This is a genomic window from Microcoleus asticus IPMA8 (assembly GCF_013179805.1).
Lineage (GTDB): Bacteria > Cyanobacteriota > Cyanobacteriia > Cyanobacteriales > Microcoleaceae > Microcoleus > Microcoleus asticus.
This window is the reverse complement of sequence record NZ_SRRZ01000023.1, coordinates 1-57,671: the sequence shown is the minus strand read 5'-3', so window position 1 is coordinate 57,671 and position 57,671 is coordinate 1. Positions and strand designations below refer to the sequence as shown.

Sequence of the window (57,671 nt, the reverse complement as noted above, 5' to 3'; positions counted from 1 at the left end):
GAACTATGCGTACTGCTCACTCCCCATTCCCCACTCCCCTCACTTGTCTCCGCACCGGAAGAACCGAATCAAGCTGTCCAACTCACTTGGGCTCTGCAATGCGACTCTATCAGCGGTTGTGTTACTCCGCTAACCTTGGCAAGTCGGGCTCAAGAACTCTCTGACGCGATCGCTCTGGGTGAGCAAGAACTACAGCGATTTAGAGACACTCTCAAAAAACTCCAACTTGCGCCAGCTATTGCTTGTCTCCAAATTCCTCTTAATTTTTAATGCCTGCAACTATTTTGTCTGTGTCGCAAGCCATTGCCGCTTTGCGACACTCCTACCCAGTAACTAAGCCACTTGAAGCGATTGAATTTCTCAGACAAACGCTCAATAGCGCTCAACTTCTCAATCTTTACCAGCACTTTTTTTCAACTGAATTTGCTACCAGTACCAGTTCTATTTACTCGGCTACTCCTGATAATCATAGCCCCCGCGAATTAGAATTCTTCCGTCTTCTTGACGAAACAGAACTTATCCCGATCAGCCCCTGGCAATTAGAAATAGCACAAGAAGAACGCCTCGACCAACTCCTGATTGAGTCTTGGGGGTTGGATTGGTTGAGCTATGAAGATATTGATTCCTTAGCTCCTGAATGGCAAATCCTGCTGTCTCTAAGTTCTGAAGGACTAAATTGGCTAACTGAAAATGAGATGAAAGATTGGTATGAACAAGAATTTGAAGTTTCATTTTCTCAGATTCTACCACCAGATAGGATCAATCATCAGCAATTCCAACAGTTTTGCTCTCTGGCTGAATTTCCCGTAAAAGGGATGCCAATTGTACTGAGTTTCCTCAATTACTCAACGGGTAATATTTGGCTTGACGGCTGCGCTCAACACGAGTATCAATTTGGAGAATGGACAGTCGAAAACTTGATATTTTTATCAGAACAATGGCAAAGTGCTAAAGAATTAATAACCCAGGCTCAACAGGTCATTGACTGGCTTGCTACTGACCGCCATCGACATTTTCAGCAAATTCTTGAACTCTGGAACAAAAGCACCTTGTCAATTTGAATTACCCCTGAATCCGAATAATTACGAGTGAACCAGCAACCGCTAGTGCGGTTGTAGTTGTTGGAAATTGAGGCCTTAATTATGACTGAAACTCTAACAACAGCCGAAAGAATTGCACGTCTTAATGACCAATTACGTCAAGGAGATACCAAAATTGGTGAAATTCGGATTACTCAAGCTGTAAAAGCTCTTCTTCCCGAACAGCAACAAAAGTTACTGCAATTACTAAGAGATTTTAACACCTTTGAAGCTGGCAACAACCCCTACGGAGAACGAGATTTTATTAGCATTCAACTTGACAGTAAAAGCTATTTTTTCAAAATTGATTATTTTGACAGGAAAGCATGGCTGGAAAATCAGGAAGTTAGTTCACAATGTCCAGAAGACCCCGACAAAACTTGGAGAGTTGCTACCCTAATGCAGTCGAACGAATATTAATTTTCAAGCATGAGCTAACCTTACCTATCGGGTTAGCTCCATAACCTCTATCGATTTCAAGTTATTATGCAACATTTGTCAGGAGAAGTCTTTCGTGAAATTCTGCAAACAGCTCCCCGACAGCTAGCAGAAATTGATGCTGAATTACTGTTCATCAAAGAACAATATCTGTTCCATTATCGAGAAGGAACAAAGGAACACTACAAACTACTCTCCTCTGTCAGTTTGAGAACTGCATTTTCTCACGAGCCGATTGATACGGATTGGATGCCCCCAGGAGTCATAAGGTGGGGAACTAACTCTCAAGGAAATTGGGTAGTAAAATTCATATCTCCTGCCCAATATAACCTCCAATTTGATGAGAGTAAACCCATTACTATTCCACTAACTGCCTTGGTATTTGTAGGACAAAACACTCAATATTGGGTATTTGCAACTGATTTTGCTACTTTCAACCCAGAGTCGAAAGCTTACCACACTCCTTTACCAAACATCCATCCAAACGGTTTAATTTGCTGGGGAAAAAATACTCCACCTGTTGCTTCAACTCAAACCATTGATATTGCTTGGCAGAGCTTCATAACCACTCCTTTCAATGCTGACTTATCCAGCCAAAAAAGCCGAAAGTTTCCCCAAGATGTCAGAGAACATCTGAAAAGTTTAGCCTTGAGAAAAAGGCGTACCTATCCTGTTAAAGATTTAGTTGAAGTGAGGTACAGTCCTTCAATTGACTCTTTAGTGCAACACCTCCTATTGATTGCTAACCCTACCTAAATCAAAACTTCTATGTAGGGACTGCACTCAATATTTATTGTTCAACACAAAGTTTAAGTTAATGCTAAAACTTTTTAACCACATTCATGCCTCTATTCCCTTGCCTCCCATTGCTACTGGGGTATTCTGCGAATACGTTACAGCCTCTAACGGCGTGTTTGTGCGTTCAGTTCGCCCCGGACTAGAGGCTATGATTCCTGTTGCAAATTCAACGCCCAATACTATCAAAGGGTTGCCACCTATAGAACCATACTTGCACCTTGAGACTCGTTTAGTACCATCAGAACTGCTACTTTCTATATTGACAAAAGCTGTATTCACCAAAGATAGCAGTGGCAATCTCACAGAGATTTTATTTCACCTATCCCTTGACAGTAGTAATCAATGGCAACTGACAATTCCAGTCCAATTGACTACACGAACGAGCTGCCAGCCTTTTGACAATTCATCCTACTCAACTGCTTTAATTGAGTGCCACTCTCACGCAGAATTGCCTGCTTTCTTTAGCAGCACAGATGATGCTGACGAGCGGGGTTTTCGCCTCTATGCAGTCTTGGGTAAAGTTAATACCTTGACTCCTGAGATTTTAGTGAGAATCGGAATTTTCGGACACTATAGCTTAATTAAAGCTAATTCTGTATTTGAAGAGCCACATTTTATCACTGATGCTTACCAAAACTCCCTTAAACCTCGACTTTGAGTACGCAAATTCCACACCTCTCCTTCTCAAAGATTACTCTCACCTTCACTTATGGCTCGTTGGCTGTGGCGGCACTGGCTCTTATGTAGCTGAAAGTTTAGCACGATTAGCTTACGTTTTCAAACAAGTTGGGAAAAATGTCAATATTACCTTTGTAGATCCCGATATTGTGGAAGGGAAAAATTTGGGGAGGCAGAGATTTTGTCAATCTGAACTTGGACTGAATAAAGCCACTACTCTTGCCTTGCGTTACAATCTTACCTGGGGGCTAGAAATTAGTGCAATTCCTGACTATTTTGACCCCAAATTGGTAAAATCATACTGGAATGATTTGGTAATTATCATTGGCTGCGTTGACAATAGTGCTGCTCGCCGTTCCTTGGGCAAAACGCTAGAGAATAACCGCCACGCTGAGATTCCTAGAATCTGGTATCTTGATGCTGGCAATAACTTTGATAGCGGTCAAATTCTACTGGGCAGCCATAATAGCCTTGAAGAGCTAACTCCGCACCTGGATAAGTTCAAGAAAACAGGCATTATGGGAGCGCTTCCCTCTCCTGTTTTACAATGCCCCAATTTGATAGAATTGCGACCTGAAGAATTGGGAAATACCCATTTATCTTGTGCTGAGTTGGCTAATCTTAACGCTCAGAGTCTCACAATTAATCAAACAATTGCCTCAATCGTTACTGACTATCTATTCCGCCTCAGTTTGACAAAGGACTTGCGTAAGTTTGCCACTTTCCTTAACCTTAAATCTGGTTCTATGCGCTCAGAATTTATCAGTTGTTCATCTCTCATAAAGTTTAGTTGTACTTGATACAAATCCTGGTTAGCTACACCTAACGGGATAACAACCCCGTCAAAAGCTTGATAAAATCAAGGACATAGCCCTCATACCCATCTGAAAAATCTGAGAGAGTAGAGGGGAGGGTAAAGGTTGAACAATACACCTTTACCCTCCCCTTCCCCTTCCCTTTATTTTGCTAACTTTATTAAGATTTTTTTTTTGTTTAATACAGTGTTGAGTTGTAGCGTTTCGTGTAGGCATCGTCGGCAAAGGATTGAATCAGCTCAATCTGACTAGGATTGACTGTAATTTCCCAGACCTTGACCTTGACTCGCTCAGGCACTGTCCAAGTTGCTTTCTTTTCATAGAGCCTCACGATACGCGGGAAACTCAGGTGCTTCAGCCCTGAGAGTAGTCAATACTAGGAGAGTTACCATTTTGAGTAATTGATGCAAGGCTTTTTTCGGAAATTTCAGAGTGTTCTGTATCTTGTATTGCAGTGAGATCGCTACTGCTGCCATTCTCTAAAATTCCTGTATTTGTTAAGTATTCTTCTAAGATGGGAATTAGAGAGCGATACCACTTTATTTGAGAACCACTCCATTTGTTTGTTGTTGAAGTAGCCAGCAAGAAAATACCATGAGCTGAGCCGGCTTGTGTCAGTATCCAAATTTGCTTGGCTTCATTACGCTCTTGATACCCCAATGAAACTAGAGCTTTGTTGACTAAATCTGGCTTGATTTTGCACTCTAAGTTATCTGTGAGTATTGCTGCTAGTTCCGTTACTGTCATCCCAACTTCTGTCAAAGGGGAAGCTGCACCAATCAGTTGTTTTGCCGTCTCTGCTACCCCTTTGAGTTCTGGGTACATAGAGGCCAGCGAGTTGAATTTAAACTGGGCGATCGCGGACGCACTCAGTCCGGTATCTTGTAGCCAAGCTACCAAGTGGTCTATCGTCTCTATGGCGGCAGCAATTTTTTCAGAAGTGGGCATCTTTGCTCGCTTAGTTTTCCATATCGTGATCTTGACAGCATGGCGATATATCTAGCGGGACTTAAACAAATTTAAAGCCTAAATAAAGCCTAAATTTGCTTTATATGCACCAAAGATGCTAGCGAAAACTAGAAAGTTTTAGGCTTCTGTTCGAGAAGATACCCCCTAACGGGAGAAGTTGAAAAAAAATTAACTTCTCAAAGGTTATGGACTCTAACACCGCTTTAATCGGTCTCTCAAATATTTGCTCTAAATCTGACAACACTCCCCCCAGTGAAGTTAAAGAAGTGGTAGCGGTAATTTTCCCTTTTCTCACTCCGCATCCTTCCGATCAACTTCCCTTTAAAGTAGGCGATATCATCAAAACTGGTAAGCATTACGGTACTGTCACTTCTCTAAATCAAACCGATCGACCTGTAAGAATTACCTGGGATGCTAGTAACAGCGAAGACAGCTTTTCTTGCAATTATACACTTGATGAAATTCGTGTCCTCAAAATCTCCCTTGTGCCTCAGTTTATTCCTCAAAAAACTACTGGAGAACTTCCAGCTTGCACAACCATCGTACTTGCTAATTCGCAACAGGTACAATTCAGTAACACAACTATTTTCCAAGTAGAATCGCTGACTGAACACCACATTTTCATCTCGACTCTCGACCAATCTTATCTCTTTCCCATTAACTTGTTTCCAGGCTTCCCGACAAGTTGTACCATAGATATTCCTGCACCTCAGCAGTTAAAAGTCGCTCGCAGTTTGTCTGTTGCTGACCTCAAAATCCGAGCTAAGACGTATTTAGCTCTCGAAATACCCGACAACTTCTTAGAATTCGCTATGCCAATTCAAAAACAGCAATTCAAAGAAAAACTGGCTCGACAATTGAGCGAAGAAAATTACGAACTTCTAGAATTTAACATAGCTTGGGAAGAAACCTGGAAGCAGCACCTAGAAAACCTAGCCAAGAAACAAGGATTATACGGATTTAAAGAGGGAGATTACATTTTAAAATGCCGAGAAGGAGTTCAACAAAGGGGGACAGTCCAACGCTTGAACGTTGAAAATCTACGTCCATTCCAAATCGAGTGGAACAGCGGAGAAATCCAAAATTACAGTTTGACCGAACTCAAAGGTTTGGGTATAGCTCGTATCGAATCTATTGTTAAATTATCCCCCAATGTGGCTTATCAGATTAGCGAAGACGGCTCCTACTTTAGAGCTTGGATTGGGTTCCGTACTAAAGCGTTAGCTAAGGCTTGGCTAATACCTGTCAAAAAGCTAGTCGGCTACCTTAGCAACTTAATTGATTGCCAAGTTCCAGATATTCAACATACAGGCTCTAAATACGAATACGCTGTAGAATGTCCCCGGCATAAAACTTTAAGTAAGCGCTTAGAAACTCTCCGAAAAGTTGCTGAATTTGATTTAGAAAAGATGCCAAGATGATGGAATAAATGGGAAATCCAATATAATTGGCTAGTTTATGACAGTGTAAATGCGATAAACAACTCTGTTACTAATCCAAAATATAAATTGCCTAATGGCATAAAATGTTGATTTTTTCTAGTCGTAAATATCAACTCAAGGAACAATCTTTGAGTTTGAGTGCTATTCAATTCACCCTTGACCCTACAATTCCAGGATCGCATGAACAAAACAGTAATGATTTCCGGTAGTCGTTCCATTAATGAATTGCCTTTAGGAGCAATCGCATCTCTCAATCGCATCATTGAACTAGGATTTGAAGTTATAGTCGGTGATGCTTCTGGTATTGATAGCTTAGTTCAGCAGTATTTGCAGTCTAAGAATTACCAGAAAGTCTTGGTTTACTATGCCTTATTTAGCGGCAATGGCAAACCTAGGAATACTTTTGGTTATCCCACCATTGGCATTCCCGGAAACTATAGCGCTCGCGACATCCAAATGTGTTCGCATTGTGATTACGGACTAGCCATCTGGGACGGACAAAGCAAAGGAACAGTAGCTAATATCAAGCGAGTTAAGAAGACCAAAGTTGTTATTGTTTAAAAACCAACAACCACTGTTCATATTATTAATCAACAAATAAATCAGCGATAGCCCTCTAGTGTACCAGAGCGCTATCGCCTTTTTTTTGTTGATTTAACCTGCTTCGTGAAACAGTCTTGCACTCAAGCTAACGCTTATTAGGGAGGCGATAGAGTTATTATCTAGCACTAATAATGATTCAAACCTTACTAGAACGACCGCAGGAATTTAAACAAATTCCCTTCACTCTCAAACCACAACAGCAGCAAACATTCGACAAATTGAGAACATTTGCAAGCAGCACTGAGTCATTCTTTTTGCTCTGCGGTTATGCAGGCACAGGAAAAAGCACACTTATTTTTCTTCTAATCAAAGAACTCTTGGCTCAAAGCAAGCGCATTGTCCTCACTGCACCTACTAACAAAGCCGTCGGTATTCTCAGAAAAATGGCAGCCTCTCAAGGTATTTTCGGAGTAGACTTTCTGACAATACACCAACTTTTAGGCTTAGGCATAGTTCGCAAAGAACAAGAGAAAGTCTTAGAACAGACAAGCTGTTGTTACCTCCACCTCTACGATATCATTTTTCTTGACGAATGTTCGATGGTTGGAACTCAATTATGGTCTTGGATTGAGCGTAGATTTGAACGTACCCTGTTCAACCACCGCAAATTAATTCTCATGGGCGACCCAGCTCAGCTTAACCCCGTCGGAGAAAAACGCTCGCCTGTCTTCAGCATTACCAATAAAACTATGCTAACCGAAGTTGTCAGGCAAGCTGGAGAAAGTCCCGTCCTCGACTTCATCACCGAATGCCGTTCTTGTGTCAAGAATAAAACCGATATGTTCTTGCCACATTCTACCTACACTCAAGGGAACAAATCTAACGGTGCATTCAAAGTTAAGCCAGAAGCACTCCTGCAATACGCCCTCAAAACCATCAAGCGCGAATTCACTTCCAACCCTGACTGCTTTCGGATTCTGTGCTGGACAAACAAGCAAGTCAACTATTACAATCAGGCCCTCCGAGAACAAGTTTACGGTCAAACAGCCCCCAGATTCATACCGGGAGAAAGGCTGATTACTAAGAAACCAATCATGGCCCCTGATGGTAAGACCGTTATTTTGCCCACTTCAACTGAATTTACCATTAAAGAAGTTGAAACGAGCCAACACTACGGCTATCGAGTATGGCTTTTAAAGATTGTGACCGATGACGGTTTATTTCGGCAAATCTTTGTGCTGCATGAATCCGAAAATAAACGCTACCAGGCTGAACTTAAGGAAAAACTCAAGAGTGCCAAGCGCAGCGGATTTTTATGGCGCAAGTATTATTGGTTTAAGGACGACATATTTGCCGAAATTGACAATTGCTTTGCCCTGACTATTCACAATTCTCAAGGCAGCACTTTTGATGAAGTGGGTTTGGACATTAATGACATTTTGACTCGGCTATTGGTGGGAAAAGAAATGAGCAGCAAACAGAAACTTAAAGAATACCACCGCCTCTTGTATGTCGGAACGAGTCGCTGCCGCCAACGGATACTATTTGTTCCTCCAATTTCATCCAGAGTTCAACTTGCATTAGGATACTTAACTAAATCTGGTTCAAGTAACTTTTGATGATAGGCAGTAGAAAGTAGGGAGAAAATAGCAATAAATCGGTTTGTGAAAAAGGCGACATCTCACTTAGAATAATATATCAGTAGGGCGAAGCATGACCTCCGTAAATATAAGACGTTCACCAATAACTTATATGCCGGAATGCTTCGCTCTCTTTTTTTCGACAAGATGCACTCCCAAAAACTGCTACTTAGATTACGATTTTATTAATCAACAAGCTCAAATTTATCATCCTAAAATAAAGGTTGATTATTACCTTTAATTGTTAAAAAATAATTACAATAATCCACCTGCTCTCAACCATATTGGTTCCACTCTTTCCACACTTCGACTCTCTTTTTTCAGCCACCGCTCGCGAGTGCTGCTACCGCAGCGGCAAATCGAACTTCTGACACACAACTAATTATGGCAAAATCTAGACTTACAGAAACACCCCCTCCGCAAAAAGTAGTACAGAGAGCAACCAAGAAAAAACGCTCTCCTGAAACAGCGACTAATTCCGCTAAGGCTGAAAAATCTGTTACAAAAATCACAAAAGGTTCTTCAACTTCTGAACCGGAAACAGCACTTTCAGAACAAGTAGAACCCTCTGAAAAATCCACAGAATATACACCAGTTTCAGCCACAGATGCTTCTGATTTAGGAGCTAAATCAAACGATGAGACATTGCCGGAGCCTTCTCCTTCCCCTTCAATCGTTGAATTTGCCTGTGATGCCAGAGAATTAAATGATTACATCCAAACTCTCAAAAGCAGCATTTATAGCAATAACAACCATGTCATTTTATCCAATATTCTCATAGAAGCAGATGCCGCAACTAGACAATTGCATTTAACTGCTTATAACCTGGAATTTGGGATACAAGCGAGTTTTGAAGCTAATGTCAATCAATCTGGAAAGCTCACTCTCCCTGCAACCATACTCGCAGACATTCTCGGAAAATTTCCGAAAAGTCGCGTTACCTTAAAGAGTTCTTGGGAAATTATCAAAGGAAGTGACGTTCCATCAGTCAGTGCCACTCTGACTGCATCAAGGAGCAAGCACGTCATTCGTGGGCTAACTGCGGACGAATTCCCTGCTATCAAGAGCCTTGAACAAAAACTTGTGACCATTCCTGCTAGCGTGTTAATTGCTGTCCTCAAAGCCAGCTTATTTGCTGTAAGTTCTGAAGAAACCAAACGTATCTTAACTGGAGCTAACTTTCAACTAAGCCACGACGCAGAAAGGGGACTTTCTCAATTGAGAGTTTGGACAACAGACGGACATCGGATAGCAATGGTTGTAGGATTCAGTGAAAGCAGTGATTCCGATATTTTGAACACTCGAAACGTGCAATTTACAGTACCCACTAAGGTACTCCGGGTATTAGAGCGGACTTTGAATCCCACTGACCGAGTAGCTATTTACTATGAGACTGAGCCTGACAATAGCAATAACTTTGTTGCTTTTGAGTGGAACAATTGGCGGCTGACAGCGCAGTTATTAGAAGGAAAATACCCGAATTGCGACCAGATTATTGCTCCTTATCGGCATGAACTTAGCCATCAAATTGTGGTAGAGAAGCTCAGCTTTTTAAAAGCCTTAGAGCGGTTAGCTTCTCACAGCGATAAGTCCCATGTTACAGCAATTTTTGAATTCGATTTAGATAGTCAACAAGTGCGAATTTCACTAAATAATACTCTCAGTTCTGGTACTGAGATAGTTGATGCCAAACTATTCGGTTGTGACTTTCGGATCAAGTGCGACATCCGCTATTTAATTGATACAGTTAAAGCTGTTTCTAGTTCGGATTTGCGGATGTTAATGGCAACTCCTACGGCTCCCATACTGATTGCACCGTTTGGAATACCAGCGTCGGGTACAGAGGCTAAGGAGTGCGAATACATTATCGCTCCGCAAGAATAAAAGGTGGGGAGCGGCATCTAAATTTGATGCCCTCTCCTGCCCCAATTCGGAGCCTATTACTGTATAAATTAGGATAATTTAAATTCCTATTTTAACATAAAAATTATCTACAAGTGTGTTCAATACTCTCGCACCAACAACTTATATTAATACTAATTATCAAGACTCATGCAATAGTAGCCGTAGGGTGTGTCGCCATTAAAAATTCCTAATTTAGACAAACAATCTCACAGATCCGCACCTGACAAACAGAGCCCACAAACAAAGCTAACAATTCTGTAGCAAGATTTTTGAGAAATGGCATAACTTCAGGCACGGCTCCCCTATCGGGGAATAGTTACCAGAAGTATTCTAACGACTCAAAATGTACCAACCACTGCACCTCAAATACCGACCAAAAAACCTGCAAGAATTAGTGGGTCAAGACACCATCAAAACAACCTTGACCAATGCCATCACCTCCGACAAAATTGCTCAAGCTTACCTATTTACTGGCCCCAGAGGAACAGGCAAAACTTCAACCGCTCGCATTCTTGCTAAATCCCTCAATTGTTTGAATAGCAAAAAGTCAACCGCCACTCCTTGCGGGGAATGTTCAAGCTGCAAAACCATTGACTCCTGTTCAAGCTTAGACGTAACTGAAATCGATGCTGCCTCTCACAATGGCGTGGATGATGCCAGAGAATTAATACAACACAGCAACTTTGCCCCAGCGCTGAGCCGCTACCGCATCTGGATTTTAGACGAGTGCCACCAACTCAGTACCAGCGCTCAAAATGCTCTCCTCAAATGCCTTGAAGAACCTCCGGCTCATGTAGTATTTATTCTCTGTACGACTGAAGCACATAAAGTGTTGCCGACAATTATCTCCCGCTGCCAAAATTTTAACTTCCGAGCCTTGTCAGTTGATGCTATTGTCGGCCAATTGCACAAAATTAGCTCCGCTGAATCTATTGAGATCGCAAGTGATGCCATGCGGGATCTCGCTCGCACCTGCGACGGAGGGTTAAGGGATGCCCTGCAATTACTTTCTCAGCTTTCACTGCTAAACTCAGAGATTACCCTAACTCAAGTTGCAGAAGTATCTGGCAGCATCAGCGAGCAAGACTCGATCGCCCTTCTCAAAGCCATTCATTCTGGCGATACCTTAAGCGTACTGCAATCTTCGAGAACGCTCATTGACAGCGGCAAAACCCCCAAACTGATTCTCAGCAGCTTGCTAGCAGCAATGAGAGATTTGCTCATTGTCAAATCAACGCGCCACTGCCAGAATTTAATTGCAGGGCCAGTAGGCTACTCACAACTGCGATCGATCGCTCTTCATCTGGATTTTGAAACAATTGATGCGGCTTGTGCACAACTGCAAAAATCCGAATTTCAATTGAGAACTAGCACCAATGCAGCTACTTGGTTAGAAGTTTGCCTGCTGAACTTGATGCTGTCAAGCAAACCTGTAGCCAAGGAAATGCGATTGCCGGCAACTTTCCCATCTAATCAGCCCGACAAATTTGATAAAACCCCTCAAAAAATAGAGGCATATTCTCCTGACTTTGAGACAACTTGGGCGCAAGTAGTAGCAGCAGCGAAACCAGGCAATCGTAGCCTCTTAAACCGCGCTCAAATTGCCGAACTTTCTGCTGATTCATGTGTGTTAGTAGTAGAAAGAAAATACGCCAACAAGTTTCAGAGTCACCTTGAATCCGTGCAGCGGATTGTTACTAAAGCTTTAGGCCGCTCTGTTACTGTTACTGTCAAACAACAGGAGGAGTTAGCAGCATGATTAGCATCCTAATTGGGAATGACACCTACGCAATTGAACGAGAAGTTGAAAAGTTTAAGACTCAAACTCATCCTCTCTGGCGAGATTTCAACATCCACCGCTTCGATGCTTCTTCCCTGGATGCAGCCCTCTCTGCTGCTGCTTCAGTTCCTTTCGGCGGAGGAAACAAACTTATTGTCGTTGAAAATTGCGATTTCAAGCAATTTGGAGAAATGGGGCTAGAATTGCTGCAAATTTTGCCCCAATTACCTGTTACAACGCACTTAGTCTTCACTGCTGCTGTTATCGACAAACGGCTCAAGGTAGTCAAGCATTTATTGCTGTTTGGTAAACTTAAGGAGTTTACTCTGATTCCCCCTTGGCGTACTGATTTGATTGAAAGTGCGATCGCTGCTACTGCTAAACAAAAGAATCTTTCAATTGCCAGAGATGCTGTCAGTTATCTAGCGGTAGCGATTGGCAACGATTCTGCTAGAAGAGTCAGTGAATTAGAGAAATTAGCCATTTATGCAGCAGGCGCTCGCATTACGAAAGAAGCTGCTAAAATCCTCGTTCCAGCTACCACAGCCAACTGTTTTCAACTTGCCGAAGCTCTTTTAAAAGGTCAAGCAGTGGCGGCAATTAAGGTGCTTGATGAATTGCTATCTCGGGCAGAGTTTCCTTTAGCAATTATTGCCACTCTCCAAACTCAGTTTAAAACTTGGCTGTGGGTAAAAGCTACTATCAATTCCGACCAACAACGTTCTGATAGCGAAATTGCTAGTATGTGCGGAATTAGTAACCCCAAACGGCTGTATTTCCTTAAGCAGGAGGTTAAGGAAGTATCTACGAACTTCTTAAGTCGATCGCTCTCCATTTTGTTTGATTTAGAAATTGCTCTCAAAACAGGAGATAAGCCTGACTCAATGTTGCCTGCTTTGCTCACCATCACTCAACTCACTCACCTTAAATAACAGGAAAGCGCTGCCGAGTTAATTCGGCAGCCTTTCATTAACAGTTCTGAACACAAAAACTGCTTTGCAACACTATTGGTAGCAGTAAGGTGCGCGGCGGCATACCCTACAGATAGAGTTTATGCGTAAGTCTTAATTAACTGTAGTGATAAAGAAGTTGTTTTTATCATTAATTTATCAAAGAAGTTTTGGAGTTTATTTATCGCACTAGGTCGCTATTTCTGTTTAAGAGCAGCTCATCTTTCCTGCATCATCCAAACCAGAAAGCCCAAGATTTGCTCAACCGGAGGTAGTGGATAATCTGTAAGATCAATGGACGCGCATTGCTCTTCTAATTTAAGAAACCGCCAGACAGTACCGCTAGTTACCGTTCCGTAAATCGTCGATATCGGCTGTTGCTTTTGTTGGTTAAAGCGTTGAGCTGCAACCATTTCTGCAAGGCATTGCCCAAGAGCCGGTTTAAGGTCTTCTTTTTTGGCTTCCACCAATATAACCGCAGGGGCTTTGATAAATAGTTGCTCCGGAGAACGACTAAGAAGAAAGTCAACATACCCTGTGAGTTCAGCCTCCGGTTCTACATTAAATTCTTCGCCTGAAAAAACGCTAATCTGTCCTTGAAGTTGGCGTTTTACTTCTAGTAACACAGGATTGATAATCCCCTCCGAACGAGCTTTTTCGCTACTCACCGCGATCGCCCAGGGAATCGTTTCTTTAAGAATATCCTGTAGTAAAGGGCTAGGAGTGACAGGGGAAATTTCTGGTAAGAAACGCGAGCCTTCAATGATTGTGAGATGGAAATCATCGACAGCTTTGCTGAGAGTAAATTTACTGTAAGGCATAGGTTTATTATTCTTAATTGGATACTATAACACTTCTGCGTTAAATGAGGTACATCTGGTAATTGGTAATTGGTAATTGGTAAGCTGTCGCGTCTTTAAATTATATACTTCAATCCTTGTAGAAAAAGCGTAAAAATTTCTCCCTTTCTCCCCTTCTCCCTTTCTCCCCCTCTCCCTCTCTTCTTTGCTACATTCCAACCTTCAACTCCGAACTGCACTCTCTTCCCCTCGGGAGCATCCCGATTTTGCAAGTATACAAAAGTATGATAAAAGGCGCTGCTTTTGGGAAAAGCCAACACTTAGCTTCCTCCAAAAATATGTTTGAGAGTCAATCAGCCAGGGAGCATCTCAGTTATGTAATGAGTAGAAATACTCACAGAGAAAGCATGAGAGAAGAAGACAAAAGATAGAAGGAAAAATTGATGACACCCGAAGAAAGTAAAATCTTACAAGAACATTTGCAAGCTGCTGCCGCAATACTTCTAAAGAATACACCAAAAGAACAACTGAAAGACTTTGCCAGCATTGAACTAGCAGTCAGAGACCATGTACTAAAAGAAGTAGCGCCAGAGATTGGAAATTTTTTTAAGCAGCAACAGCAAAACAAGAGCAGGGAGACAAAGAGGGATTCAAACCTGTCTGGGAGTATGGCAAGTCAGTGAGAAACAAAGCCAGAAACTGGGATTGAAGAAACGAACCCGATTGAGTCCACAACTCGAAGCAAGTTGCTTATTGCTGAGTGCAAATGTTTCATACGCCAATGCAGCAAGAGATTTGAAGCAACTGACGGGAATATATATTGACCACAGCACCCAACAACGTCTAGTCCATCGGCAAGAATTCGTTGAAGTCATCGCAGAGCAAACCGTGACAGATCTAAGTATAGATGGCGGTAAGGCAAGATTGAGGACAGATCAAGGAAAAGCTAGTGAGTGGCGAGACTATAAAGCGGTGACTTTACACAAACAAGCCCATGCTGCATTCTTTCTAGAAAATCAAGCCTTGCTAGATTGGGTCAATCGTCAGCCTTTGTCAGAAACGATTACTTGTTTGGGCGATGGTCATCCAGGGGTGTGGAATTTAATGGCGAACATCTCCACACCTCCGCAAAGGCGCGAAATTCTTGACTGGTATCATCTTAAAGAAAATCTCTACAAGCTCGGTGGTTCTGACAAGCGGTTAAGAAAAGTTGAAACTAGCCTATGGTATGGCAGAATCGAGCAAGCTATCGCTGCTTTTGCAGATGGGGATGCTCCTCAAGTTAAAAACTTTCTGGCTTATCTTGAAAGACATCGACTACGCATACCTGACTACCATTCCTTTCAATCTCAAGGAATTACGATTGGCTCTGGCGCGGTCGAATCGACCATTAAGCAGATTGGGCGTAGAATTAAAATATCGGGCGCTCAATGGAACCGCAACAATATCTCTCAAGTTCTCAAGCATCGCTGCTCTTATCTTAATCTTGCTTTTGCCTGAGTATTTCTACTTATTGCATAACTGAGATGCTCCCATCAGCCATTTTAGAGGAACTGAAGAATAGAGTGTCTCAAGAGTTACAATAGTCAATAAATAATTTTGAGAGACTAAATATGACGCCTGACGAACAAGCACGCTTACAAGCTCATACTGCTGAAATCGCCAAAATTTTATACAGAAACACTCCCCCCGAGGCATTAGATAGCCTGGAAACAATAGAAGGGCACTTGAGAAAACAATGGATAGAGATAGTGGGACCCGAAGTTGCTTTTTTTTTATCAAAGAAACCACGGGAACAGACAAAGGACGCCCCCGAACAGTAAAAAGCTGTGTGGGTGAGTTAAAAATTACCGAAAAACAAGCAGAAAAATTAAATCTCAAAAAATCGACTCGCTTAGCCCCTTTTTTTGAGAAATGCTGTCTGCGACAAGTAGCCCTGTTATCCTATTCCAAGGCATCTCAAGAAATTGAAGTACAGACGGGAGTCAAGATAGGTCATACCAGTTTACATAGATTGGTAGAAAACCAAGAGTGGGTCGAACCAGTAGCATTCACCCCAATTAAAGAAACCAGTGTGGATGGAGGGAAAGTGCGTGTTAGAGGACCAAAAGGGGAGGGTTCTCACTGGCTGGATTACAAAGCAGTTAGTCTTCATGGCAGCTTTTATGCTGCATATTTTCTGAAAAATGAAGTATTGATTGATTATGTCAATCGTCAGCCGTTAAATTCCCTAGTGACTTGTTTGGGTGATGGACATGACGGAATTTGGAATCTGATCGGTAAATTCAATCCGGATGGTAATCGCCGAGAAATCTTAGACTGGTATCATTTAGTAGAAAATCTGTACAAAGTAGCAGGGTCTAGGAAACGGCTGTCTAAAGCCAAAGAATTGTTGTGGCAAGGCCGTATAGATGAAACCATGAAGTTGTTTGAGTTGTGCAGTAGTCGTCAGACTACTAACTTCTGTAAATATCTCACAAAACATCGGAATCGAATTGTCAACTATCAACTCTTATCCCGCCAAAATATTTGTTCTATTGGGTCGGGAGCAGTGGAATCATTAGTCAAACAGATTGATAGAAGATTGAAGATTTCCGGCGCTCAGTGGTGTCGTGAAAATATTAATCAAATGCTCAAACTTAGGTGTGCTTACTTGAATGAATTAATCTAGAATATAGACACCTTTTCTATATTTTTCTTCCCAACTCCCATACTTTAAATACTCGTCTCTCGCCAGTTCGGTTAGCCTGCGGACGACAACTTTTCCGTTCTATCATGTAGCGCCGGGCGAAAAATTTTGGCTCATATCATACTTTTAACCATTTACAAAACCGGGATGCTCCCCTTCCCCTCTCCCTCTCTCCCCCTCATTCCCAATAGACACTTTAAATGCGTAGCAGCTTAATGGGCAGTTGACGCCTCACTTGCTTGAGAACCGCTATATACATAGCAAGTGTACTGTGTTAATGCTAGCGTCTCACGGGGCAGGGTAATCGCGCAGTGAGCCAGAGACCTACCGTTTCCCTAGTTCCTGAACCCAAACCCATAATTGCCACCAAATTCAGTCCGACTCCCAGTTGGTTTTTTTGGAATTTCCTCTCTCCTTCTTTTTCCTACCTATCGGTAGTAAGAGAGAAAAGATTCATTCTTAGAGTGACCAATGCCTCCCAATTATATCAACCTTCTTTCCCAACTAATAGCCAGACATGATTTTCACCCAAATAACTTTCCAGAAGCAAGCCATTTGCAGCCAACTGCAACAGCCGATTTGTGTGAGTTTTTAGGCGAAGAGGTTATTTATCAGACAATCGCGACTGCTACAACTCCTAAGCTCTACAAAATTCCTCAAGACTTGCCGCCTTCAATAATTTCTGCTTTGCACAGCCAAGGCATTCAACAGCTTTATTCGCACCAAATTAAAACACTCAAAGCCGTGCGCCAGGGCAAAGATGTCATCCTCAGCACAGCAACAGCTTCTGGCAAATCTTTAAGTGCGTACTTGCCTATTTTAGAGGGCATTCTCCAACATCAATTTACTGCACTCTCTATTTATGGCTTGAAAGCTTTAACAGCCGACCAAAGTCAAAAACTTGCCGATTTGCTCCAACTGATTCCTGAGCCTGCGCGCCCGCGCCTTGCACTTCTAACTGGGGATACTCCTCCCAAAACCCGAGAACAATTATTAGCTGCAAACCCTAGCATAATCAGCGCAACACCAGAATTAATTCACTATGCGCTGAAAGGCGTTCATTGGAGTCAGCCTTGGCAGCATTTTTTAAGTCGCCTCCGCTATATTGTCCTAGATGAAGCTCACACTTTTAACGGAGTTTACGGAGCTAACATGGCTAGCTTAATTCGCCGATTAAAATTGGCAGTAGACGAGCGCGGAGGTTCTTCTCAAAAACTGCAATTCCTGATATTGAGTGCTACCGTTGGCAATCCCGTTAAATTAGCAAAGTTACTATCTGGTAGAAGTCGAAAGCGAAATATCAATAAACCCGAGCGGTTAGTTTGGATTAACTCTAGCGGAGCTGCTGTCCCAGAACGGCAATTAATTGTTACTAAACCGACTCATGATGCTAATTCCGATGTTGCTCGCATCATTATGTTTTTGTTGCAGCAAGGGCAAAGCGGAATTTGCTTCGGTAACGGCAGACAAGCAATTAAGAACTTGTGGGCAACTTTTAAGCAAGAAGCTGTAACTCAAACTAACTCGGGAATTGAGTCGCAAGTAGCAATTTTCTACGGCAGTTTAACAAGCGAGCGCCGCATGGAAATTATTAACTCTTTGCAGTCAGGAACAGTTAAGTGTATCCTCAGCACTAGCGCTCTCGAGGCGGGAATTGATTTGCCTCAACTTGATTTTGCTATTATTAGGGGATGGCCGGGAAGCTTGCAAGCTTTCAGGCAGAGGGCTGGCCGGGCTGGTCGCGCAAACTCCGGTTTAATTGTCTTCATTCCTATTGCACAATCACCTTTGGATAACTATTTTGCCGAGCGCCCTGAATTGTTGCTGTCCGCCGAATCTGAATTGGTGAGCTTTAATGCCAATTATCCCATAGATATTGCCAAACATTTGATGTGCGCGGCTGTCGAAACAGGCATTCCTGCCAATAAGCTCAAGCACTACTTTGGCAAGAGCGCTCCTCAAATTGCAACGGCTTTAATTGAGCAAGGTGTTCTTCACAGAAGCCGGGATAAATTATGGGCTAAGGGCTTTCCCCATAAAGATGTAAACTTTCGAGGGGGAACGGGTTCTAGCACGATACAACTGGTGGATGCGGAGACTCAAGAAGAGATTGAACTCCTCAGTGCGGAGATTGCTTATCGAGAGGTATTTCCTGGTGCTATTTACCGCACGCAAAACTCAGACGGCTGTTTGGTGACTTATACTTCGCGCTCGCTCTTGAATGGCAAAGCTATTTTGCAAAACACCCCTGAAACTCGACTGTTTACTGTAGCGATTAGCCACACTCATACCAGCCTCAAGCAGAATTTGAGTTTGCCTCAACAAATCCCGTTGGTCATTCCAGAAGTTGAAGGAAATGTTCAAACCAATTCAACGGATAGTAATGCAATTCCAGCTCAAGCTATTCTGGAACTGGTTTGGGGAGAAATTAGCCAACTCGTCACTGGTTATCAATTATTAACTCGCAATTACGAGTTAACTTGTCTAAATAGAAAGTGTGTCAATTACAAAGAGCATTTACCAAAATGTACTGCGTGTCCTGTTTGTGGCAAGAGAACTCGCTCTGCTGAGCTAACATCGGTTCTTAATGAGGTAAACTTTGAGCAACCTTACGAAATAAAATTTGCGACTCCTGTACTGCAAATTAGTTTTAATTCCCCGGTTGAATGTTATCTGCAACAGGTAGTAACAGCTACTCGCCAGGAATTGCTTCAATCTCAACAGCAGATGGAGCCCGGATATCAGCAGTTGTGGGAGTACCCCGCGAATTTGTTGGCTATTCACAGTTTCGGCCATCAAATTTTAGCAGCTTTACCTCTGACTATTTTGGCTTCACCTAATGATGTGAATTTTCTGGTAGAGAAGAGAGGTGCAAATGACTATGCAGGACTCTTTTACGATTTAGCAGAAGGGGGTTCGGGAACCTCGGAAGCTATTTTTCGTTCTCTCCCTCAATTAGCTCATGCGGCTGCTGAGTTAGCCCGCAGTTGTTCTTGCAGTTCTGGCTGTCCTAAATGTTTGATTCAGTCGGGATGCCCTGATGGTAACAAAGCTTTACTCAAGCAGGTGGGGCTGCTGCTGTGCGAAGCATTTTCTACTCCTCAAATATCAAAATAATTGGTGGAATAGACGGCTGAGAAATGGGAATGGGGAGAGAGAAATAGGGAAAATGGGAGTGGGGAATAGAGTGTAGCTTTTTTCAAACAAAAAAGCTACGCTCTATTCCCAATTTGTTTTTACTGTTTTTATTAAACAAGACGCTGCTTGCATCAACATAGAATTGTGCGAACCGCTACTGCGGTTTTTAGGGGTGCATTTTTCAGACTTATACTCATGAAAAACAAGCTTGTCTTGCCAATCATTGACTCCAAAATTAGAGAGTCAACGCTGCTACATTTCAGAAATCAACCCTATAAACAAAAGAAAAAGCAAGCTTTAATCCCCAACCTCAAACGAGATTTAAAGCCGGGCTGGCTTTTAACAATTCTCGCACAAATAGACCGATGTTTATGGGGAAGGTGGGATTATTGGGCTTTGTGTCAAGCTGTCCCCGCTCATGCCTGGATGCGGTGGAAGATGGAGCCAATGCTAGCCATTCTGGAGAACAGAAAACCAGAAATTTTACCCAAATTTGTAATTGAGGAAACTTTGCCAGCAGAACCGATTCCCCAAATCGAATGGCAGCATTCTCCTGCCGCAGAAGCCATGTTAGATAATAGCCTCAATTGCATTCCTCAACATGGAGAATGGAAAACTTGGTCAGCTTGGGATTATTTGGAGTTTTTCTTGGACTGGGTTTTGTTCGCATTCGGACATCCAGCTTACAACATTTTACCCAAAGAACCCGCCGGCTGTGAAGGTGCATCAATACGTCTCTATCAGATGTTTGACCTGTCAATTCTCATGCTATATCCTGAAGATTATATGGGCAGACTGCTACCCCAAATTTGCGGAAAGACTGCTCAAAAAAGTTCAGGGTTTTATCCGACACCCTTAGCTTTGTGTCAGTTGATATCTAAGTTAGTCAGTGGTGATAAGACAGAGCGATTTTCCAGCTTCAATGAACCTGCGTGCGGTACGGGTGCTTTAATGTTAACACAGTCGAATTACTGTCTGAGCGGTATCGGTCAAGATATAGACCCTACTCTGTTAAAATGCGCTTTGTTTCAGTTTTATATGTTTTCACCTTGGCTGGCTGTTCCGATTTGGTGGTTGGGTCAAACTGATTTGCTCCTTGGCAATACTTTAAGTAGCGATCGACCTCAATCAATGAACGCCACTTATTGGTACAATGAGTGGTTTGAGCCAGTCGAGTCCCAGGCTAAAAATGATACTGATTGTCCAGTCGAACATGAAATAAGTTCAGGAGAAAGCTCAGAAGTTATTGACTTGAATGATCAGACATCAATTCACTCAAATCCAGTAATTCAAGAAGTTGTTAAGGGCAAACGCCGATCCAGAAAGACGACAACATCTCCTCACCAATTTACGCTGTTTAATTTGGATGATTTCTAGCCCTATACGTACCTAATTCTCACTTGTGGCGGCGGGCGTAATGTTATGAGTAGGCTGGACTAATGAAGCAAAACTGATTGTAGAAACTGCTGCTTTGAGGACTTGTTCTGCCCAATCTGCTACAGCCAGCCCTTGAGTTTTAGCCGCATCTTGCATCTGGGCTTGCAGGTGCGTCGGGAGCTGTAGAGTTAAGGTAAAAGTATCTCGTTGGGCTCGTCTTGCCTTTTTGACTAACTCTGGCTCGATCCATCGATCGAGCCACAATTTACATTTAGATCCCCGTTCGTTACCATCTTTCTCAATAAAGCTTAGTTTGCCTAGCTTGTGGCAATAAAAACTGTGAGGGTCGTCTTGAACAGGCTCAAAACTGCAATGATAGCAGTTCCAGCAGCTTCGGCATTGAGTTTCTGTCTGACTGGATGTTGCTCCCAATCCCTCAGCATTCTCTTGAGTGGCTGCTGAAATCTCACGGTTTGACGATGGATGATTGGCTGTTTGAGTTCGTTGGTTTTTGGAACTGTTCTCGTTGTTAGACTTATTCCTCGAAATTTTTTTCTGGTGTTCTTCAACAACTCGGGCAACGTGAAAAGCCGTAAGTTTGCCGTTCGGAGCAGTAGAAACCGCTTGAGCCCAAGCCCTAGGCTGCTCTTGGGAGGGTAGTGCTGTTAGAGGGCGAACTTGGCGCTCATTGGCGGGAAGGATTTGTGCGCCATGGCGCACATTTTCATAGACGGTTGCCGCTTCAATCAGTTGGTAGGCCCAGCGACGAGACATTTCCCACCGATTAGTGCAATAGTCTTCAAACGTCGAGAAGTCTTGCCGGTAAAGGCGCCGATCCCGGATCTGGCGCAAAGCTTGCCCTATTTCCCAGAAAGCTTTCAAGCTCCGTTCGACTGTAGACTGTAGCTTCCAAACTGCTTAATTCTAATGCTTCAGCATCAGTGAGCGTACTGCTGTGAGCAGACAAATCTTTAGCGTCGGCTTTGTTTAGCTGGCAGTCCTGTGCAACTCTCGCAGGGAGTTCAGCGCTGGGAACAACAGAGAAGTTATGTGCATCAGAACCGCGAACTGTTTTGGAGGTTGACATTGATGTTCCGTCCGTCTTGCGCGGTGCAAGATTAAGTATTGCATAATGCAAGAGTAGTTGCGTAATCGATTAAGGCTTTGATGGCTCAAATTTTGTAGAAAAGGGGTAAAATACAGCAGGGGCAGTCAAAAATGCGATTGTCAAAAAATTGCTCAAACCTTGCAAATACAAGGACTTTACCGTTAAATAGATGTATAGTGCCAGGTAATTTATCTGATCCGAGGTAATTTATCTGATTCTCGAAAGATCCTGTCTCAATCCCTCCCGTAGCGAAGAGGTTTCTATGTTACAAAAAGTAAAATAGTGTACTGTAATAGCGTCAGGTAAGTACTTGTGACTGTTAGCTCTGTGTCTTCTCTTATACTCGATCGCCAAAAGCGGCTGACTCAGTTGATCGAGCTGCTGCTGAAAGAAGGCTGGACTCAAAGCGCTTTAGCGTCCGCTATCGGAGTAGATTTTTCAACAATATATCGGTGGTTAAAAGGAAAAACGATACCCGAATCCGATTCTAAGAACTTTCGGCAACTGGCAAAGTTAAGCGGTGGCAGTACCAAGACTCTGCAACTTTATTTGGATGGAGAAATATCCCTATCAGTTTATCAACGCGGTTTGGATGAGGTGGCGATCGGTCAGGTGAATGGCAGCAAGAGGATAGGTTCTGAAAAAATTAAAAAAGAAGTTTTAGCAAAGATTTATTCCCTCGATCCAGATGATATTGCCGATATCATTTCTTCATCAGTAGCATTTTTAGCCAAACTTGTATAGTTAAGTAAAAAGCAGCCTGCACCCTTACGGTTTTCAGTTGAGAAACCGGAAAAATCACCGTCTAATTCCCCACTCCCCCTGACCAAGAATTTCTTGATGGTACAAACCCCCGGATTTATCCGTGGAATCAATCCAAAATCCAAAATCCGAAATCCAAAATCCTCAAGAAAGAGAATTTATCCGTAGGGTCAATCCAAAATCTAAAATCTAAAATCTAAAATCGAATGACTTCTGGCGATCGCCGCTATTGCTCAGTCTTTTATGCTCTGAGCAATGTACCTCCTTACTCTATCCGACCTCAATCAAACTATTCATACTAGCCCACTACAAGAGCCACCTCTTGTTCCTTCCTATCTGCAAGAACGCTTGCAACTGCTTGTCAAGCAAATTTTAATGGGATTACCTGTCGAGCCAATTCTCAACAGTCACCCCCAGTTCCAGCAGTGGGTTTTCCAGCTCAAAGAACTATCGCCATCACTGTTTTTACCGCAGCGAAAACTGTTTGTTGACATTCCAATTCAAACAAAACTAGACCGAACAAAAAGGGGAGTGACAAAAGAAAATTCTTCCCCTTCTCCTCCATTAAAAGTGATACAAGTCCGTACAAATGTGGGTTTAGTCAAAGGGACGCCCAAACTATTTGAGTGGGCGATTCGCCATCCTGTACTGACTTGGCAAGACCGAGTTAAGTTATGGGTAGCTGCCGAATTCTTCGAGATCGAGCCTCACAAGCTACAACTGATTATTTTGGCACTGCACCCGACTCAACCAGCAGAAAAAGTTCTGTTTGCCTGGGACAGCAAGCAACACCGACACACTCAAAATTGGCTTTTGACTACCATTGAACGAGAGAGAAAACAAACAGTTATCAAGCTCAATGGTCATCTAACACCTCAACCGAAGGAAGTAGCAACAGCTATCAATTTGGATGAAGTCAATTTGGATGAAGTCAATTTGGATGAAATCAATTTGGATGAAGTCAACGAAGTGTCGATATAATCTGTTCAGACTGTGTATAGCTCTTCTGGATTTGTGGTGGGAACGGTAGTGTGAGCCTCTCGCGCGGGCTTTTCGGGCCGCATCACTAGAATTTTTCTGATCACCTAAAACTCGGGAGAATCGACTTTATTACCATCCTCCTATCGAGAGACATCCACCTTCCGACGAAATTGCCCAAAAATCAATACTTTTCTTCTCTCCATAGGAGGATGACACTCTTTAATATGAGGAAAAACAATAGACTATGGATAAAATGTAGTAGGAATCTTAGCCGTGACTGCAACTACCGCCACCCAACCAAAAACAAGCCAACTAAAAACCATCCTGATAGTTGAAGATGACCCGATGATGCAGCTCGGTCTACAGCATATCCTCAATAACCAACCCCATTTAACAGTTGTCGCACAAGCTGTTAACGGCAACGAAGCCGTCAGTGCTGCACTGCAACACCAACCAGACATCGCCCTGATGGACATTGACTTACCCGGAATCGACGGTATTGCAGCCGCGCAGCAAATCAGAGCCGCACTGCCGCATACTCGCATCCTGATGCTCACCCACCACAGCAATCCAACTCAGGTAATGGCGGCTTTGTCAAGCGGCGCTCACGGCTACTGCGTTAAAGGCACTAACGCAGAACAACTTCTAGCAGCTATTACGACTGTGCAAGAAGGTGGCAGTTACCTAGACCCTAAGATTGCCGACTGCGTGCTACAAAATCTCAAAACGCCACTGCCCGAAAGCTATGCGAATGACGACATCAAGCTGACAGAACGGGAAATGCAGGTTTTGCAGCAGCTAGTTGAGGGTAAAAGCAATAAACAAATCGCTGCTCAACTAGGAATGAGCGTCCACACCGCCAAAGGTCATGTAGAGATGATTATAGCTAAATTTGAAGCGAGCGATCGCACCCAGGCAGCCGTTAAAGCACTGCGTTTGGGGCTGGCTTAACCTTTGGAATGCAACTTCTAATTGTTCTAAAAAAAGTGGTTTTTGAGGCGTAGCTATCGCGTAGCAAATTATAACAGCTTGTCAATCTTCAAACTTTGGCAATGTCAACCAAAACCTCGCTCCTTTTCCCAATTCGCTATCAACGCCAATCTCTCCGCCGTGAGCCTCAACAATTTGCCTGCAAATGTAAAGTCCCAATCCCAACCCTTGCCTTAAACTAACTCCAACTCCCCTCGTATAAGGCTCGAATAATCTTGCACATTGCTGAAGAGAAATTCCTGCCCCATTGTCTGCAACCGTACAGCGAACCATCTCACCTTCCTTTTTAGCTTCTACCGTCAAAATAAACCCAGACTGATTGTATTTAACAGCATTATCGATCAGATTGCCAAACACCCGCCAGAGCTGCTGGGCATCAGCATTGACTAAAGGCAAATCGGCTGCAAAAAGCTGCTTAACCTTGACTCGATGCTGGTTGAGAATTGGTAATCTTTCAATAAGAATATTTTGGACTAAAGTGGGCAGCGACAGCGGCTTCATGGCTAAAGAAGCACTTTTCACATCAAACTGTTGTGTTGCTGTTAGTGACTCAATCAACTGGAGTTGGCGCGAACAACTTTGCACCATAACCTCCATAGTCCGCCTCTCAATAGCAATGTTACTGCCAGCATCATTGAGGCGACTTCGCAGCAGCAGCGACATTCCCGATAGAGGCGATCGCAAATCGTGCGAAACAGCGTGCAACAGCATTCTTAAATTGGCTTCTGCTTGCTGTCTTTCTTGAATTTCCTGGCTTAGCTGAACATTTTGTGTAGCCAATTGCACGTTAACGCAGCGAAGTTGTTGCTGTAAACGCTGCATTTTAAGTTGGGCAGATACCCGCGCTAACACTTCAACAGGCTCAAAAGGTTTTATAATGTAGTCAGCACCGCCCGCCTCAAACCCTTTTACTTTGTCAAATACGTCATCTAAAGCGCTGATGAAAATTATAGGGATATCACAAGTAGCTTCAGATGCTTTAAGTTGACGACAGACTTCATAACCATCCATACCGGGCATTTTTATGTCTAGCAAAATCAAGTCTGGCGCTTGCAACTCTACTGCTTTTAAAGCTCGCTGTCCACTAATCAACTTCCTGACTTTGTAACCGTTTTCAATTAGCAATTGAGAAAGTAGTTGAATGTTAGCGGGAATATCGTCAACAATCAAAATGTCAGCCAAAAATTGTTTAGTTTGCTCCATCATCTATCGCCACCAAAGGACAGAGTTTTGAGTTTTTTCCGAATATTGCCAACCGCTATTTTCCCAGCCGCGCTGTTCGCACCAGCAGCATTAACAGGCGACTTAACATCAGCCACAGTCACGGGTTCTTCTGGATCGTTCGGATGTGGCAGCAATTGGTAAGCGAATCGAATCCGCTGATCCAGCTCTTCATCTATATTGAGCAGTTTACCCGTATGCTGCTCTACTGACAAAGCTTTCGCCCGCCTTTCAAGCTGCGGTCTGATGCTGCTGTCCCACAGTTGTTCAGACTCTTTAGCTCGCTTTATGTCGCCGGGCCGCACCGGAATCTTGAGAGGGTAGGGAAATAAAGCTTCCGTTCCCGTTGCGTAGGCCGGTGAAGTGATGACGCACTTGCCTTGAGGAAACCTCAGAATTTCGTCAGGACTAATCAGCGGTTTCTTTTGCAACTGTTCGCTCCAGTTGACAGAACGGCTCGTTTGCTGCCCCGTCGAGCTGCCGGTCGATCGATTTTTTACCAGCACTTCCACTTCCCCGTACCGCTTAGAATATTTCTCGGCTGTCTCAAAATCGCCGGGGTTGAAGAGGACATGAGTTGACAGAGCACTGGCGATCGCAGCCCCTTTTTTATCCCCATAGAGATTATAGAGTTGATTGAGGGATTGAATGCCAACAATCGGTACGCCGCCAGCAGAACGATATTCGTTAGCCCACTGATCCATTCTGTCGAACTTGAGAGACGGAAACTCGTCTAAGCAGTACAAAAATGGGTCAGAACGTACCCGACTCAAATTAGACACCACACATAAGTGAATAGCAGCAGCTAACAGCGGCCCCACTACAGTGCGCCTTTGGTCATCTAATTTGAAAATAATGCACTTTTTCCCTTCTAAAGCAATCGGAATGGTGCTGCGACCAATAAATGCCCGCAGCAAATCTTTTTGAATGAAACTAGAGTAGGTTGCCTCTGCGGTTGCCTTGATGCCCGCCACAGTTTTTTCAGCATCTTTTGAACTTAATAACTGCGAAAAACTAGAGGCAATCCACCTGTCCATTTTGAGGGGATGACCATCGGGTCGGTGAACGGCGTGGTCGATGCGCTTGACCAAATCTGGCAGTTGAATAATTGCGTACACAAAAGCTAAATCCGGGTAAGGACTGCTTTTTGCCAACTGCACTAAACCCTTCGCCATCAACTCGCCTGCTTTCTCAAAAAACTCATTGCCTTTACTCTCCCCTGGACTAGCATTTCGAGCAATCACTTGTCCAATTTCTGCTGCCATTACTGCATCTTGTGCATCTCTCATAAAATCCAGAGGATTGATAGTGCCGCTGTAAGCTTCCCCCGGTGCAAACACTTGCACATCGTAGCCATAGCGCACTGCAAGGGGTGCAAGCAGTTTCATCTGGTCTCCTTTTTTGTCGTAAATAATGGCAGGAAAACCTTGCTGGAATGCACTTTCAACCATGCGGTCAATGACGCTGAATGTTTTGCCAGAACCCGGAGCACCAATGACTAAAGTTCCGCGTTCTGCGTGGGGAAACCAAACCGTCGGATTTGCACCTAGCAGCGTTTGCAATCGAGCACTCAATCCCTGACAACCTTTAAACCAATAACTCGGCGTACCGCTCCACAAAGTAACGGGCTGCCGTTTTTTTTCTTTCATTTGCTTGAGGGCAGAGCCTGTGGCTGCCAATTTTTCAGCCGTCCCGCAGAGCCGCCCGGAGGTAATTTTACCCTTTCCGTTTCCAACTAATTTGGAAACAATAAGTAAGCCTGCCATTAGCCCTAACATTGCCAGTCCCTCTGGCTTCATAAACTGACCCAACAACCCCCCAAAATCTATGCTAGTTAACGAACGTTTAGGAGGTTGAACTGCCATTGGTACCAAGGTAGCTTTGTTAATTTTAGGCAAAAATTGCAAATTGTTCATTTTTTTTTAGCTCTTAAAAAAACTAAATGTTTCAGATAGCGGCTATCGCCTTAAGGGGGAGACAATGACAAAAATAGGTAAACAATGGTAAGAAGCAATAACGCGAAATCTCCCAGTAAGACAGTACAGAATTCTAGTGGAAAGTCCAACACGCAAAAGAACAAGAGTGCTGATTATTACGAGATAGATCCGGAGCTATTCAACAGTGAATACAACCAAACTCGCAAGCCCTCTTTGCCCTATGGAATCGTGATTAACGATAACCCAGCAGGTATTTTGCTCCCGAACGACCAGCTTGTCAAAGCGGAATGGCACGTAATGCCTAATGTTGAGGAATTGACCACGGTCGAACTAAGCGAAGAAGTGACAGGCTTACTGCTCCAAAAAGCGAGAATGTTGGTATTAGCTTTTGTGCCTGAGTACATCCGCTACAAAGATATTGAAGAAAATGGAGAATTAGCAGGTACTTTTATTGGGCTTTACGACGAATATCGCGATTCCCTCGATAAAAAGACGCAGGAAGTGTGTTCCGAACACGCTCTCATCTTTCTAAATCCCAAAAACCAACCCCTGCATCAGGTACCGATTGTCGTCCGCTTCAAGAATGTAGCCCTCTGGAGCTTTAAGAGCGCTAGAGAAGAATTTTACCGCAATTTGGAACGGGCATTTGCTGATTACTTTGGGAGAGATTACAGCGGTAAAAATGACAAGTGGCGCTCTTTGGGAGTGTTGAATGTCGAGTTTAGATCTCTCAAAGAAGGGGAAGGCAAAAATAAATCCTTTTGCTGCAAAACTCACAGCATTACTCAGCCAACTGATGCTAATTTTCACAAGTTATTTCTCGGTCAAAAACCACAAAAAAAATTGATTTGGGGACTGCACAATAGCATTGCTGGCTTCATTGACGCTAGCGATGCCCAATTGCCAGCTATAGCTGCTGGTGCGGAACCTGAAGTCCAGGCGTTGCCAGGAAGCGTAACTAACCGCAAAGGTCGAGGTAAATTGTCGCCCCCTCGCAAAATTGCACAAGTTGAAGGAGGAACAGACTCAGAATTAGAGGAGTTAGATGAATTTTCCGAGGTGGCTGAGGTTGAAGTTGAGGTTGATCCAGAAGAAGATTTTGACTTCGATGAACTCGCCCACTACTAAACACTAACCCTCTTTGAAAAGCTGGCTGTCAGCAAGTTGATAGGTAAGGCCGTCGTAGCAAAATTGAAGCTGGCGGCGGCCTTCTTTGGAAAGCTGATTCACTCCTAGACAAGGCAAACCCTCGTGCGAGGAACTGTCAGCCTTAAACAAAGGAGTTTTCGGCGGTTTATGGGGGTCGAGATAAGCTGCAAATACTTCTGTTGGCATTTGACTTGAATCATTAGGAATTAAGTAGCCAACATAAAGGCAGCCTTTTGTACCGCACAGAGCGGAATTATTGAAATCATAAAGGTTCAGCCGTCCTACCGAGCCATTAACTTGCCACACTCGCATTCTCTTAATCGCTTCTGCCGCTGCACTTTGCCCAGCCGCTACTTTGAGTTCTGGAAGGCTGCTGTGTTCCTTTACGATAAGGGTTAAAGTTTCTTTTGGAGTGACTCGCAAAGCTTGTTGCCAAGAAGCTGGTGCGGTTGTTGCTGAACTAGAATTCGTGCAAGCAACTGTCCCCAATAATAGCGACAGGGCGGTAAAAACTGTCAAACCAATGCGAAACCAGTAACCAAGTTGATTTAACCAAACCGGGGGGTTGACAATCTTTTGGGTGCCTGCTGTTTGTTGCTTAACTCTATTTTGTTTAACCATTTGTTACTCCACTCCTACAAAATACAAGAAAAAACAGGACACTAAAGCCGAATAAAAAGACAATAAAAGAGAGATTGTTTTGCTGAACTAAGCTGTTGTATGTCTAAATCTTACAGTCAATTTTTATGACTGACTTCGGGGAATACAAAACGACTATACAATTTATATCCTGAACAGCTTAGAAGTCATATCTAATCAGTTGACACCGGAATTATTATCTCTCTCTTCTCTTTCTCTGTGTCCTCTGTGCCCTCTGTGGTTTAATCATTCTGGAGCATCTCAATGAAAGCAGCCCAGCCCAAAATTGGAGTTAGGAGCCAGGAGCCAGGAGTCAGGAGGAAAGAGTCAGAAGGAAGGAGGAAGAAGAAGTGTTTTTACCAATATGAGATGCTCCCAATCATTCCTATACAACCGGAATTGATATCAGTGCTATAAAATCATTGGTTTCAGCAATTAAAAACGTCCTGGTTGCGGAGAAGGTTGTTAGAGTTGTTAATAACTTGCTTTTCCACCTCCTCTTTCCCCTGGTTCAATGGGAGAGCGCAGCCGTGCCAAAACTAATTGCTACCCCCAAACCGATTAGAATCATAAAAAGTTGCTGCTTTCGCTTGTAAAAAAGTCGAATTAAAAACCACATTCCCATCAAAAAAGAGCTAATGAACAGCGCAACCTTAATACTCCAACTAGCATTTAAAGTAATGCCGGAGCCGACCGAGTTGCTGATGCCCTTGCTGTCACCAGAATTAGCTTGGCAATTGTCGCTGGTATTGTGGTTATAAAGCTCTCGAACTTTTGCCCCGTACTGTTTGAGAGAGTAGCCACCTAAAATGTTGGAATAGCTGGCATCAATTTTACTGCCAGAACCCCCAAAGTGTTTCTGTGCTACTCGCTCAATTAAGCGATCGCCCTTGAACACCTGCCCAGTTTTAGGGTCAATTTCCTGTTGGCTGCTGACTAAGTTCTCAGCGAGAGAATTTTGCCAGACTTTATCCTGAACAGCAGGAGGAAAATATTGGAAGAGTTCCTCTCTTGTAGGTTTTTGGCCTTTGTTGACGTTCAGGATAAAGTTAGCCCCCCCTGGAATTGAGCTGACAGCACGCTGCACCTCTTCCCGGTAACTCATCAACTGATAACGACCGATCGCCCGCCCGCAGTTGCGAGATCCTTCAGTACAAACCATCTCGCCAATAGCTTCGTAATCGCCACTGGCTGCATTTTCCAAATTGGCGATTCCTTCGGAAAGCTTTGCTAACGCCTCCCCTAATGAAGCCACATCCACACCGCTCACGTAAGTCGCTGGGCGCGCGCACTCTCGCTTGGATTCAGGTAGAGGCTGAGTTGGTAAAGGGTTTTCTTTAGCGTGATTTGAACTCAGCGGCTTTGAAGGTTTTGTTTCAGATGCTACGCCTTTTGAGCGAGAAATACTGTTAGAAGAACCGCCCTCCAATCGACCGACAAACATAGGCGAATTAACGCTGTAACTGAGAAACGGAACCGGGCCAATAATGTAAGGCGATTTGCCGCAGGGCAAACTAAACCTGAAGTACAGAGCCGTGTCAACAGTATCGCTGGTTTCTGACGGTTCCATTACCACTACTTTAAACATTTCCCCAAAAGGATGCCTGCCCGTCGGTTCCCAACCGGTCAAACAGCCAGAACCGCCTCGCACTTCCTGGTATTTGCCGCTAATCCACTGCTTGCCTTCTAGCGGCCCTGTGGCGCGGCGACCGGCGTTTTCCATGTCGTCGAGTTCGATATAAGCGCAATCTTTCTCGCAGGCTACCGCAAATCCTTCTACATCTGAACCGGAAATTGTGTTATTGCGCTTGCTCTCGTACCGACTGTAAATCGTGTCAATTCGCATGATTGTGCTGCCAATAGACGCAATAGGAACAGGAAAATTAGAAAGGGGGACTTGACTCAGGAGCGGAATATTGCTGATGAGTTCCTCTGACCAGCCAGAGAACTGTTCTAAATTTACGCTATTAAGATTGGGAATTTGGGCGATCGCAAACTCAGATAGGTTAATTTGGTTAAGTTTTGCCTGCGCTAGTTGCGGTACTTGTTTTACAGCTTGACCAATTGATAATTGGTTGATGTTAGGATTCACTCCGGCTATTTGAGAAGATAAAGAAGCAATTGGAGGAACATCGCTCAATTGAAATTGACCCAGATTCGGAACAATTTCAGCCAAGTGACCGACAGTTTGCTTACCAGCTAAGGGAAATGCGGACAAGCTGATATTCTCTAAATTGATATCCCCTAGTGCCAATTGTTCAATTGCTTGCAAAGATAGAATTTCAGGTTTTACATCGTTAATTTCCCCCAATTTTAAGATGTTGTCAACAGAAGTGCCGGCTTGCCAGCTTCGATCGCCAGAACTTCCAGAACTAGCAACGGCGGGCAGGGAACTAAAGGTAATCTGGCTCCAATCTGGCAGCAAAACTCTAGATTGTTCTTTTTCCCAAATTTTAGTAGGTAAGGAACTAGCGCTAGCAATTGATGGAAAGCTTAAGAAAGTAATGCAGATGAAAGCACAAATTAGGCAGAGTGTACTGGCAGCTATTAAAGCCGAGCCTACCTGGCTTATTTTTTTTAACTGCTTTGGACTGTTCATGGGAATCCTCTTGATGTTAACTAAAATTAGGCAAAAAAAACTGCTCTATTCTTTCTAATTTGGAAAAACTTTCAACTGTTTTTAAAACATTACGAAAAATAGAGCAGTATTGCAGAAATTACCCATCAGCTAAATCTCCCTCTCCCCCTCTCCCCTCTCTCCCTCTCTTCCTCTACCTCTCTCCCTCTCCATTTTAGGAATTACCCAAAAACCCGGTCTTCCTATGTAATTCCGTCATTTTAGGTTGAACATGAGAACGAGAAACTGGGTTTTTTAGGTTGATGCGTCCTGGACTGCATTTCTCCATCTTCGCTTTTTTCTTTAATCAAGCTCCAGCTCAAGCTGTGGATTCGGGCGGACTGTTGAATCTGTCCAAGGAGTATCTGCTAAGTTTGACAAGTCATACACATTTTCTTGGTAAGCGTCGTCAAAATTACCTTGACGAACTTCTTTAGATGACGAGTAACCGACAGTCAAATCGGGTTCCGATTCGTAACCGGAGTTGTTATAGCCAGAATTAGGTTCAATCGATGAATTATGCATGGTTTTTATGAGTTCATGTGGTGAACAATTCCAATTTAAATCGCATCGAGTTCCTGCAACTTCATTCCTATGAGCGATTTTGTTCAGTAAAAATTACCCCCTCCATGTGGAGGGGGCAGCTCTATGAAAGTTACCTAACGGCTCTCAGCACTGGGCAATGCTATGAAACCTGTAAAAATGTCTTTTAAGAGAGAGTAGGAACTAAAAGCTAAAGAATACCCATGCTTAAGAGAGGGGATATGACGCAGGTTGGGGTACGTTTAAAGCTACCAAATTCCTTCCCCATTTTTTATTTAAAATTTGTTCATTAAGTCCAAGCAAATCACTTGGTTTGGTGCGAGAACACCTCCGACTTTTATTACTTGCAGCTCTCCGCTTTCGTCGGGATATTGTGCTTTAACTTGGGCAATTGCTGCATCTAAACTAGATGCCTGAGCAATATACACCTTCTCAAGAGCACTTAGTACCCAAATAGGTTTGGGCCACTTATGTCGAGGTTGGAGAATTGAATAGTGAATCACTTGACCAGTGTACTGAACAATTTGCTCGATCGCAGTTTCCGAACAAAACTCCCCCAATTCTGACTCAATACATTGTTTGAGTTCTTTCGCAGGAATTTGCTCAAAAACTGATTCTAAGAGTATTAATGCTGGTCTTGTCTGCTCTAATTGAGTGTGTTCCTGCACGACTAATGACTCTACGAAATGACTCACCTGGTTGATGATTGAGTCAAAATCTAGCTCCATCAATAAATGACCTAAATACTCCCTTAACAAATTTCTTAGCTTTTCATCAGAGATATTGATACCGCAGGTTTTTAGATAAAGTGAAGGTTTATTACCCAAATTCCGACCGCAGCCAACTTCTCCATTAGCTGCATCTTCTGCTTCTATCAGTTCCATCAAGCGCGGATAACTGGTTGTATCATCTATTGTGGATTGGGGCTGGGAGGGAATTGAGTTACTCATTTGTCTTTCCTTAATGTTTCAAAGTAATTAAGATTGTCGGGTTCTTCAGGATCTGGACCGCAGTCTAGCAGCCCCACTTTCAACTTTCTATAAAATACTAGCGCACCAGGCAGTGCGTGGAAGCCTATCCTTCCTTGGTATCCTAGTTCCTCACTACGAGCGATCGCAAAATCTATTAGAGTTCCACCTACTCCTTTATAAGTGGGAGGATTGCTAATAGCTGGTCGATTCCAGGGAGCCGTTGCTAAGGCTTTGACGTACACTAATCTTCGTCTCAATTGAGACTCAATATAGCAGCGTTTTTTTAAAATATCGATAGTCATTAAACCCTGAGTTATGCCATCACACTCAATGGCATATAGTTCATCTCCTGGTAAAAACTGAGTTCTATAGCTTTTACTAACCCAATTCCAGTATTCATCTTCTTCTCCACTCCCTCGAAGCGTTGGTTGCCACAGGGTTGTCGCATCTTCTAAATGCTTCTCAGTAACGGATGTCAGGATAGCATTAACTACCTGTCGATCTCGAACTCGAAGAAGCTGGATAGGGCGATTCAATTGCCAAACCTAATTATTGTGACAACTACATTATATGTCATAATTTTTAAATTTCAATTCAAGCAATATTTTCCAACTCACCTCCCTCTAAAAATCTTTTTCAAAAGCTAATCGTACAGACGCTAACGCAGCCGTTTGTAAAAAGATTCCAGATGGCAAACCAGGCTACGACCTTTTAGGCCGCACTTGGGATAGTCAAAACAACTGTTGCCAGCTCTAAAATTGGCAACTATTTTCAATCAAAACCAGGGTTGGCTGGTTTTTTTAGACCAACCGCCATCCTTTATGTCTCTTACCTTATTCCTAAAGTTCAGGACTTAAATTGATTTACAAAAAACAGACTTATAACTCGTATACTTCCCAAATAAAACCCATCATCCTCAAGCTACCTAATGTCGAAAATTCCTTAAAAATAGTTAAATTTTGTGCATTATTGACACAACGCTATTCTTTCACTTTTTTATAAACGGAATTAATTATGAAACCTAATCCACTAAAAGAGCAGAAACAATCAACCGCTATCCCAACTGTTTTGAGTCCAGACAAACTTAAAATAGCTCATTTGCAAGTTACACTTAAAACTCCTTATCAACTGATCGATACTGCTTTCAATCTTGAAACAGCCCTTCAACCATTCCAACAAGCAAAAATCATCGGTATAGACTGCGAAACAACAGGGCTTGACCCCTACAAAGCCAAAATTAGATTGTTACAACTTGCCATTCCTGACCATCCAGTAATCATTGTAGATTTATGGGCCATTGAACCGAGTTCCCTCGAACCATTACGCTTGCTCTTAGCGAGTCCTGCACTGAAGGTAGGTCACAACCTCAAATTTGAATGGCAAATGCTCGCTTTTGCCGGACTGGAACCATCCAAACCCTTTTTCGATACCTATTTGGCTTACCGAGTGCTGACGGCTGGACTCAAACGCCATTTGTCCCTAGATGCTGTCACTGAGAATTTGTTGAAAGTAAAGCTAGACAAAACGCAGCAAGTTAGCGATTGGTCGGGAAACTTAACACTCGCTCAACTCCAATATGCTGCTACCGATGCTGCAATCTTACTCCCGCTGGCTGCTGCTCTGCAACAAAAACTGAAAGCTTCTAAGCTTTGGAAAACTGCTTTACTAGAGTTTGCTTGTCTGCCTGCGGTGGCTTCTATGGAACTCAACGGAATGCTTTTAGATAGAGAACAGTGGAGAGTTTTGGGAGTGAAGCTCTGTCATCAACGCGACTCTTTTTTAAAACAAATTAATTCGCAACTCCATCGACCTAACCCTCACCAACAAATCTCTCTGCTGCCAGAATTTACGGATACAATTAATCCTCGCTCTCCCAAGCAAGTCTTAGCCGCTTTGCAAGAGAAAGGTATTCCTGTTACTTCCACTAGCTCTCAACATTTAATTCCTTTGCAAGGCGAGTATCCCGTTATTCAAGCACTGTTAGAATACCGCAGTTTATCGGCTCGTATCGATACTTTTGCTTTGGTTTTACCTGAACGCATTCACCCGATTACAGGGCGCATTCATCCCAATTGGTTTCAGATTGGTGCTAGATCGGGACGGTTTAGTTGTCGAGAACCAAATTTAACGAATATCCCCAGAGATAAGGAAACCCGACAGTGTTTTAAAGCTGCACCCGGTTACGTCCTGCTCAAAGCCGATTACAGCCAGATTGAACTGCGGATCATGGCGAAGGTTTCGGGCGATCGCAGAATGGTGAAAGCTTACTCCAAAGGGGAAGATTTGCACTCTCTGACCGCTTCCTTGGTGCTCGCAAAACCTTTATCTGAAATTACTGTCGAAGACAGACAGCTCGGTAAAATTATTAACTTCGGTTTAATTTATGGCATGGGAACACAGAAATTTAAGAATATGGCTCAAGCAGAGCATGGAGTCACTTTAACGCTGCAACAAGCTTCACACTTTCGTAAGAAGTTCTTTGAATCCTATACAGGTATCAAACAATTTCACGGCAAAGTTCGGAGCGCCTGGAGCCGAGGTATTCGAGAGAGTCGGACTGTCTTAGGCAGAAGGAGATTATGGTCAAAAGATACTAAACCGTTGCTTAATGAGATGCTAAATAACCCAATTCAAGGAATGAGCGCTGACATTACTAAACTCGCTCTTGCTCTACTTTTTATGCCTCTGAGCCGCACTGGTGCTAAACTGATTTGTGTCGTTCACGATGAAATTTTAATAGAGTGTCCTCTTGAAGAAGTAAAGCCCGTTAAAGCAAGGCTTGAAAAATGTATGGTGAGAGCCGGGAATAAATTTCTATCTCCGATTCCTTGCGAGGTAGAAATTAAGGTGATGGAAAGTTGGGGAGGCTAAGAGATTAACGGGGAAAGATTGGGGAGTGGGGAGTAGAGAGAAACCTCACCGCAGCCATTGCTGTGAAAATTCCACTTCCTCACCACTCTCCTAACAGTCGCAGCACGATTCCTCCCCTAACCTCCCACCCGTAAACAACCCACATTCCGCACCCCAACTGTCACATGGGGTGCAGGCGGGCAGTAAATTCCGTGGGATGGTCTAGCGCGAACAGCTCGATACAGTATAAATACTTAAAACTCACATTCCGCACCCTCAACTGGCACACACACAGTTGGGGTGCTAATGGAGAGTCTCTAGGACGAGATAATAGTCAAAAATACCCGCTCATTTTTGGTCACAATCGCATCGATCTGTTGGGGCTTGTTGAAAATTAACTGCTTTCGGGCATCAGTCCTAGATTCTTCATCTCTAACAACACCTTCATCCGTCATAATTAACTATTAAGGGACAGCAGATATCTTCAGCAGCCTGACAATTATACATCACTACTGAATCAAATATTTCTGACGTTTCAGTCAGTTTGGCTCCAATTAGCAAACTTCTTGATTTCAGAGTAATAAATAATAAGACTTACAGGAGAGCGGCAGCAAGTTTAATATAACCATTCGCTCGGCTGTTAAATTAGAAATTTGTTGAATCCCTTGCAGGCTCACAAGATGAATCGATTGAAAAATCTGACAAATCCAACGGAGCGTCGGTCAATTAGTTTGTTTACCTAACTGATTTTTTAATTGGAATTAGTGCGTTGCAAATTGTGACGCAGTAACCTTTGACCTAAAGTATAGACCAACAAACACAAACCCATTACCAATGCCAAAGCTTCGATTCTTTCCGGCGACTTGAGAAATACACTGTCCGTAAAAAATAGCGGATCTTTCAAGAATCCAAACCCTCTTTCCGCTGACTGCTGTTCCTTATATTTCACAATCATATCGTCAGGCTCTAATTGCTTAGCGTCCAGCACGTTAGTGGCGAGAATAAACCTGCCACAGGCTTTGGTTTCTTGGGCGAGCGCACCTGTATCTGGTTCCAGTTTTCCTTGAACTTTAAATCTCAGTTTCGAGCTGGATTTCTCGCGAGCATTTTTCGCATTAGTATCAGTTTGTGCTGTAATTTCTTTGCTACTAACTTGGGTGATCTTGTAAAATTTTAGTTGTTTGGATAAGCGATGAGCTGCTGCGGCAGCATCTGCGGCACAAGCAAATTCAATTTTTGAGAGTTCTTGCAGTTTATTCTGAGCTTCAGCTTTGGCTTTTTTGAGTTTTTTTTTGAGTTTTTGTCGGTCTGACTCGCGTCGCAAGCGGCTCTCTACTACTAACCATCTTTGTTCAATTCCACCATAATTACTTTTGTGTTTTGACCAACTATATCCACTCACGGAACTGGAGGTAAATTCTGCTTCATTTAACTGAGATACCAGTTGCTGCGATTGTTTTAGGCTCAACGGTACGCGAGTTAACCATCTTAAATTGGTTAACATGGATAAATTGGGGGCTGAATATAATGCACTATCTGCAACCATTAAACTGTCCAGATTTAACTGTTGTTTAAACTCCTGACAAATTGATGTGAATACGGCACGATCTGATTCATTTCCCGAACCCACCCGTAAAAATAGTGGTACATCTCCATCGCTACTACAAATTAAATCTAAAATGAATTGTTTTAAGTCGGGCCTGTGGTCGCGGGAGTAGCCGTAGGTAATCTTAATTGGTACGGTCGATGACAGAGGTTTAGTGGACTCGCCATCTCCGTGATCGAGTGCCGTTTCTGACTCGATAACAGATACAGATGCTAGCTCTGATTCGTATTTGCCATGCAGGTGAAAGGAACTTGAATCTAAAAGGGATGTCTCTGTATCGATCTCAAATTTTTGAGCTGCGGCTAATGCGATACTTGTAAATATTTGGCTGCTTCCTACCAAATATAGCTTGTCTAATACTCTACCTAAACGGTATTCGTTAAGGTGTAATGCTTGAATACCTTCACCCATTAAATGTTCGATTGCTTTGCCTTCAAAAAATTTGGGGAATAAGTATAATGGAGCCCCAACGTGCCCTAACCCATTGATAATCATCGCTTTGACTGCCTGACCCGGACTGACAATCTCACCTGGTTGTTCCCCTACTAACTCGTTGATTTTTTGGACAATTTCTATTTCATCAACTAGACCTGCTATTAGACCAAGATGGTCGAGGTTAGAGACGGCGATCTCAGTTGCTTGATGCACGGGTTTCTCTCGCTCGATCGAATTGTTTGCTACCTGAGTTTAGATAGACTATTTTTATCCGCAGTATTGCACAGGGAATAATTGATTTTTGTTGTTAATTTACACAATCACACATTTTCATCCTGAATCGTTTTACCAAGCTTTCGAGCGACACAGGTTGGTTGTTGTCGGGCGCACTTAATCTCCCTGATCTTTCTGGAAGCACTTCCGTCGGCTGTATTTTTCAGAATTGACCCGCATCCGCGATCGTGACACGGCTTTCTGAGTATTTATACTCAAGTTTAACAAACCGATCTACTCTCCATTAGCACCCCAACTGTGTATGCCAGTTGAGGGTGGGGAATGTGGGTTTCAAGTTTCGTTCTCGCAGGTGATGAGAAAAAATTTTCATGATAATCGATTCCTTTTATGCCGCGTTGCTGCTTTCATCCTTGACCTTGGTTTTGATCACGAAAGCCTTTAATTCGACCATCTTGCCGCCGCGAAAGCACCAGACATCGCAGTACGAGTAATGAGCCGTCTTCCCCTCTTCGTCCTTGATTGTGAGGTCGCCGAGAGCCGTGACGAAATCCCCCTCAGCGATCAAGTTCGCAACGATATTCAAAGGCGGTTCCACATACTCCGTTGCCATCCATTGGCGAACGGCTTCCTTCCCTTGAAGGGTCTTGTCGCCTACCACTGTCCATTGCGTGTCGTCGGTGCAGAACGACAAAAATTCTTCATAGTTGCCTTGAGCGATCGCCGCGTTTGCCGCTTCTAAGATTGCTTTATTTTTGTCTGACATCTGAATTTCTCCTCTGTTCAAGTAGATGCTTTAACGGAGCGAGAGCGGTTTCCCGATCGGTGCGTCCTTCTTAGCCGCCGAATCACCCCGTTGCCGCTTGTGCAAAATTCACGGAACAATTGCAGTAACACGGATTTCAATCCGCATCGTTGGCAGCCCAAGAGCCGCGACTCCTACCTGTGTCCAAATTGGGGCATGGTTGGGCATGTAATGGCGAAATAGCCTGACCATCACATCGTTAACTTCTGGGGGAAACCCGCCAACATGGTAAGAATTGACGTGGACAACATCCTCCCAATCCGCACCAGCAGTTGCCAAGGTTCGCTCTACATTCCGAAACGCCTGGGCAATCTCATCCGCAAGCGGTTCGGGAATTTGCAGATTGTCATCCCAGCCACCTTGACCTGATGTCTCCACTCGATTGCCAATTTTTACCGCTTGGGAGTAATGCAATTCATTCAACATGTATTCCCCATACCCGGGGGTGACAAAAAACTCGGGCTTATTCATGGCGTTCCTTGTGTAGTATATTTGCTCTATCTAGCGTTGCTGAAACGAGTTTGTTTCGGCATCATCCGATTTAGACCCTAATGTTCAGAATTCACTTGCCAGGTAATCACAATGATTTCTGCAAAAAGTAAGACAACTATTAGCCGCGAAAACGCTTGTAAAATGGCTTCCATCGTCCAGTTCTGACTCTGAACTTCCCAGATCATCCAAACAATGTTCACTCCAATCACCAACCAGGGTAGAATGACCTCTGAATTCCGTCCGCGATAGAGGCGGATCGTCGTCTCGCGCCAGAATGGGAAGGTGCTGAGGAGACAAGCAATGTAGGAGGCTCCTGCACTGACGAACAAGCTTGTTTGAAGACCCGAATACAGGTTTGGGTATCCAAGCGTGATCGCTGTTAGACAAACTCCCAGCGCCAGATACAGGAAAGTAAACAAGGTAAATTGTTTCATTCTTTGTAAATAAAGCTCAGCGATAATCTATTCCTAGGTGGCTGACATGACTCAGCCGATGAACAACAATTAGTCCACATGCAGCACAGCCTTACCTGAAAATCTGCGCCAGATCAAATCAGCCGACGTTACGTCTGCTTCACGCCACGAAACTGCTCGATCAATATGCGTTTTGAGCCGCCCCTGCTCAACTAAACTCAGCAGACGAGCCAGCCCAGAACTAGCACTTTCCAGCTCTACTTCGGTGTACAGCGTGAACCCGTAAAGCGTGCGCTGTCCTCCATTCTCGGAATAGAAGTCTGCCAGGGACAGCTTCATCTCGTTGCCGCTGCTACTGCCATAACAAACGCAGGTGCCTCCTTGAGCCAAAAACGCAGTTAGCTTCCCGACCAATTCACCTCCTACTCCATCGACAATCAGTCGATAAGGCGCGAACTGCTCGGCTTCTTGCCCGGTTTCGGTCACCACCACTTCATCTGCGCCGTAATCTCGCACAAATGCTTCTTGCGCTGACTGACGAATTTGGGCAACGACGCTGGCTCCCATCATCCGAGCAAGCTGCATGGCGAAGAGTCCCACTCCCCCTGTTGCCTCTGTGATCAGCACCCGACTTCCTAGTAAACGAGATCCCTTTTCCACTGCATACAGTGCTGTTAACCCTGCGACGGGCAGTGTAGCGGCATCGGTATGTGATATGCCCTGGGGAATGATAGCTAGAAAGCGAGTGGAAATTGCTACATATTCTGCCCAGCCCTCCGAGCGGATAGAGAGGGCAACAATTTTTGTCCCTGTGGGTGGACCACTGCCGTCCTGTGCTGTTTGTTCAACAACGCCAACGACATCCCAGCCAATTGGAGTGCCCAGTGGATCGTTTTGCGATCGCTTGAGTTCGCCCCGATTCATCGAAAATGCCTTGACGCGAATCAAGCACTCGTTAGCCTTCGGAGTAGGAACTTCAGTGTCTTGAAAGGTGAGGTTGCCAACGGCATCTGGTGAACTCACGAGTCTACGCATCGCAATATCCTTGTGTGTAGAGGGCTATAGTTTCATGTTCTAGATAGAACTGTTTCAATCAACTTGCTGTATATCCACCATCGATCACTAAGGGTTGTCCCGTGATATAGCTGGCAGCATCAGAGCAAAGAAACACAACCGCTTGAGCAATTTCCGTTGCCTGACCGATCCGACCGATCGGAACCATAGACCCAAGATCATCGAACGTTATGCCTATCTGGTCAGCGCTACGAGCCATTAGATCAGTCGCAATGGAACCGGGATTAACAGCATTAATCTGAATGCCCTGTTTGGCATAGTCAAGTGCGGCAGTGCGTGTGAGCCCCATCACCGCGTGTTTGCTGGCAACGTAGGGAGAGATTCCTGGCAGCGCAACAAGACCATTGGTGGACGAATTGTTCACGATCGCGCCTACGCCTTGGGTTAGCATCTGCTGAATTTCGTATTTCATACACAAGAATAGCCATCGTGCATTGACCGACAGGATCTTGTCAAAATCCTCGATCGATTGTTCATGCAACGGTGTCACAACAAGATCGATGCCAGCATTGTTAAAGGCACAATCCAGTTTGCCGTAGATTGCGATCGCTTTGTGCACCAATTCTCGGACATCCACCTCACTCGATAGACATCTCCAAAATAGTAACATTTTGTGGTACAAGAAGAGCGTAAAGCTTTTTTGAGATAGAAACATGAGCGACATCCTGAATCATATTGAAGAGAATCATAAAGAAACACAGCGATTAATTGGTCTGGAATATGAACAGTTACAACAATTGCTCCAAAATGCCGAACGATTACATCATGAAAAACAAGCTTTACTAGAATCAAAAAAAGTGAGAATTATTGCGGGTGGAGGAGGTCGAAAACCCAAACTATCTATTCCCGAACAAATAATTTCAACCTTGGTTTATCTGAGGCATATGACAACATTTCAACTTCTGGGCATTCAGTTTGGAGTAAGTGAGTATACAGCTAATGATACATTTAACTATTGGGTAGTGCTAAACAAGTAATGATGCATTATAATGATGGATGAAATACCAGATTGCACCGATATGGTTGTCTAATGACGCAAGAAAACGACAAGGTTTTGCGTACTAAGCGAGAAACTCGCTCTTTGTAAGGTGTTGTTGAATCGTTCAATATAACTGGTCTTACCCGTTTCTTTACCCACAGGTTGATGACGCTTTTTCGGTAGCACTGCTCCATGGCTGCCCAGAAATCTGTGTGAGCAACCGCACACTGCCGGTAAACCGGAGGTAAGGAATTCCATAATTGACGGGCTGCCGCTTCGTCCCTTGCCCCAATATAAACACCGACAATTTCACGAGTATTGGAGTCGAGAGCTAATACCATTTTTTTAAAGATGTGATAGAGATAAAGAATGTAAAATCCAAGACCATCCCGTGAGAAAACCGATAACACGATCGGTGAAAGATGCTAAAATTTCCTGAACTTTCATGCGGAGTTCATCAAGACTACTAAAAACTGACCAAGCTAAAAAATCTTTGAGATACTCCCAGACTCTTTCTGTGGGATTTACTTCCGGACAAGCTGGAGGCTGAAATAGTAAAATAATATTGTCTGGCAAGTGGGATGAACATAAATTATGCGAGTCGTGCATTATCAACTTGAATGATATGTAATTCATCGGGATACTGCGTTGATAATAGTTGTAAATAGGCTTCAAAACAAACTCGATCTAAGGGGGAAAACTCCCAAAAAAAACTTCTATCACTACCGATCCATACTGCCCCATATAACCAGAAACTCTCAAATTTCCATTGATGCTGCCCGATGAGTTTTACACCGGAAAGCGTTAGCTTGCGACGGCGAAGTGTGTGGAGTCCTAACCGAGTTTCATCACTACACCAAAAGCTGACTTTATTATATTTGTTTACTTGAGGCGAAGCTTTTTCTAGCAATGCTTTTATCTGTTGATGCAGGCTATTTTTGAAGTCATTGATTGCTGTAGCTTTTTGGGAAATACTGCGAGGTCGAGGAATTTTTAATTTACTTTTTAACTCACCTCTTGTCACAGAATATACAGCCGGATAACTACTGGTTATTCCTTTAATCAACCAGAGCCAGAGATGAACTTCTTGATAATTCTGAAATCCTTCAGGATCTCTCAACTCTTGTCGCAGGGAAGCCACTATTTCAACTGAGAACTTTTTTGGGCGACCAAAAACCTGCCGATTTTTTAACAAATTTTCCAGACCGCCATGTTTGTATTGAAAGAGCCAGCGATGAATTGTAGCCTCACCTTTACCTAAAATTGCTGATACTTCCCGTACAGTTAATACTTGCTTTGACTGAAATAAATAAAGCATTTGGACTTTATTGTAAGCTAAAATCCTGGTTTGTTGCTTGAGAAGTCCGTGCAAAGTTTCTACAGATTCGGTAATTTTTATCTGAGGGCGACCCGACATTTTAATTTGCTCCTTGGTTTTTACAAGTCTATCATATCTTTAAAAAAATGGTATAACTTCATTAACTGTTCCACCTCCAAAGAATATTGTTCGAGATAATTAACCCACTTTTCTCCATCTAATCCAACACCAAATGTACTCCGTCTTCGATATCTTTTTTTAGGTTCCTGACGCCGACATACATATTTCCCTACCTGCTTTTTCCGAAGTTCAGTACCTTCAAATATTGCCAAACTATAGGCGAGTGTCATCAGCAGAATTATGTTAATCAGTCGGTTGCCTTTTAAGCTAGTTCCTTCCAGATCGTAGCCTCCTGTTTTACAATCAAGGGAACATTTCTTCGATACCCATCCGTTGCTTATAAGCATCGATCGCTGCCTGCAATGAACCTAAATCTGTCAGAATAAACCACGCTTCATCAAGCTTCCATGCCCCATAGTTTCTTTTCCACTTACAAGCAACATCAAATCCAGTAGCAGGCTGAGTTTTTCTCACTCTTTTACCTTGAAAATATAAAGAGGTTCCCGGCACTATTCCTAATTCATCTAATCGCTGCCAAACTAAATGCTCTGTTTCGATTAAGATGATTCTTCTTCAGTCTTAAGCAAAAAGACACACCCTTTTGCTTCAGCCAGTTTCCTAGGTCAATCGAACAAAATTCACGGTCTCCTAAAACGATGACTTTATCTGATGAAAATAATGGTAAAACTTGCTGTAGATTTGTCGTTTGTGACTCGAAGTTGCTGCTGCCCAATTTGGGTAGTAATGACCAGTATAATGGAATTGCTCTTCGCTCCCAGATTAAGCTAACCATGAACAAATTAATACAGCCCCATTGGCTGCGATCTATTGCAATTGATAAGCGAGTACCAGCACGGCAATAAGTTGTCAACCAATAACTAATTAATGGGAACCAAATTAATTCAATCGTTAAGTGAGGTAAATCTAAAAACCTTTGTAATTTACGTCGCCGACTTTCGGCTGTAATTAGACAGGGAAATACTCGGGAGAGCCTCTCTAATCTCACTTGTTTTTCTGATTGCATCAAGGATAGCAAAATTGTCATCACCAAAAACTGAGATGGCGTCAGGTATTTTTGTAAATGACTCTGGTAGAATCTTAGTATCATTATTTTTTTGGATAGGCAAGCGTGTAACAACTCTGCTGCCTATCTTTTTTTACCACAAATTGGCTCAATCCTTACTAACTATGGCTTTGGGGCGGGTCGTCACCCCCCTAGGCGTTTACCCTGAGTAAAACTATGCCTTGAAAATTGCGGCTACCGCGTCCAAGTTAAGTCTTAGATTACTTATACAATAATCCGTGCATCAGGTTAATAACAAATGCACGGGTTATTATTTCCCAGACAGTCCTGGACGCAACGCCACCACCACAAACGGGGGGATTGCCCGCTATTTCAGGCTTATTCAGAGGCTGGGCGTAAGTCCTGCTATAGAAAGTGCCATAAAACTTTTGCGCTAATTCTATCAACAGTCAAAACTTTTTGGCTCACCAACAAAGCCATGCTATTGTTGTTTATCGTACACTCAACTTTTCTCGTAAGCAGGTGGCCGATACTCGAATAATTCTTGCTCTGCCGCCGCAAATTTAGACTGATCCCTCCCAGAAGCAGGCCGAGCAAAGGACGCTTTGTTGCGAATGCCCTGGATATCTTCAGAAGAACGCTCAGACGACAGAACAAACTGAGTTCTCTGATAACGCAGATCGGCCAATTCAATTTTACCAGGTCGCCCTTCACAATAAGCTCGCTGGGCACAGCGTTTAACTGCGATCGCAATTTCAGCACTCGTTGCTCCGGCATAATCAGATAGTAATGAATACCACTGCCTGTCGCTCCAAAGATTCTCTTTTCCTTCCCCAAACTGCTCTGGGAAATACTTAGCTAAGTGCAAATTGAAAATCTCATAGCGAGCGCCGCTGTGTGGCAAATCCACAAACCAGATTCCGCCGTCGTCAAATCTGCGGATAAGTTCAGCCGGCAGCATTTCTAAGCGGTTAACAGTAGCTAACATTAACACGGGGCTTTCATGCTCCTGCATCCATGTGAGCAATTTCTGCGACAGCCGCCTAGCTACACCGCCATCAGCATTTGATTCCCAGCCAGAAAAACCCTTGTCAAAATCGTCAAAGAACAACACGCAGCCGCCCAAATTATCTGCTGTATCCAGCATTTTGTTGAGAGCGCGATCGGGATTAGAGGAACCTAGAATATTGCCCCAACTTGCTGCTAAAAGCGCATAACCTAGCTTCTTAGCAGCTAGCTTTGCACTCAAACTTTTGCCCGTCCCCGGCGGCCCCCACAGCAGCATTCCTTTGGGAGGTCTGAGGTGATATTTCTTGGCATCAGCTTCTGACAGCTTTACGACTTCGCTCAAATAAGCATCTAATAAATCTAAACCGCCAGCATGAGGCACGTCTGGAGAAGCAATGAACTCCAACCCCTGGTCTCGAAGTTGCGATATTTTATGCTCCAATACCAACTGTGCGATTTGGACAACTGAAGCGGTCACAGAGAGCGATCGATCTAACACTAATTCAATTTCAGCAGTTGGCAGCCCTAGACTCGAAACAGCCAGCCGTTTTTTAGCAGCTACCGCATCTGAGCCAAAATCAAGGGAACAATTGCGATCGCAAAAATTATCTACAAGAACTTCGACTTCAAAACGATCGGGTAACGGACATTTGAGTAGAGGAATTAATGGACTTAGCTTTGATGGCAGTTGGATGTACTCGCCCAGCAGTACCCAATATTGCTCAGCCCAACGCCCTTTCAGCTCAAAGAATGCGTTAGCCAATTGAGAATAACGGCGGACAAGAGGCTGTTCGGTACTGTCTGACTCCAAAATGTCCTCTAACAAAAAGATACCGGGACAGTCATTTTCCAGCAGAAATTGCAGGACATCACTCTCGACAGATAGCTCAGTTTTGCATAAGACGCATTCACTATACATCTCGGAAATATCTGAAACGCTTGCCATATCTGAATGACAACCTAAATTCGGGAGATGTTTATCCAAACACCGCACCTGTTGAAGAGTTGCATAGCCAGGATTCCAATAATAAACAGGTAAACAACACTCACTGGCGTACTGATGAAATGATGACAATATTTTTTGGCGATCTGCACTGTAATATTCGAGGGCAAATATTGGAGTTTGAGGGACTCTTAAATTAGACCAAGTAGTGAAAAAATTCATGATTTTATACAACTAAACTGAGGATGTTTAACCTTAAATTTTAACTAACATAATTAAAATTTAGCGTCCTGCTAATGAGCGAAATTCTCCCCCTCAAGTGGAGGGGGTAATTGTGCCTAACGGCACTAATAAATTGATGTTATGCAAGTTAAATTGTCAATCATGGTCACAAGTAAAAAGCAAACCGCAGCCACTCCCATTCGCTCTCATTCACCAGTGCCTGCCAAATCTCAACCGCCTGAAAAGCAAAACAGTAAAACAGTTAGCATTAACAATGGAGCAAAATTAAAACCTCAATCTAACCTCAGCCCTGAGCAACTTGCTGTCGAGCTAGTCAAACAGATTCGGAATACAATTCATAAGAAGTACGGTGTGACAATTCAGCGTCGCGATAGCCGTATTTCGACAAAGGTTGGCCACGCAATTCGCGAAAAACTGGGATTGGATATTCAAGCTCAGTTGAACAAGCGCAACGGCAATGGCAATGGTAAAAAGTTCGACTGGCAAGAGTGGAACAATACTGTGTTTCCCAAGCTAGTTGGCCGGCCCGAAGAACTCAAGTATGATGTCGAAGTTGTTGCCTTAGCGATGAGCCAACTTTACGATACAATTGCTGACAACCCGCAAGCTGCCATTGCCGATTTAATGGAGTTCAATGCTCAAAGCTTAAAGCGTCGCAACGAGTTAGCTAAATCCTCTGAAGAAGATACTGAAGAACTCGATGAGGACGACGAACTCGATGATGAAGATGATGAAATTGATGACATACTCGATGAAATTGATGAGGATGACGAAGACTCCGAAGGCGATGAGGATGAGGATGATGACGATGAGGAGGATGATTTTAGTTTAGACGAAGAGGAAGAATTTGAGGAAGACGACGAATAATTGCTAAAGTTTGATTAGAAAGCTCTGCTGAAAAAGCAGAGCATTTTTTTGCCTCTATCGAGGCCTTTTCCACGAATCGCGATTCATTTAATAAGGGGAGGGGGAGGGGGAAGGGGAAGGAACGGACAGGGTAGAAAAACTTGGGAGAAGGGTAGAAAAACTTTAGTAAAATCGCGTTATTACTAAAAAAATTATCCTTCCCCTTCCCCTTCCCCTTCTCCTTCATTTCTGGGTAATGATTGTCGCCACCGTCCGAATCAGGACGCTCTGGGAAGCAGACCCAACAAATTCACAATCAAGGAAATTTTGACCTTGATTGTGAATTTAATTTTACCCACTCACCCACCCACTAATTTTTTTGAATTAATTGTAATTAGCAGACTGCCGTCGCTTTACTTGTGAAAAAAAACACAAGGAGTGTTAATCATGGCTAATCGCAAATCCGCTCCAACTCCGATGCAAAAGCAATTTGCAGAAACTCTTGAAGAACAGCGCTTCGAGATGTTTTTGCACGTTGCCCGCGAGTTAACGGGACGTGCCAAACAACGACAGTTGCAGAAAGGTAAAGCTCTTGACTGGGAAGCGTTCAATACTTGGTTTAACAAGCAATATGAAGGCTACTCGGCTGACGAGATGCTTGAAGAAATCTTGAGCAACGTTTACTGGCTTTCATCTGAGCAAGCAGTGATTGACTTGCACTTCCGTTATATCGAATCGGCAGTCAAAGCTTCTCATAAGAAAAAGGCAACTGACGATAATGAAGAGATTGATGATTTTGTCAAGTAATCAATGACGACCCCCGATAAAGGGGATAAAATCCTGCTCCAAGCAGGATTTTATTTGCCCACCCACCGCACCAGTTCCCTTTGCGATATTTACGATCGCATTCTCAGAAGGCTTTAGTAAGGTTTTGATATTAAACGCGAGCGCGTTTGAGAGATGTTCCACTTGCAAATTAGAATTATGTACGAACGTATTCAGCATTTTCTCACCCTCACAATTGAAACTGTGGTATTTTTTGGTTACGGTGGCTTAATTGTTCACTATATCGCTACGCTGTTAGCATCGAAGCGGATGAATCCTTCTGAAAAACTCTCAGCAGAACTTGCCCCAGATTTTGTGCCTCTTCTCAATAAAATTGCTTCCTTTCCTACTGTTGCCGAAGGTGCAGCAACTCCAGAACCCACAGAAGAACAGCGCCTCAGCTTTTCGCTACAAGTTAAAGCCGAATTTGCTTCTAATATTCAACTCGATACCGACACATTTAATCTACCCTTCATTCAAGTCGATAGCCTCACTCTTCGACAATGCCGCACCGTTATTCGAGCGCTCAATTCCACTCTCCCACGAAGTGAGCATATTCGCCTTAAACTCAACAAAAAAGATGTGCCAGCAGATTCGTTAAAATTTCAAATTAAGAAGCACTTTGAGCATCGACCGCAGCAAGTTGTCTCCCTAATTGAGCAAATTTTGAAAGCTAGTTAAAATGCTCGAAGAATCAACGACTAAATTAGTGTTCTTTTTCAAAAAAACTTCTGGTAACGAGTTGATAGAAAGTTTTTTTTATCTAACCTCCCTTTCCATATCTGGCGATTAGTTACTTTTTTCACCATTGCCAAAGGGAATCAGACCCCTGCCCATCTGTTCTATCAACTCGTTGAGACTCAATCCCCGTTCAATTGCGACGATCGCACCGCACGAATTCTCTCCATCCTACCGACGTTACCTGGATATAGAACCCATTTGACATCTTAGGAAGGGACTGCAAGCCTCTTAATCATTAGCCTGATGAAGCAGAGGTTAAGTTTGGCAGTGGCACCAGCTAGGGTTCGTTCAAAGTTCTTAACCAGAATTTTACAACGCTCCATCCAAGCGTTGGAGCGCTCGATCACCCATCTGGCTACTGCCGGAACAAATCCACATTTTCCTTGTGCTGCTTTCTCTTGTTTTGAGAGTTTCGGAGAAAGTTGAAACTGGATTTTGGTCATGATCTCCGGGTAAATCCGCTCTAACTCCTGAGTCAAATATTCTGGGTGATACCCGTGATCTAGAAGGATGGTAATCTTGGGAATATCGATAGGTTTTGACTTGAAGTAGTCGATGTTGAGAGTAAACATCTCAATTAATCCGGCATCATCCGAGAGATTGGCGCGAGTGCAGTGCGTAAAGAAGGGAAACCCAAGGGTATCAATAGCTAGATGTCTTTTAATGCCGTTGGTGGCTTTGTAGAAACAAAAACCTTTCGACTCCACACTGGCATTGCAGGTATTTTTCACCGCTTGGGAGTCAATGATGATCAACGTCGTCCAGTGCGGTTTTTTTTTTACCTGTTCACGCACTTGTCCATGTAAGACACTCATCAGTTCCTCGAATACCCCAGCGGCTCGCCACTGTTTGTAGTGCCAATAGACGGTGGAATAAGGGGGGAGGTCTTTGGGTAAGTCTTGCCAATTGCACCCATTTTTCAGTTGATAGAGAATTCCATTGAAGATCTCTCGCTTTGTCCAGTTGGTCGGTCGAGTCTGCTTCTTAGTTGGTAGTATCTTTTGCAATAAGGGTTCAAAAATTTCCCATTCTGCATCAGTCAGGTCACTGGAATACGCCATTAGCATTAGATTTTAGATGCTGAGGAGTACCTTAATTCAAAACCTCATAAGATGTCAAATGGGTTCTATAAGCTACATAGCAGCATATCTGCCGGCCGCGAAGATTTTTTGTGCGGTTAATTGCAAGTCGGGAAAGATTGATGAAATAAGCAGATCGTCATTTTGAAACAACTGTTTTTGATACTCGTCTTCTCGCAGCGTACAAATAATAACTGTCGGCTGTTTGGGTTTGCCAATATATTCTCTGCCACCAATGCCCAAATAGTCAACAATCCAATACTCAGGCACTCCTAGTATGGCGTAATCTTCAACTTTGCGAGCGTAATCGTTTTGCCAGTTGGTGCTAACGACTTCAGCAATCAGTTTAAGTGAGGAACCTGATGTAATTACAGGTTTTTGTTGCCACAAAGGTTCATTAATTAGTCGAGTTTGGTCTAATACAAGCACATCGGGGCGAAAGGCTGTTGCTGTTCCTAATAGTTTGATAAGACAGCGAGGGGGGATAAGGTAGGGTAGATCCAGGCGGTCAATTTCTACATTCAGTTTTCGTCCCAGAAAACCGGATATTTGTTCGTGCGGCCCTGTTGGTTCCATTTCGGTTAATTCACCATCAATCAGTTCGTAACAATCGCTGTCGCCGTAGTTTGTAATAAATTCATCAACAGTTATAAGTTTTGGAGGTGATTGAACCATTATATTTTTTCCTGATACATGGGCAGGGCACAATACCGTAAGTTGGAACATTTTTTGACCGATAAAAACACCGTTGTTACTATCAATAAAACTTTTAGTAACGAGTTGATAGAAAGTTTTTTTGCTCTAACCTCCCTTTCCATATCTGGCAATTAGTTACTTTTTTCACCAGTGTCAAGGGGAATCAGACCCCGGCCAATCTGTTCTATCAACTCGTTGAGACTCAATCCGCGTTCAATGGCGATCGCGCGAATTCCTTCCCATCCTACCGATGTTACCTGAATATTTCTTTGCTTCTTGGGTTCTTCATAGCGGGGTTGTCCCCCAGAGCGGTTGAGGTTGGCTAGTGAGTTGGGATGGGGGTGAATTCCTTTCCTGGGTGACATAGCGTCGATAGCATTTCCTTTTTTTTACTATTTTCGCATTTTCTGGAGGCTTCTCGACGATAACTATGTTAGTGTTGAATAGTTCAAGAAAATTCCTGCCCGCGCTGACTCCCCTACTCCGGTTGCGGTCGAGCGCGGGCGAGCCTTGCATTCAACAAACTCGCCAGGAATGCGTCAAATGCAATCAGAAGCAGACGATCGGGAGCCGCAAGCGTTAATTGTTTTGCCGGGGGGTATTGGAGGGTGTACCTCTTGTGCTGCGAAACAACTGCGAATCGACCCCGAATTTCAATCTCTCATTCCTCCCCTGAGTAAAGACGAAAAAGCCGCCCTGCAAGCGAGCATTCTGGAGGAAGGATGCCGCGATCCGTTAGTAGTCTGGGTCGAGGAAAAGCTTCTCATCGACGGCCACAACAGGTTCGCCATCTGTACCGCGCACGGCATACCATACAAAATTGTAGAGATGTCTTTTGACAGTCGAAATGCAGTCAAGGTCTGGACGATCGCCAACCAACTGGGACGGCGCAGCTTGACGCCAGAATCCGTTAGCTACCTGCGCGGCACCTGGTACGAGCTGACCAAGGAATCTCACGGGGGCAAGCGTTCGGCAAACTGTCATTTTGACAGTTTGACAGACAAAATATCGCCAGATAGAGCAAGCTGTCAAAATGGCAGCTTGACAGACAAAACAATGCCAGATGAGGCAAGCTGTCAAAATGACCACTTGACAGACAAAACAATGCCAGAAGGCGCAAGCTGTCAAAATGGCAGCTTGACAGACAAAACAGCACGAGAGTTAGGAGAACGGTTCAAAGCTTCCCCCAGAACGATTTACCGGGATGCCCAATTTACTCGAGCTGTGGATGCTCTCAGTTTTATTGGAGGGGACGAAGTGAAGTGGAAAATACTGAATCGCTCTGCTGGGCTGACCAAGAAGCAGGTCATCGCTTTGGCAAACGACACTCGCAGCAATCCGGCTCAGGTTGCCAAAACTTTACAGGGGCGCGACAAAAAAGTAAAACCTGAAGGCGAACCTAAGATCGCCCACCACCTGACGCTCAAAATTGGTTCCTTGGTGGAAGTGTACGCGCCCGATCGCCAGGACGTTAACGGTCGGTTGGGGCGCATTCAGTCAGTGGGCGAGAAAACGGCTACCGTGTGGATGCGGCACATCCCTACTCTTGCCATGAATTTGCATACCTTCAAACACTCAGCTCTCACCGCCCGGCCGCTCGAAAATCAACCCGGACTTCAAGAAATTTGCGATCGCACTGACCGACTTCACAAATTAGGAAATCTAGATCCGTTTGAAGTCGAAATTCTGAACTTGTTAGAAAGAGCAACGGTTCTTACTCCCACCGAATTGCAGTATTTAGAACAGATTGAGGATAGACACAAACTTGATTGAGTGCCTCATGGTGTTGCTGAATCAAATATTCGGGGAGATTTGCAGGCGGGGCTTCGTCGTAATAGTAGATAAATAGACAACCGATGATGCTGTCGCTGTGTTCTAATAACCAGCAGAAAGAAAGGGGTTTTTTGATTTAATTGATGACGTATTTTTCAAATTCAAAGTTAGGTTTGACTAGCATTGAGGGGTCGATCGATTCGCGTTCAGCAGCGAATGCTTGCCAGAGAGGGGCGAGATCCTTTGCGTCGGTTGCGGTGGCTAGACGGTGGCTGTAAGGGGCGATCGGGGCGATCGGCATAGTTGTGGCTGTCATAGTTTTTGGGGAGTGAATTTGCTCCGAAGGTGAAAGCCTTCTATTGTGTATTGGGATTTCGCGGGGTATTTTTACGCAAAATCGGAGTTTTTATAATAAAAGTTAATATATAGGACTCAAAGAGGGAGGCCCAGAAACCGGGTTTTTTACGAAAATACTGAATCGCAGTGTTGAATCTGCTGAAAAACCCGGTTTCTTTAGTTGGCGGGTGCAGGAGTGGAAAGCAGGCTATCTACTCAATCAAGGAGAGGATGGAGGAATAGAATCAATATTTGCCAAAGCAAAGTTGAGCATTTCTTCTGCCCGATCTATTGTTTGCACTGCGTCTGTTTGTGAGATTTGTATATCAGCGTTATAGTCAGCTTCTAATCGAGTTTTTTGGGCATCTATTAGGTAACGATGGAACTGCACCGGAACGCGGCCCGAACGAGCAAATTTTTGACCGAAACCGGCGATGACAGCGGAGTGGCGAGAATAAGATAATTTCTCTGACTCTAAAAATGCAGTGACTATGTAAAACATCACATAATAAGCGCGGGAAGCGGCAGAATCAAAAAAGCCTTGCTCACATAAAACCCGTGCAGCCTGCAAAGTTCTATCAGCTTTATCAAGTAACCTTTGTTGCTCTGGGTTCATATTGGGACTCCTTCGCGACGGATATTGCGAAAGAAACCGCTTTCATACTCTTGGTACTTCTGAAGTGTGGCAAACATACAGCTAATCACGACGGTATGTTCTAAGCATATATCGGCAATCAAAACAGAAATACGCTCGCTTTCTTGGGAGTAATTGAAGGGTTGTTTGAGAAGGATTAATATATCAATATCGGAGTCCGGTCTAGCATCGCCTCTGGCTTGGGAACCATAGAGAATGATTCGGATTAACTGTTCGCCATAAAGATTTTCTAATCCCTGGCGGATTTGGGCAATAATTTCTTTGAGTTGAACATTGATCGTTGAAGTTGGCATAGTTGTTTATAAGCCAATCGATGATGTTTTTAGCTAAGATGTTGGCAATATACCAATTATACTGGCAAATGATGCTCGTAGTCGTCCGGCTCAAGTTGCCAAAACTTTACAGGGGCAATGTCGTTCGGTAAAACCTGAAAAGCAACCTGCCATCGCTCACCACCTGACGCTCAAAATTGGTTCCTTAGTAGAGGTGTACGCGCCAGCTCGCCAGGACGTTAACGGCAGGTTAGGCCGCATTCAGTCAGTCGGCGAGAAAACCGCCACTGTGTAGATGCGACACATCCCCACCGTTACTATGCACTTGTACACATTCAAACACTCGGCTCTCACTGCTGTACCGCTAGACAATCAACCCGGACTTCAAGAAATTTGCGATCGCACTGGCCGACTTCACCAATTAGGAAATCTAGATCCTTTTGAGATAGAAATCCTCAACTTGTTAGAAAGAACAACGGCTCTTACTCCCACCGAATTGCAGTATTTAGAACAGATTGAGAACACACACAAGCTTGATTAGTGTGGGATGAGAGGCGCGTGAATCGAGGATTCCACATTTTCATGTCCTCGCCAGCATAGCGGGCGAGCAATGAAGGTGTGGATGACGATATGAACAAATCTTTATTTGCCAACATCGTTACTTGACATAATTATTAAATTACTGCTTGACACAATATAGTTTTTTCTGGTATTTTTATTCTCAGCAAATGCGTAAAGGTCGTAGCGCAATGAAAGTAACATATCAGTATCAGTTCTATCCCAACACCATTCAAAAGTTAAGCCTAAATCATTGGTTGAGGATTTGTCGCTATTGGTACAACAGGCAGCTAGGCGATCGATTTGATTGGTGGGAGAGTAACCGGACTGCTATAAATGCTTGCCCATTAGTTGCTAGCATCTCTACGCCTCGTGAACAGCCTAACTACTATTCCCAAAAACAACAATTACCAGTCATCAAAAAAGACCTAGTAAAAGTCTTCCACAGTGGCGAGCTATTGGACTTCAAGCAGGTAGATTCAACTATTCTGCAAGATGTTTCTAAGCGAGTAGATAAAGCCTTTGAGCGGTTTATCGTAGGGGACAGTAAAGGCGGGCGATCGGGTAAGCCCCGATTCAAGACTGAAGCGGATTACCGGACGATGACTTTTTCTACGGCTAATAACGACTGGATTAAGCTGGTTCGCAAGAATTGGTTTTATATCCGATTGCCGAAGTTGGGTGTCATAAAAGTTCGGATGCACCGCCCAATCCCCGATGGATTCACTATTAAGCAAATTAGTGTAACTAGAAAGGCTGACGGTTGGTTCATCCAGATAATGCTTGAAGACGCTTCAGTACCCCAGTTTATTCCTGATAAAGTTACCCCAAACTGGGATAACTCAATTGGGTTGGATGCGGTGCTACATCAAGATGTCTATTTAGCAACATCGTCAGGGGAAAAGCTACCTTCGTTGAAACCGCTTCGCAAAAACCAAGCTAAGTTAGACCAGATATCAAGGAAGCGGAACAAACGGAAGCGCGGTTCTAAAGCCCGACGGAAATTAGCCAAAAAAGAAGCGAGACAGCACCAAAAAATAGCGCGCTGTCGCCAAGATTTCCACTACAAAACAGCTCACAGACTTGTCAGGTCTGGAGCTAAATTCTTTTTTCATGAGGACTTAAACTTAAAAGACTTAACGAAACGGAATAAAGTTAAGCAAGATAATGAGGGTACTTACCTCCCAAACGGTCAATCAGCTAAATCAGGACTAAATAAGTCTTGGCTGGATGCTGCGTTCGGTCAGTTTTTTAAGACGCTGGAATACATAGCCGAAAAAGCTGGATCAGTCGTCGTTCCGCAAAAACCTGCTTATACCTCAATGGTTCTGTGCTATCGGAATGAAATTGTTTTCACCGATTGCGGTATGCGAAGCTATTGGGATGAGCAACATTCTTTAATGGTCGATCGCGATGTTAACGCCGCGATTAAGTGCGATTCGTTCAGTCGAAACCGAGAAATCGGGGGATGACTGGCTTCTACAGGGTAATCCATCATGATTGAGTTCGCACTTTAATCCCTTGTAGATGACAACTTCATAACCTTGCAGGTGAGCGTCAGTATCCTAGAAATCGTTAAGCCCTGCCCCTCAGACGTAGAGGTGAAAGCATATCCCCCACTGTAGCGACTAGCCCTCAATCGGTGAAGCGGGGATAAAAGCGGAAAGAACTACTAGCCTAAAGTGGTATCCCGTGAGCAAGTTCCTATGGATAGCAAATGCGAAGTCACTGCCTGAATCACCGTTACGGCGAACCAGCGAAATAAGGCTTTTTGCGCTGGGAGTCCCAAAAGGGCATTAGTACAGGGTGGTATGAGGATTTTTATTGGCATACCTACGTTACCCAAAAACTCGGTGAAAAGGTGACATCCTAACGGAACAAAACAATGGTTATGAGGAACGAAGTAACCCATCTGATTACTCTCGGAGAGGTCGAATACTTCGAGCAGTCAGCTAAGACGAAACATCTGGATTCCCAGGTAACAGGTGGTAGAGATTGAGTCAAAAGCCAACGCCTCACTGTAATGGTGAGGATATGCTAACGGACTTACGGTAATACGGATGGTATAGCTACAAGTAGCAATGAATATGTTATGAACACGGCAGAAAAACCGATGTATGAATGGAACGCTATCAACTGGCGAAAGCTAGAGCGTAACGTTTTTAAATTGCAAAAGCGGATATATCAAGCGTCTAATCGTGGTGATGTCAAGCTAGTACGCAGACTCCAGAAACTGTTGATAAGTTCTTGGGCAGCAAAAGCATTAGCGGTTCGTCGGGTAACTCAGGATAATTGCGGCAGTGCGGCTCGTTGACGCGCCAAGGAGAAATCCGAAAGCGTCACACCTGCTTTCAGCAGGTTAATAGGGAAGGGTGGCAACACTCGAAACC

Annotated in this window: 53 protein-coding genes and 4 pseudogenes (1 of these 57 running past the window's edge); 29 read left to right on the top strand and 28 right to left on the bottom strand. The window is 43.7% G+C overall.

The window, feature by feature from the left end:
- From E5S67_RS08745 to E5S67_RS08720, 6 genes are all read left to right on the top strand, one after another.
- Positions 1-270 carry the 3' portion of a hypothetical protein gene (locus E5S67_RS08745; RefSeq protein WP_172186658.1) on the top strand. 195 nt of this gene lie to the left of the window's left edge, so only the last 270 of its 465 coding nucleotides appear in the window; its start codon lies beyond the left edge, outside the window; its stop codon occupies positions 268-270.
- Positions 270-1,061, top strand: a complete 792-nt coding sequence (locus E5S67_RS08740; protein WP_172186657.1) for a hypothetical protein — start codon at positions 270-272, stop codon at positions 1,059-1,061. The genes E5S67_RS08745 and E5S67_RS08740 overlap by 1 nt, the downstream gene beginning before the upstream one ends.
- Before the next feature lie 81 nt (positions 1,062-1,142).
- On the top strand, positions 1,143-1,499 hold the full coding sequence (locus E5S67_RS08735) for a DUF3768 domain-containing protein (RefSeq protein WP_172186656.1): 357 nt from the start codon (positions 1,143-1,145) through the stop codon (positions 1,497-1,499).
- A 66-nt stretch (positions 1,500-1,565) separates the two neighbouring features.
- Positions 1,566-2,273: a prokaryotic E2 ligase family D protein gene (locus E5S67_RS08730; protein ID WP_216670293.1), complete on the top strand. Its 708-nt coding sequence runs from the start codon at positions 1,566-1,568 to the stop codon at positions 2,271-2,273.
- Between the two features lie 61 nt (positions 2,274-2,334).
- The gene (locus E5S67_RS08725; RefSeq protein ID WP_172186655.1) at positions 2,335-2,973 is read left to right on the top strand and encodes a hypothetical protein; all 639 of its coding nucleotides are present in this window, start codon (positions 2,335-2,337) and stop codon (positions 2,971-2,973) included.
- Positions 2,939-3,793, top strand: coding sequence for a PRTRC system ThiF family protein (locus E5S67_RS08720; RefSeq protein ID WP_172186654.1), 855 nt, complete (start codon positions 2,939-2,941; stop codon positions 3,791-3,793). Before E5S67_RS08725 ends, E5S67_RS08720 begins: the two co-directional genes overlap by 35 nt.
- A 369-nt stretch (positions 3,794-4,162) precedes the next feature.
- On the opposite strand, the gene E5S67_RS08715 is transcribed toward E5S67_RS08720, so the two are convergent.
- Positions 4,163-4,756, bottom strand: a complete 594-nt coding sequence (locus E5S67_RS08715; protein WP_172186653.1) for a hypothetical protein — start codon at positions 4,754-4,756, stop codon at positions 4,163-4,165.
- Between the two features lie 206 nt (positions 4,757-4,962).
- Here E5S67_RS08715 and E5S67_RS08710 point away from each other — a divergent pair, with 206 nt between their 5' ends.
- From E5S67_RS08710 to holA, 6 genes are all read left to right on the top strand, one after another.
- A complete protein-coding gene (locus tag E5S67_RS08710; protein ID WP_172186652.1) occupies positions 4,963-6,198 on the top strand; it encodes a hypothetical protein in 1,236 nt (411 codons plus the stop codon).
- A 201-nt stretch (positions 6,199-6,399) separates the two neighbouring features.
- Positions 6,400-6,780 (top strand): hypothetical protein, encoded by a 381-nt coding sequence (locus E5S67_RS08705; protein ID WP_172186651.1) that lies wholly within the window; start codon positions 6,400-6,402, stop codon positions 6,778-6,780.
- Between the two features lie 173 nt (positions 6,781-6,953).
- Positions 6,954-8,381 (top strand): ATP-dependent DNA helicase, encoded by a 1,428-nt coding sequence (locus E5S67_RS08700; RefSeq protein ID WP_172186650.1) that lies wholly within the window; start codon positions 6,954-6,956, stop codon positions 8,379-8,381.
- 405 nt (positions 8,382-8,786) lie between these two features.
- Complete coding sequence (gene dnaN / locus E5S67_RS08695) at positions 8,787-10,286, top strand: DNA polymerase III subunit beta (RefSeq protein WP_172186649.1); 1,500 nt, start codon at positions 8,787-8,789, stop codon at positions 10,284-10,286.
- 364 nt (positions 10,287-10,650) lie between these two features.
- On the top strand, positions 10,651-12,066 hold the full coding sequence (gene dnaX, locus E5S67_RS08690) for a DNA polymerase III subunit gamma/tau (RefSeq protein ID WP_172186648.1): 1,416 nt from the start codon (positions 10,651-10,653) through the stop codon (positions 12,064-12,066).
- Positions 12,063-13,019: a DNA polymerase III subunit delta gene (gene holA / locus E5S67_RS08685; protein ID WP_172186647.1), complete on the top strand. Its 957-nt coding sequence runs from the start codon at positions 12,063-12,065 to the stop codon at positions 13,017-13,019. The genes dnaX and holA overlap by 4 nt, the downstream gene beginning before the upstream one ends.
- A 236-nt stretch (positions 13,020-13,255) precedes the next feature.
- Here holA and E5S67_RS08680 read toward each other — a convergent pair whose 3' ends face one another.
- Positions 13,256-13,858, bottom strand: a complete 603-nt coding sequence (locus E5S67_RS08680) for a CBS domain-containing protein (RefSeq protein WP_172186646.1) — start codon at positions 13,856-13,858, stop codon at positions 13,256-13,258.
- Positions 13,859-14,280: 422 nt separating this feature from the next.
- Between E5S67_RS08680 and E5S67_RS08675 the strand changes: the two genes are divergently transcribed.
- From E5S67_RS08675 to E5S67_RS33225, 4 genes are all read left to right on the top strand, one after another.
- Positions 14,281-15,337, top strand: a protein-coding gene (locus E5S67_RS08675) for an ISKra4 family transposase (RefSeq protein ID WP_172186645.1) whose coding sequence is annotated in 2 segments (ribosomal slippage) — positions 14,281-14,447 and positions 14,446-15,337 — 1,059 coding nt in all. Because the reading frame shifts where the segments join, the coding sequence is not laid out codon by codon here.
- A gap of 113 nt (positions 15,338-15,450) precedes the next feature.
- Positions 15,451-16,508, top strand: a protein-coding gene (locus tag E5S67_RS08670) for an ISKra4 family transposase (protein ID WP_172186644.1) whose coding sequence is annotated in 2 segments (ribosomal slippage) — positions 15,451-15,607 and positions 15,607-16,508 — 1,059 coding nt in all. Because the reading frame shifts where the segments join, the coding sequence is not laid out codon by codon here.
- 489 nt (positions 16,509-16,997) lie between these two features.
- Positions 16,998-19,643, top strand: coding sequence for a DEAD/DEAH box helicase (locus E5S67_RS08665; protein ID WP_172186643.1), 2,646 nt, complete (start codon positions 16,998-17,000; stop codon positions 19,641-19,643).
- Positions 19,644-19,859: 216 nt separating this feature from the next.
- Entirely contained in the window at positions 19,860-21,041 is a 1,182-nt protein-coding gene (locus tag E5S67_RS33225) for a DNA methyltransferase family protein (RefSeq protein ID WP_246276689.1), read from the top strand.
- A gap of 12 nt (positions 21,042-21,053) precedes the next feature.
- Here the strand turns inward: E5S67_RS33225 and E5S67_RS08650 are convergent, their stop codons facing one another.
- The gene (locus E5S67_RS08650) at positions 21,054-21,815 is read right to left on the bottom strand and encodes a hypothetical protein (RefSeq protein ID WP_172186642.1); all 762 of its coding nucleotides are present in this window, start codon (positions 21,813-21,815) and stop codon (positions 21,054-21,056) included.
- Between the two features lie 25 nt (positions 21,816-21,840).
- Positions 21,841-22,128, bottom strand: a complete 288-nt coding sequence (locus E5S67_RS08645; protein WP_172186641.1) for a hypothetical protein — start codon at positions 22,126-22,128, stop codon at positions 21,841-21,843.
- A gap of 333 nt (positions 22,129-22,461) precedes the next feature.
- On the opposite strand from E5S67_RS08645, the gene E5S67_RS08640 reads away from it, so the two are divergent.
- From E5S67_RS08640 to E5S67_RS08630, 3 genes are all read left to right on the top strand, one after another.
- Complete coding sequence (locus tag E5S67_RS08640; protein ID WP_172186640.1) at positions 22,462-22,893, top strand: helix-turn-helix domain-containing protein; 432 nt, start codon at positions 22,462-22,464, stop codon at positions 22,891-22,893.
- 273 nt (positions 22,894-23,166) lie between these two features.
- On the top strand, positions 23,167-23,892 hold the full coding sequence (locus tag E5S67_RS08635) for a hypothetical protein (protein ID WP_172186639.1): 726 nt from the start codon (positions 23,167-23,169) through the stop codon (positions 23,890-23,892).
- 273 nt (positions 23,893-24,165) lie between these two features.
- Positions 24,166-24,843: a response regulator gene (locus E5S67_RS08630; protein ID WP_172186638.1), complete on the top strand. Its 678-nt coding sequence runs from the start codon at positions 24,166-24,168 to the stop codon at positions 24,841-24,843.
- A gap of 81 nt (positions 24,844-24,924) precedes the next feature.
- On the opposite strand, the gene E5S67_RS08625 is transcribed toward E5S67_RS08630, so the two are convergent.
- On the bottom strand, positions 24,925-26,088 hold the full coding sequence (locus E5S67_RS08625; protein WP_172186637.1) for a hybrid sensor histidine kinase/response regulator: 1,164 nt from the start codon (positions 26,086-26,088) through the stop codon (positions 24,925-24,927).
- On the bottom strand, positions 26,085-28,019 hold the full coding sequence (locus E5S67_RS08620; protein ID WP_172186636.1) for a type IV secretory system conjugative DNA transfer family protein: 1,935 nt from the start codon (positions 28,017-28,019) through the stop codon (positions 26,085-26,087). Before E5S67_RS08620 ends, E5S67_RS08625 begins: the two co-directional genes overlap by 4 nt.
- A gap of 84 nt (positions 28,020-28,103) precedes the next feature.
- Here E5S67_RS08620 and E5S67_RS08615 point away from each other — a divergent pair, with 84 nt between their 5' ends.
- Entirely contained in the window at positions 28,104-29,168 is a 1,065-nt protein-coding gene (locus E5S67_RS08615) for a DUF5895 domain-containing protein (protein WP_172186635.1), read from the top strand.
- A gap of 3 nt (positions 29,169-29,171) precedes the next feature.
- On the opposite strand, the gene E5S67_RS08610 is transcribed toward E5S67_RS08615, so the two are convergent.
- The 5 genes from E5S67_RS08610 to E5S67_RS08590 form a co-directional block, all read right to left on the bottom strand.
- The gene (locus E5S67_RS08610; protein WP_172186634.1) at positions 29,172-29,810 is read right to left on the bottom strand and encodes a hypothetical protein; all 639 of its coding nucleotides are present in this window, start codon (positions 29,808-29,810) and stop codon (positions 29,172-29,174) included.
- A 529-nt stretch (positions 29,811-30,339) separates the two neighbouring features.
- A complete protein-coding gene (locus E5S67_RS08605; RefSeq protein ID WP_172186633.1) occupies positions 30,340-32,427 on the bottom strand; it encodes a hypothetical protein in 2,088 nt (695 codons plus the stop codon).
- 321 nt (positions 32,428-32,748) lie between these two features.
- Positions 32,749-32,970, bottom strand: coding sequence for a hypothetical protein (locus E5S67_RS08600; RefSeq protein WP_172186632.1), 222 nt, complete (start codon positions 32,968-32,970; stop codon positions 32,749-32,751).
- 293 nt (positions 32,971-33,263) lie between these two features.
- A complete protein-coding gene (locus tag E5S67_RS08595; protein WP_246276688.1) occupies positions 33,264-33,938 on the bottom strand; it encodes a hypothetical protein in 675 nt (224 codons plus the stop codon).
- Positions 33,935-34,495 (bottom strand): hypothetical protein, encoded by a 561-nt coding sequence (locus E5S67_RS08590; protein ID WP_172186631.1) that lies wholly within the window; start codon positions 34,493-34,495, stop codon positions 33,935-33,937. The genes E5S67_RS08595 and E5S67_RS08590 overlap by 4 nt, the downstream gene beginning before the upstream one ends.
- A gap of 478 nt (positions 34,496-34,973) precedes the next feature.
- On the opposite strand from E5S67_RS08590, the gene E5S67_RS08585 reads away from it, so the two are divergent.
- The gene (locus E5S67_RS08585) at positions 34,974-36,830 is read left to right on the top strand and encodes a bifunctional 3'-5' exonuclease/DNA polymerase (protein WP_172186630.1); all 1,857 of its coding nucleotides are present in this window, start codon (positions 34,974-34,976) and stop codon (positions 36,828-36,830) included.
- Between the two features lie 551 nt (positions 36,831-37,381).
- On the opposite strand, the pseudogene E5S67_RS08580 reads toward E5S67_RS08585, so the two are convergent.
- The 6 genes and pseudogenes from E5S67_RS08580 to E5S67_RS08555 all read right to left on the bottom strand — a co-directional run bounded on the left by E5S67_RS08580 (position 37,382) and on the right by E5S67_RS08555 (position 42,442).
- A pseudogene (locus tag E5S67_RS08580) lies at positions 37,382-39,063 on the bottom strand (IS1634 family transposase).
- A gap of 406 nt (positions 39,064-39,469) precedes the next feature.
- Positions 39,470-39,847 (bottom strand): nuclear transport factor 2 family protein, encoded by a 378-nt coding sequence (locus tag E5S67_RS08575; RefSeq protein ID WP_172186629.1) that lies wholly within the window; start codon positions 39,845-39,847, stop codon positions 39,470-39,472.
- A gap of 108 nt (positions 39,848-39,955) precedes the next feature.
- Positions 39,956-40,312, bottom strand: a complete 357-nt coding sequence (locus E5S67_RS08570) for a RidA family protein (RefSeq protein WP_246276687.1) — start codon at positions 40,310-40,312, stop codon at positions 39,956-39,958.
- Between the two features lie 122 nt (positions 40,313-40,434).
- Positions 40,435-40,812, bottom strand: a complete 378-nt coding sequence (locus E5S67_RS08565) for a hypothetical protein (RefSeq protein ID WP_172186627.1) — start codon at positions 40,810-40,812, stop codon at positions 40,435-40,437.
- Positions 40,813-40,881: 69 nt separating this feature from the next.
- Entirely contained in the window at positions 40,882-41,826 is a 945-nt protein-coding gene (locus E5S67_RS08560) for a zinc-binding dehydrogenase (RefSeq protein ID WP_172186626.1), read from the bottom strand.
- A gap of 58 nt (positions 41,827-41,884) precedes the next feature.
- Positions 41,885-42,442 (bottom strand): SDR family oxidoreductase, encoded by a 558-nt coding sequence (locus E5S67_RS08555; RefSeq protein WP_339382797.1) that lies wholly within the window; start codon positions 42,440-42,442, stop codon positions 41,885-41,887.
- A 76-nt stretch (positions 42,443-42,518) separates the two neighbouring features.
- On the opposite strand from E5S67_RS08555, the gene E5S67_RS08550 reads away from it, so the two are divergent.
- Positions 42,519-42,842 (top strand): helix-turn-helix domain-containing protein, encoded by a 324-nt coding sequence (locus E5S67_RS08550; RefSeq protein WP_216670292.1) that lies wholly within the window; start codon positions 42,519-42,521, stop codon positions 42,840-42,842.
- Here the strand turns inward: E5S67_RS08550 and E5S67_RS34675 are convergent.
- The 5 genes and pseudogenes from E5S67_RS34675 to E5S67_RS08530 form a co-directional block, all read right to left on the bottom strand.
- A pseudogene (locus E5S67_RS34675) lies at positions 42,831-43,191 on the bottom strand (IS1 family transposase); the annotation flags it as partial. The gene E5S67_RS08550 and the pseudogene E5S67_RS34675 overlap by 12 nt on opposite strands.
- Positions 43,190-44,261 (bottom strand): annotated as a pseudogene (locus E5S67_RS08540) (IS630 family transposase). The pseudogenes E5S67_RS08540 and E5S67_RS34675, both read right to left, overlap by 2 nt.
- Before the next feature lie 324 nt (positions 44,262-44,585).
- Positions 44,586-44,792: a hypothetical protein gene (locus E5S67_RS33215; RefSeq protein WP_246276686.1), complete on the bottom strand. Its 207-nt coding sequence runs from the start codon at positions 44,790-44,792 to the stop codon at positions 44,586-44,588.
- 10 nt (positions 44,793-44,802) lie between these two features.
- Positions 44,803-45,390, bottom strand: a complete 588-nt coding sequence (locus tag E5S67_RS33210; RefSeq protein WP_246276685.1) for a hypothetical protein — start codon at positions 45,388-45,390, stop codon at positions 44,803-44,805.
- Between the two features lie 418 nt (positions 45,391-45,808).
- The gene (locus E5S67_RS08530; protein WP_172186624.1) at positions 45,809-47,479 is read right to left on the bottom strand and encodes an ATP-binding protein; all 1,671 of its coding nucleotides are present in this window, start codon (positions 47,477-47,479) and stop codon (positions 45,809-45,811) included.
- A 162-nt stretch (positions 47,480-47,641) separates the two neighbouring features.
- Between E5S67_RS08530 and E5S67_RS08525 the strand changes: the two genes are divergently transcribed.
- From E5S67_RS08525 to E5S67_RS08515, 3 genes are all read left to right on the top strand, one after another.
- The gene (locus tag E5S67_RS08525; protein ID WP_172186623.1) at positions 47,642-48,367 is read left to right on the top strand and encodes a primosomal protein; all 726 of its coding nucleotides are present in this window, start codon (positions 47,642-47,644) and stop codon (positions 48,365-48,367) included.
- Between the two features lie 426 nt (positions 48,368-48,793).
- Entirely contained in the window at positions 48,794-49,153 is a 360-nt protein-coding gene (locus tag E5S67_RS08520) for a hypothetical protein (protein WP_015179737.1), read from the top strand.
- Between the two features lie 177 nt (positions 49,154-49,330).
- Positions 49,331-49,852 (top strand): hypothetical protein, encoded by a 522-nt coding sequence (locus tag E5S67_RS08515; RefSeq protein WP_246276684.1) that lies wholly within the window; start codon positions 49,331-49,333, stop codon positions 49,850-49,852.
- 266 nt (positions 49,853-50,118) lie between these two features.
- Here the strand turns inward: E5S67_RS08515 and E5S67_RS08510 are convergent, their stop codons facing one another.
- The 3 genes from E5S67_RS08510 to E5S67_RS08500 all read right to left on the bottom strand — a co-directional run bounded on the left by E5S67_RS08510 (position 50,119) and on the right by E5S67_RS08500 (position 52,052).
- A complete protein-coding gene (locus E5S67_RS08510; RefSeq protein WP_216670290.1) occupies positions 50,119-50,973 on the bottom strand; it encodes an IS5 family transposase in 855 nt (284 codons plus the stop codon).
- A gap of 72 nt (positions 50,974-51,045) precedes the next feature.
- Entirely contained in the window at positions 51,046-51,666 is a 621-nt protein-coding gene (locus E5S67_RS08505; protein WP_172186620.1) for a Uma2 family endonuclease, read from the bottom strand.
- Positions 51,667-51,818: 152 nt separating this feature from the next.
- Positions 51,819-52,052, bottom strand: coding sequence for a hypothetical protein (locus E5S67_RS08500; protein ID WP_172186619.1), 234 nt, complete (start codon positions 52,050-52,052; stop codon positions 51,819-51,821).
- Positions 52,053-52,230: 178 nt separating this feature from the next.
- Here E5S67_RS08500 and E5S67_RS33205 point away from each other — a divergent pair, with 178 nt between their 5' ends.
- Positions 52,231-53,460: a ParB N-terminal domain-containing protein gene (locus E5S67_RS33205; protein WP_246276683.1), complete on the top strand. Its 1,230-nt coding sequence runs from the start codon at positions 52,231-52,233 to the stop codon at positions 53,458-53,460.
- Positions 53,461-53,596: 136 nt separating this feature from the next.
- Here the strand turns inward: E5S67_RS33205 and E5S67_RS08485 are convergent, their stop codons facing one another.
- The 3 genes from E5S67_RS08485 to E5S67_RS08475 all read right to left on the bottom strand — a co-directional run bounded on the left by E5S67_RS08485 (position 53,597) and on the right by E5S67_RS08475 (position 54,744).
- Positions 53,597-53,776, bottom strand: coding sequence for a hypothetical protein (locus E5S67_RS08485; RefSeq protein WP_172186618.1), 180 nt, complete (start codon positions 53,774-53,776; stop codon positions 53,597-53,599).
- A gap of 240 nt (positions 53,777-54,016) precedes the next feature.
- Entirely contained in the window at positions 54,017-54,412 is a 396-nt protein-coding gene (locus E5S67_RS08480; protein ID WP_015179743.1) for a HEPN domain-containing protein, read from the bottom strand.
- Positions 54,409-54,744, bottom strand: coding sequence for a nucleotidyltransferase domain-containing protein (locus tag E5S67_RS08475; protein ID WP_015179744.1), 336 nt, complete (start codon positions 54,742-54,744; stop codon positions 54,409-54,411). The genes E5S67_RS08480 and E5S67_RS08475 overlap by 4 nt, the downstream gene beginning before the upstream one ends.
- Before the next feature lie 274 nt (positions 54,745-55,018).
- On the opposite strand from E5S67_RS08475, the gene E5S67_RS33200 reads away from it, so the two are divergent.
- From E5S67_RS33200 to E5S67_RS08460, 3 genes and pseudogenes are all read left to right on the top strand, one after another.
- Positions 55,019-55,264, top strand: a complete 246-nt coding sequence (locus E5S67_RS33200) for a hypothetical protein (protein WP_246276682.1) — start codon at positions 55,019-55,021, stop codon at positions 55,262-55,264.
- A 208-nt stretch (positions 55,265-55,472) separates the two neighbouring features.
- Complete coding sequence (locus tag E5S67_RS08465) at positions 55,473-56,753, top strand: RNA-guided endonuclease InsQ/TnpB family protein (protein WP_246276681.1); 1,281 nt, start codon at positions 55,473-55,475, stop codon at positions 56,751-56,753.
- A gap of 620 nt (positions 56,754-57,373) precedes the next feature.
- A pseudogene (locus E5S67_RS08460) lies at positions 57,374-57,580 on the top strand (reverse transcriptase N-terminal domain-containing protein); the annotation flags it as partial.
- Between the last annotated feature and the right edge of the window lie 91 nt (positions 57,581-57,671).

Bases quoted from the DNA above. Each gene is read 5' to 3' on its own strand.
- E5S67_RS08635 (WP_172186639.1), top strand. From the start codon at position 23,167: ATGTACCTCCTTACTCTATCCGACCTCAATCAAACTATTCATACTAGC.
- E5S67_RS08575 (WP_172186629.1), bottom strand. From the start codon at position 39,847: ATGTCAGACAAAAATAAAGCAATCTTAGAAGCGGCAAACGCGGCGATC.
- E5S67_RS08485 (WP_172186618.1), bottom strand. From the start codon at position 53,776: ATGACAGCCACAACTATGCCGATCGCCCCGATCGCCCCTTACAGCCAC.
- E5S67_RS08560 (WP_172186626.1), bottom strand. From the start codon at position 41,826: ATGCGTAGACTCGTGAGTTCACCAGATGCCGTTGGCAACCTCACCTTT.
- E5S67_RS08585 (WP_172186630.1), top strand. From the start codon at position 34,974: ATGAAACCTAATCCACTAAAAGAGCAGAAACAATCAACCGCTATCCCA.
- E5S67_RS33200 (WP_246276682.1), top strand. From the start codon at position 55,019: ATGCGACACATCCCCACCGTTACTATGCACTTGTACACATTCAAACAC.
- E5S67_RS33205 (WP_246276683.1), top strand. From the start codon at position 52,231: ATGCAATCAGAAGCAGACGATCGGGAGCCGCAAGCGTTAATTGTTTTG.
- E5S67_RS08480 (WP_015179743.1), bottom strand. From the start codon at position 54,412: ATGAACCCAGAGCAACAAAGGTTACTTGATAAAGCTGATAGAACTTTG.
- dnaX (WP_172186648.1), top strand. From the start codon at position 10,651: ATGTACCAACCACTGCACCTCAAATACCGACCAAAAAACCTGCAAGAA.
- E5S67_RS08680 (WP_172186646.1), bottom strand. From the start codon at position 13,858: ATGCCTTACAGTAAATTTACTCTCAGCAAAGCTGTCGATGATTTCCAT.
- E5S67_RS08515 (WP_246276684.1), top strand. From the start codon at position 49,331: ATGTACGAACGTATTCAGCATTTTCTCACCCTCACAATTGAAACTGTG.
- E5S67_RS08710 (WP_172186652.1), top strand. From the start codon at position 4,963: ATGGACTCTAACACCGCTTTAATCGGTCTCTCAAATATTTGCTCTAAA.
- E5S67_RS33210 (WP_246276685.1), bottom strand. From the start codon at position 45,390: ATGATACTAAGATTCTACCAGAGTCATTTACAAAAATACCTGACGCCA.
- E5S67_RS08570 (WP_246276687.1), bottom strand. From the start codon at position 40,312: ATGTTGAATGAATTGCATTACTCCCAAGCGGTAAAAATTGGCAATCGA.
- E5S67_RS08625 (WP_172186637.1), bottom strand. From the start codon at position 26,088: ATGATGGAGCAAACTAAACAATTTTTGGCTGACATTTTGATTGTTGAC.
- E5S67_RS08605 (WP_172186633.1), bottom strand. From the start codon at position 32,427: ATGAACAGTCCAAAGCAGTTAAAAAAAATAAGCCAGGTAGGCTCGGCT.
- E5S67_RS08565 (WP_172186627.1), bottom strand. From the start codon at position 40,812: ATGAAACAATTTACCTTGTTTACTTTCCTGTATCTGGCGCTGGGAGTT.
- E5S67_RS08735 (WP_172186656.1), top strand. From the start codon at position 1,143: ATGACTGAAACTCTAACAACAGCCGAAAGAATTGCACGTCTTAATGAC.
- E5S67_RS08730 (WP_216670293.1), top strand. From the start codon at position 1,566: ATGCAACATTTGTCAGGAGAAGTCTTTCGTGAAATTCTGCAAACAGCT.
- E5S67_RS08715 (WP_172186653.1), bottom strand. From the start codon at position 4,756: ATGCCCACTTCTGAAAAAATTGCTGCCGCCATAGAGACGATAGACCAC.
- E5S67_RS08520 (WP_015179737.1), top strand. From the start codon at position 48,794: ATGGCTAATCGCAAATCCGCTCCAACTCCGATGCAAAAGCAATTTGCA.
- E5S67_RS08700 (WP_172186650.1), top strand. From the start codon at position 6,954: ATGATTCAAACCTTACTAGAACGACCGCAGGAATTTAAACAAATTCCC.
- E5S67_RS08475 (WP_015179744.1), bottom strand. From the start codon at position 54,744: ATGCCAACTTCAACGATCAATGTTCAACTCAAAGAAATTATTGCCCAA.
- E5S67_RS08740 (WP_172186657.1), top strand. From the start codon at position 270: ATGCCTGCAACTATTTTGTCTGTGTCGCAAGCCATTGCCGCTTTGCGA.
- E5S67_RS08720 (WP_172186654.1), top strand. From the start codon at position 2,939: ATGCTTACCAAAACTCCCTTAAACCTCGACTTTGAGTACGCAAATTCC.
- E5S67_RS08600 (WP_172186632.1), bottom strand. From the start codon at position 32,970: ATGCATAATTCATCGATTGAACCTAATTCTGGCTATAACAACTCCGGT.
- E5S67_RS08620 (WP_172186636.1), bottom strand. From the start codon at position 28,019: ATGAACAATTTGCAATTTTTGCCTAAAATTAACAAAGCTACCTTGGTA.
- dnaN (WP_172186649.1), top strand. From the start codon at position 8,787: ATGGCAAAATCTAGACTTACAGAAACACCCCCTCCGCAAAAAGTAGTA.
- E5S67_RS08525 (WP_172186623.1), top strand. From the start codon at position 47,642: ATGGTCACAAGTAAAAAGCAAACCGCAGCCACTCCCATTCGCTCTCAT.
- E5S67_RS08595 (WP_246276688.1), bottom strand. From the start codon at position 33,938: ATGAGTAACTCAATTCCCTCCCAGCCCCAATCCACAATAGATGATACA.
- E5S67_RS08610 (WP_172186634.1), bottom strand. From the start codon at position 29,810: ATGGTTAAACAAAATAGAGTTAAGCAACAAACAGCAGGCACCCAAAAG.
- E5S67_RS08465 (WP_246276681.1), top strand. From the start codon at position 55,473: ATGAAAGTAACATATCAGTATCAGTTCTATCCCAACACCATTCAAAAG.
- E5S67_RS08530 (WP_172186624.1), bottom strand. From the start codon at position 47,479: ATGAATTTTTTCACTACTTGGTCTAATTTAAGAGTCCCTCAAACTCCA.
- E5S67_RS08645 (WP_172186641.1), bottom strand. From the start codon at position 22,128: ATGTCAACCTCCAAAACAGTTCGCGGTTCTGATGCACATAACTTCTCT.
- E5S67_RS33225 (WP_246276689.1), top strand. From the start codon at position 19,860: ATGAAAAACAAGCTTGTCTTGCCAATCATTGACTCCAAAATTAGAGAG.
- E5S67_RS08705 (WP_172186651.1), top strand. From the start codon at position 6,400: ATGAACAAAACAGTAATGATTTCCGGTAGTCGTTCCATTAATGAATTG.
- E5S67_RS08500 (WP_172186619.1), bottom strand. From the start codon at position 52,052: ATGTCACCCAGGAAAGGAATTCACCCCCATCCCAACTCACTAGCCAAC.
- E5S67_RS08650 (WP_172186642.1), bottom strand. From the start codon at position 21,815: ATGTCTCGTCGCTGGGCCTACCAACTGATTGAAGCGGCAACCGTCTAT.
- E5S67_RS08510 (WP_216670290.1), bottom strand. From the start codon at position 50,973: ATGGCGTATTCCAGTGACCTGACTGATGCAGAATGGGAAATTTTTGAA.
- E5S67_RS08615 (WP_172186635.1), top strand. From the start codon at position 28,104: ATGGTAAGAAGCAATAACGCGAAATCTCCCAGTAAGACAGTACAGAAT.
- E5S67_RS08505 (WP_172186620.1), bottom strand. From the start codon at position 51,666: ATGGTTCAATCACCTCCAAAACTTATAACTGTTGATGAATTTATTACA.
- E5S67_RS08550 (WP_216670292.1), top strand. From the start codon at position 42,519: ATGAGCGACATCCTGAATCATATTGAAGAGAATCATAAAGAAACACAG.
- holA (WP_172186647.1), top strand. From the start codon at position 12,063: ATGATTAGCATCCTAATTGGGAATGACACCTACGCAATTGAACGAGAA.
- E5S67_RS08725 (WP_172186655.1), top strand. From the start codon at position 2,335: ATGCTAAAACTTTTTAACCACATTCATGCCTCTATTCCCTTGCCTCCC.
- E5S67_RS08665 (WP_172186643.1), top strand. From the start codon at position 16,998: ATGCCTCCCAATTATATCAACCTTCTTTCCCAACTAATAGCCAGACAT.